Source organism: Rhizobium sp. BIGb0125, assembly GCF_024810055.1.
Lineage (GTDB): Bacteria > Pseudomonadota > Alphaproteobacteria > Rhizobiales > Rhizobiaceae > Agrobacterium.
Window position 1 is genome coordinate 620,543 of the sequence record NZ_JANUDV010000003.1, and the last position, 57,222, is coordinate 677,764.

Below are 57,222 nucleotides of genomic sequence, written 5' to 3' on the forward strand. Positions count from 1 at the left end.
CAGCCTCTGATGTGATGCCCGCGTGTTTGATCACCTCTGACACCGGCACGGAAAGAAAGATGGCAATCTGGACCGCCTCTTCCATCTTCATCTTACGGCTGCCGGAGAATGTGCGCGACACAGCAGACGGGTCAGAGTTCAGATGTCGGGCAAGCGCACGCAGCGATTTACCGGTATCCTTCAACCTGTTGTGAAACCATTCGCCATCAATCTCGGCCATAAAATTCTCTCTTGGATGCGCAGCGTTGTGCATTTGTTGCAAAATTCACAACATTTTGCAAGAGCGCATGGAAAAGACGATCACTATTGCGGCGGTCTTCGGGTCTTGATCGCATGAGAGACCAGGCATTTTTTCCTGCTCAAAGCACCGTAATATATCGATAATTCCAGTGATGCGGCCTGCAGATAATCACACGCTTCCAGCCGCTTCATTTTTTCCGCCTATCAGTGTTGTTATCTGTTGACGTTGCTATAATCACAACATATTGTTGATTTCGACAACATAAGCAATTAACCGGGATGAACACCATGCGCGCCAACCCTCAGCAAGACACGGACAGGATGGCGAAATGCCAGTCGCCGCTGTCTATGCTGGATCAGGCAGAGATGATTGATCGTCTTGTCGGTCGTTGCGTGATGCGCGGTGGCGTGGTTGCTGACGAAACACTTCTCGTCATCACCGGCCAGACCGCAGAGAACCTCATCTCGCTCGCCAATCATCTCAGGCGCCTGTCGCATGTTCAGGGCCGCCCCGACGGGATGGTGAAATCGCGATGAGCAACATATCTTTCCCCTCGCCGCTTCGGCCAAAACGCCTTGAAGCAGATAACCGCGAGCGCCGCCATGGGCAGGTTCGCACCGGTTATCGCAGGCGTGGCAACACACTTCGCAAAGTCCCCAAACGGCAATTTGCCAGAAAACCGGCGGTGCCTGCCTGCTCAGCCAAATGCAGACAGAAAAACACCGTCAGCCAGGGTGCTTTATCATGAACATTTTCGTCAAAAAACCACGCCTCAGCAGCTACAGGAAAATTGAAAACCCGCTGGACCGTTTTCCAAGCTGGCAAACCTTCAACCAGATCGACAAGGAGCGCGCCCGCGCGCTGTTTGATTACCGCGATGGCAAGCTGTACTGGCGCAACATGGTCGGTCGCCGGCGTCCGGAAGCCGGTTCCGAGCTGATGCGCAAGACCACCGGCGGCGATCCCGTCTGGGTAATTTCTCTGGGCAGCCGCCAGGAAGTGCGCCGTTACATGCGCTGCTATCTGGTGTGGAACTGGCATTACGGCAAGACAGACCGCATCTTGCGGCCGCTGGATGGCGACCATCTGAATGACCGCATTGGCAATATCGGTTTTGCCGGGCCTTTGCCGCAGGAGGACATGCCGGAGCCTGCCCCGGCACCGCAACCGCTTGAAAGCAAATATGGCGTGAACTGCCCGTGCTGCGGCGCAGGTGTGCAGGTGATGACCGCAGATCTCGCAACACAGGTTTATGGCATTACCGAACAGCAGGCCCGTATCTTGCGCGCCATCTGGAGCGGCAAGGGAAAACCGGTACACATGGAGCGGGTGTTTTCCGAAATGTATGCCGACGATCCTGACGGTGGACCGACGCAGGAAAAAATGTACCTGGCCTTCAAGGTGGCGATGTCACATCTGCGCACCAAGCTGGACGGCTCCGGCATTTCGGTTGAAACGGTGGGTTACCGACAGGGGTACCGGCTTATTCTGGGTGACAGGGCCACATCGCCGGACAGTCCGGCCTGAGTGGGATGAATGGCTACATGTAGTAAGTACAGGTGTTGGAAGTATGCACGCCCGACCATGACCGGCTATTTGTGCTGAACGGCGCAACATCCTCCCTCATCTCTGTCCTCGGGCTTGACCCGAGGGATGACACAGAGATCCAGTCATCCCCAGTCTTGGGGATGAATAGACACTTTTTCGCCGCGCCTACTCGCGTCGGCTGGATGCCGGTGACAAGCACTAGGCATGAGGAGCGTTTGTTGGACCCTCAGCGCCAAACAACGCCCCAACCACTCACTCCACGTCATCCTCGCCCCTGAGGCGAGGATCTAATCATGTTGACCAGATATGTCGCGGTTGCGGATACGTGGTTAGATCCCAGGGTCAAGCCCTGGGATGACGCAAGAGAGCGATGCAGTTCAGTGCAGAAAAGTGGGACAGCCCAGCGGGCCCACAAAACCCGCAAACCACTTTGACCGCAAATATTTCGCAGCCGGTGGCTTGCGTTACGTCGAATACGTTGCGATAATCGCAACATAATTCAACACGAGTCACAACAACATGTCATCTGATGTCGAACGGCTGCGCCGCGACGTGTCGCTGTCTTCTACCGTGGCGAGCTACGGTTATCGGCTGCAGCGCAACGGTCGCGAATACCAAACCTGCTGCCCGTTCCACGCAGAGAACACGGCATCATTTACAATTTATGCCGGACAGGACGGCGTTGAGCGGTTTCACTGCTTTGGGTGTGGTGAAAATGGTGACGTGCTGGATTTTGTGCAGAAATTGAAAGGCGTCAGCCTGCCTGAGGCGATGCGCCTGCTGGGCAGCAGTGACAGCAGCCATCACCACGTCGCCCGCGCTGAGACCCCAGCCACGGATGCCTATGACGGTATTGTGCCGTTGGCACCCCCTGTTGAACCCTTGCTGCCCGGCCGCCGCGTGCGGCTGTACAATCCCAAACGCCGCGGCAAACGGGCGGAATGGGGCGCATTTGCGCCCTCCATGGTGTATCCCTATCACCGCCGCGATGGTTCGCTGATGGGATATGTGCTGCGGCACGACCTGCCCGGTGGCACCAAGGAAACGCCGATGGTAATGTTTGTGCGGCTGGAAGACGGCACACAGACATGGTGCCGTTTTCCCTTCCCCAAACCACGTCCGCTTTATGGCCTGCATGAATTGTGTGCCAGCGGCAAAGTAATTGTCGTGGAGGGTGAGAAATGCCGCGACAGCCTGCGCAAGGCGACCGGACACAGCGTCGTGTCATGGGTGGGCGGCACGCAAGGCGCCAAACACACAGACTGGTCACCCCTGGCCGGTCGCGACATTATCATCTGGCCGGATTTCGATGAACCGGGCCTGTCGACATCAGGCGATATTGCGCAGCGCCTGACGGCACTCGCCGCCAGGGTCCAGCTGGTCGGGTTTACCGAGACAGACAAGGCCTCACAGGCAGAGGTTTTCTCCTATGCGGATTGGCAGGCCGGAAACCTGCCCAGCCGTGGCTGGGACTGTGCCGATGCGGTGGATGCCGGCTGGACAAAGGCCAGGCTGCAAACATTCATGCGCCAGACCATGCGCCCCTATCTGCCAGTTGCCCCGCCGGACAGCAGATCAGCCGCGACAGCAGTCACAGCATCAGCCCTCGGTAAATCATCAATCGGCAATTCGGCCATCACAACACAGGGCAAACCGCGTGGCGCTGACGGTATTGAGGACATGCCTGAGCATTTCCCGCCGCAAAGCTACGGGTCGGAGGTCTGGCTGGCGCGTGAGTTCCAGCAGGCGTTAAAACAGGCCTGTGGCGGCGACATCGTACGGGCGGAGGGAAAATTCTGGGCCTTTGGTCCGTCGGCATGGCGACCGATACCGGACCAGCAAATTCGCCTTGCGGTGCATGCGCTTGACGCAGTTGCCATCGGTGCCAAGGCAATACCGCTGAAGCTGGGTAAACGGATGATTGACGGCATTCTCAACGAACTCGGCACCCGAGTCTGCGACGATGATTTTTTCAAAAATCCCGTCGTCGGCATGAATGCCAAAAACTGCACCATTACCATCGATGACAGCGGCAAGGTAACCTGCCGCGACCATGATCCGTTGGACCGGTTTCGGTTCACCATCGATGCCGAATATCATCTGCACACCGACAGCAAACCGCCTGAAGGTTCGTTGCTGCACCGGCTGCTGAGCGGTGCCTTCAAGGGTGATGCCGATGCCGATGCCAAAATCCATCTGATTTCCGAAATGCTGGGGGCTGCTGCCTTCGGCCTTGCCACACGCGTCAAACAGCCGAAGGCTTTCATTCTGCTGGGTGAAACCGCCAGCAACGGCAAATCCACCATCGCCGCACTGTTTCGCGCGCTTCTGCCCGAAGGTGCGGTGTCGTCGATCTCACCGGCGTTTTTCAACGATGAAAAACGCATCATCAACTTGGCTGGCAAGGCTGCCAATGTCGCTGACGAACTGAGTGCTGCGGCCATTGCCGGTGAGGAATTCAAGGCGGCGGTCACCGGCAATCCGATTGAAGGCCGCAGTCTTTATAAAAACGTCGTCAGCTTTTCGCCACGCGCCCTGCATTGTTTTACCACCAACACCCTGCCCCGTTTTAATGGCGGCATTGATCGCGGCCTGCGCCGCCGTCTGGCGGTCATGCAATTTAACCGCACCATACCCGAGAGCGAGGTCATTACCGATATTGCCGAGCGCATTCAGGCGGAAGAGCTGGATCTGCTGTTGGGTTTTGCTGTGGCTGGTGCCATCCGGCTGAAAAAGAATGGCGGTTATTCCATTCCCGAAAGCTCAAAAGACGCGCTGAATTCCTGGCTGCTGCTAGATCCGCTCAATGAATGGTTCGATATCCGCGTTGTTCCAGCACCGTTTGAGCCGCAAGGCGGTTGGCTGCGCACTAGCCGGCTGTTTGAGGACTTCAAGACCTGGGCGGTCGATCAGGGTTACAAGGAAAGTTTCCTGCCACCGGTCAACACCTTCTCGCAGCGGCTGAAATCCATGCCCAATATCCAGCTGAAACGCCTGAGCTCCGGCATGGTCGCACAGGGCGTGACCATTCAAGGCAGCACGCAATATGGACAGGTTTTTTGAACAGCCGCGCCACCACCGCCATGCCATGGGCACAACCGTTATCTGGAAAAATGTCGCGTTTTCATCAACAAGGGAAATCGCGATATGACAAAAGACAATTATAGCGCATGCCTTGATTTTACGTTGCAGGCTGAAGGCGGTCTGTCGAAGGACCGTAAAGATCCCGGCAACTGGACGGGCGGCAAAGTGGGCGTTGGCACCTTCAAGGGCACCAAATATGGCATTTCTGCCGCGTCGTTTCCCCATCTCGATATTGCCAACCTTACCCTTTCCGATGTGAAGCCTATCTACAAGACACGCTACTGGGATGCGGTGGGCGGTGACAGTCTGCCGGCTGGTTTTGATCTGGCGGTCTGGGATTACGGCGTCAATTCCGGCCCCGCGCGGGCACTGCGTGAAGCGCAGGCGATTATCGGCGCCAAGGTGGATGGCAAGATTGGCCCGGAAACCATAACCAAGTCCGCAACCGCCGGCGTCAAACACATCCAGTCGCTGTGCGCGCGACGTCTCAGCTTCATGCGTTCCTTAAAAATCTGGAGCATCAATAAAAACGGCTGGTCGGCCCGTGTTGCCAAGGTTGAGGCAAAAGGCGTTGCCATGTATCTGGCGGCGACTGGCACAAGCGCTGCGGCACGCAAGACATTGGCCGCCGAAGGCCAAAAGGCCAGCGACAAGGCCGCAACACAGGCCAACCAAGGCGCGCTGTTGGGCACCGGTGGCACGGTTGGCGTTTCGGCCGGTGTGCCATCCTGGACCGGCTTCTGCCTGGCCATGGTTGGCGTTCTCCTCGCGACCCTGGTCATCTTTGCCATTTACCGCAAAAACCGCCAGCGGGCAGAAGCCTATCGGGCGGAGGCTGCCGCCTTGAAGGACCGTCCGCTTGAGACTGTTTCGCTATAATGGAACTGCCAGACCTGGTGCTTGCTTAGATATTGTGCGGCTTTTCAACCCGTTATGCGGAAACCACACGGGTTGCAGAAGGTCGAAATGTCCGTGCGCGCGATGATGTTGGACGTGCGAGAACGAATAAAGCCGCTTCGGTTTCCCAAAGCGGCCCTGTTCGTGATCAAAAATATATTCAGTGTAAACGAGTCAGTGCTTAATATAAATGGACACTTCCCGTGGCCACTGTGGCCAATTTCAGTCGTCCCCTGAAACAAGGCCATTGAAGCGAACTATTGGCCAATCGTCAAGTTATTTCCCTTCGCATCTGCGGAATTTTTTAGAGAAATTTCATTTTTGCAGCAAAAATGGGGAATAAAATTCTTTAAATTCAGCACCTTATAGAACAGCAAAAAAGTTATGCAGCGAAATTCGCTGCACACATAATGATCACACAATGTTCACATTGACGCCGCAAATCATTGGGAACCGAGGTAATTACGGTTAAAATACAGTAGAGGATCACCCTTTGTGCCGAAGTGAATTGCCTCAACCTGTCCCAAAAGAATCAGGTGCGTCGACATGGGTTTTACATCGACAAGATTACAATCAAACGACACCAGCGCGTCTTCCAGCACCGGTGCACCGGTGGCCAGCGTCATCCATTTCGCCTTTGCGAAACGCTCATCATTTTGCAACCCTCCAAAGCCGGCAAAGGCATCGGACAATGCGCGGTGGCGCAGGCCGAGGCTGTTGAGCGCAAACTTGCCGCTTTGCGCAAAAATCGCATTTTTTTCATTGCCGGAATTCAGGCAGGCCAGCACGGTGGGCGGATTGTCGGATACCGAACACGCCGCCGTAATCGTCACGCCACGCCGCACGCCGCCGTGCTCGGTGGTGATCAACTGGACGTGCCCGGCATATTGCGCCATGGCATCGCGGTAAATATGCGCATCAACGACATTATATACAGTCAAAAGAAACTCCGTGCGTTAAATCCGTCCCCTCGCCCGCAAGGCACACGGACAACCGCGATTATGTAGCCGAACAGTTACATTTTTGAAAATCCCGAACAATTTCCGCCTAAACATTGTTCGCAGCAATATTTTTCCCTTTTTCCGTGCGTCTGACATGTTAAACAACAGCCAATTAATATGGATAAACCGCTTTCAATGCTGACAAGCCGCATTTTATTTCTGGTCGCATCTGTTGCGTTTGCGCATGGCGCAAGTGCCGCGACACTTGGCGTTGTCGCACCACAGGACGGTCCTTATAAAATTCTCGGCGACCAGATCCGCCAGGGTGCCAAGGCCGCAGCTGCGCAGGCTGGGCTCGATGTGGTTGAGATCAATGAGGATTGCACCGACAGTGGCGGCGGTGCCATTGCCGACGGGCTTGTTGCCGCCAAGGTCAGCATTGCCATCGGTTTTCTGTGTTCGGAAACTCTTGCCAGCAGCCTGCCGGCGCTGAAAGAAACCGGCACGCCGGTGATTACCCTTTCCAGCCGCTCGACCATTCTGCTTGAAGATGCTGCCAAAAACAGTTGGCCGGTGTTCCGTCTTGCACCATCAGACACTGCCGAATCCGATCGGCTGGCCGAGGTTATCCTGCGTGATTGGCAGGGGTCACTGTTTGCTCTGGTCGATGATGGCACCATTCATGGCCGCGAGTTGGTGGACCGTATTCGTGCCAAGCTGGAAGAAGCAGGCCTGCAACCAACCCGCATGGAAACGCTGCGCCCGGCGCAGGAACAGCAGGTGGCGCTGGTACGGCGTCTGTCGCGTGCTGGCATCGGCAATGTGTTTATGGCAACCGACCGCAATGATGTCTCGACGGTTGCGCGCGATGCCGCCTCTGAAAACATTGCCCTGACCGTTTTGGGTGGCGATACGCTCAATGCCGCCAATGCGCCGCTTGCGCTCACCGCTGGTACCTTTGCCGTGACGCTGCCTGATTATGCCTCAATGCCTGCAGCCGCAGCCGCGCTTGACATATTGACAGCAGCGGGCGTGACAATTCCTGAAGGTTATACCCTGCCCGCTTTTGCCGCGGTGCAGATTGCCGCCAACGGCATTGGACTGGCCGACCAGCAGAAAAAGCCGGTTCTCGACATATTAAAAGACTCCACCTTCACCACCGCCATTGGCGACGTTGCCTTTAACGAGGCACATGAGTTGAAGAACAATCCTTACAGCCTGCAACAGTGGAATGGTCAGGCCTTTGTGCCGGCCGCACGCGCAGTGCGCTGAGCCTCCACCGCATCGGCAAGTCATCCTCCGCATCAGACGTTGATCTCGGTTGTTCCGCGGCAATGACAATGATATGGCAGCGCATGTGCTCAAATCTCTGAGTGCAAGCCCTTTACCATCGCGTTCATGCACTCTGTCCGGAGCTTTCCATGTCCCTTCCCGTCCGCCTTGCCCCTTCCATTCTTGCAGCCAATTTCGCCAAGCTGGGACAGGAGGTCAGTGATGTCGTTGAAGCTGGTGCGGACTGGATCCATCTGGATGTGATGGACGGCCATTTTGTGCCGAATATTTCCTTTGGTCCCGATGTCATCAAGGCGCTTCGTCCACACACAACTGCGTTTTTTGATTGCCACCTGATGATTGCCCCTGCCGATCCTTATCTGGAAGCCTTTGCCAAGGCCGGCTGTGACGGCATTACCGTGCATGCGGAAGCTGGCGCACATTTGCACCGTTCGCTGCAGACCATCCGGTCGCTCGGCAAAAAGGTCGGTGTTACGCTGAACCCGGCAACGCCTCTTTCCGTGCTGGAAAGCGTCATTGATGATGTCGACCTGATCCTGATCATGAGCGTCAACCCCGGTTTCGGCGGCCAGAAGTTCATTCCGGCCATGCTGGACAAGATCAAGGCTGCCAAGGCGATGATCGGCGCACGTCCGATCGAGCTGGAAGTGGATGGCGGCATTACGGTTGAAACTGCACCGGCCGCCATTGCCGCAGGTGCCAACGTGCTGGTTGCCGGTTCTGCCATTTACAAGGGCGACGGCGTTGAAGATTACCGCAAGACTGTCACCGCCATTCGCCAGGCCGCAGAAAGCGGTCGTGCGTGAAGAAGGCCGGCTTCTTTCTCTCCCTGATGACATCAGGTGCCGCATTTTTTGCGGCCCCGGCCCATGCCGGTGACATCGCCGCCTTCCAGACCATCGGCTTTTCCAAAGACGGCGGCATCTACGCCTTTGAGGAATATGGCGTGCAGGACGGGTCCGGTTTTGCCTATTCCAATATCTATGTCATCGATACCGTCAAAGACACCTATCTCGAGGGCACGCCCATACGGGTGCTGGTGAAGGATGAGGCGGTTGGTGTGGGTGCAGCACGCGCCCAAGCGCTGGAAAAAGCAGCCCCGCTGATTGAACAGCACAGGCTGGCTGACAATCCCGGTCTGCTGGCCGCCTACAACCCGGTCAGCGATGCCAGCGGCAACCCCTACCAGATCAGCTATTACGCTTATGCCGCAGCACCACCCTTTGGTTCACCCTACAGGCTGGGGCTGGAAGAGGTTATACAGCCAGCAGGCGAAAAATGCAGTTCCTGGACCGAGCGCAGTTCCACCTTCAAGCTGAAAATGCTTCTGCAGGATGGCAAGAACAGTGATAGAATTGTCTATGATGAGCAGCGCGCGCCGGAAAGCCGCGGCTGCGTGACCGGCTACCGGCTGGGTGGCGTGGTCACGCATCAGGGTTTTGGCTCCAACCTGCACATGGCACTGGTAACGGTGCTGCAACATGGCTTTGAAGGGCAGAATGGACGCTGGATCGCCGTACCCGTCAGACCATGAGCGGTGCCTTGAAAGGGCAGTCCATTGAAACAGCGGCTTGAACACGCCCTGCCCTCAAAAACCGCAGCACTTGCCGGACCATTCGTCTGGGGGGCTGCGATGGCGCTTTCCTGCGTCATTGGTCTTTATATGCGCCACCGTGGCGAGACCGATCATTTTTGGCAGATCGTGGCGTTTTATTTCGCCGGTGCCTTCATTGCCTTTACGCCTGCCTTGGTACTGGCGCGGTATCTGGCCTTTTCAAAACCGGCCACCGCCCGCTTCTGCGCCTTTGCGCTGTGTCTCTGTCTAGTCACCTATGGCGTTACGGCGCTGCTGTTTGCCCTGCAGTACCGCATTTTTTATGCGCAGTGGCATGAGCCGTTCCTGACACGGATCTGGTTTTTCCAGCAGTTGTTCACCACGCTTGGCGCAACCTACCAGTTCACCATCATCGGCCTTTGGCTGTATTTTCCCGTGGGCATCGTGTGTCTGTTCGTAACCAGTTTCATCCTTTCCCTTCGAATGCGTTGAGATTGGCGTCACACTTTGCTAAACGGGCTGCAAATTCTCACCATATAGAAAGCGGTAGCAATGATCCCTCGCTATTCCCGGCCGGAAATGGTCGCAATCTGGTCGCCGGAAACGAAGTTCCGTATCTGGTTTGAAATCGAAGCCTATGCCTGTGATGCACTGGCCGAGATTGGCGTCATTCCAAAGTCGGCAGCTGAAACAATCTGGGAAAAAGGCGGCAGCGCCACTTTCAATGTTGAGCGCATCGATGAAATCGAAGCCGTTACCAAACATGACGTCATCGCCTTCCTGACGCATCTGGCCGAATTTGTCGGTCCTGACAGCCGCTTCGTGCACCAGGGCATGACCTCTTCCGACGTGCTGGACACCACGCTGAACATTCAGCTGGTTCGCGCAGCAGACATTCTGCTTGCCGGCATGGACCGCGTGTTGGCTGCGCTGAAGACCCGCGCCTTCGAACACAAGGACACGATCCGCATTGGCCGCAGCCACGGCATTCACGCCGAGCCGACCACAATGGGTCTGACCTTTGCCCGTTTCTACGCGGAAATGGACCGTAACCGCACCCGCCTCGTCAACGCCCGTGCAGAAATTGCAACCGGTGCCGTTTCCGGTGCAGTTGGTACCTTTGCCAATATCGATCCGCGCGTTGAAGAACATGTATGCGAAAAGCTGGGCCTGATCCCTGAGCCGGTTTCCACGCAGGTCATTCCGCGTGACCGCCACGCCATGTTCTTTGCAACGCTTGGCGTCATCGCCTCGTCGATTGAAAATGTGGCGATTGAAATCCGCCACATGCAGCGCACCGAAGTTCTGGAAGCCGAAGAGTTCTTCTCGCCGGGCCAGAAGGGTTCGTCGGCCATGCCACACAAGCGCAACCCGGTTTTGACCGAAAACCTGACCGGCCTTGCCCGTCTGGTGCGTATGTCGGTTGTGCCGGCGCTGGAAAACGTTGCCCTGTGGCACGAGCGTGACATCAGCCACTCCAGCGTTGAGCGCGCCATTGGCCCTGATACCACCATCACCCTCGACTTTGCGCTGCATCGTCTGGCCGGCGTTGTCGAAAAGCTGGTGATCTACCCGGAAAACATGCTGAAGAACCTCAACAAGTTCCGTGGCCTCGTGCACTCGCAGCGCGTTCTGCTTGCACTGACACAGGCTGGCGTTTCCCGCGAGGATTCCTACCGCCTCGTGCAGCGCAACGCCATGAAGGTTTGGGAACAGGGCGCAGACTTCCTGGAGGAACTGCTGGGCGATGAAGAAGTGCGCGCAGCGCTTTCCGAAGACGCCATCCGCGAAAAGTTCGACCTCGGCTACCACACGAAACATGTTGATACGATCTTCAACCGTGTGTTCGGCAAGGCCTGATTGAACCGCTAACGCCCGTGTCAGATGCCCGGACCTTGTCCGGGCATTTTCATAATGACGTCAGGTTTGCGGCCCATCGTCAAAACCACGCCGGGCAGCCCGGACAATGTCCACAATCCTCACCGCTATCTTGAATACATCTTGAATACGGTGACATTGATACCAAGATAAGCGCCATGAAAGCATCCGAAGCAGATATCCTCATCGTTCCCGGTTACACCAATTCCGGGCCAGATCACTGGCAATCCCGTTGGCAGCAAAAGCTTGGCAGCGCGCGTCGCGTTGAGCAGGCCGAATGGTCGAAGCCCGTGCGTGAAGACTGGATCAGCAGGCTGGTAGAAGACGTCAATGCCTGCACGAAGCCGGTTGTACTGGTGGCGCATTCGCTTGGCGTACCAACCGTGGTGCATGCCATTCCGGAAATTGGCCACAAGGTTGCCGGCGCATTTCTGGTGGCACCGCCAGATGTGACCAACCCGACCATCCGGCCAAAACACCTTATGACCTTTGGTCCCTACCCGCGCGAACCGTTTCCGTTTCCGGCAATGACCATTGCCAGCCGCAACGATCCGTTCGGCACCTATGAGCATGCTGACGAGATTGCCGCTGCATGGGGCTCACTGCTGGTAGATGCCGGCATGTCCGGCCACATCAACACCGAATCCGGCCACGGCCCATGGCCCGAAGGCACAATGGTTTTTGCCCAGTTTCTCAGCCGTTTGAAGAACCCTGAATCCGGCCAGCATTAAAAACCGGCACTTTTTCCTGAACCATTCTGCGATTCAGGCGTTTCTTCTATGTGTTTAATTATCTTGGAGGAAACGCAAATGGACTGGAACCGTGTTGAAGGAAACTGGAAACAGGTTAAAGGCAAGATCAAGGAACAGTGGGGCAAACTCACTGATGACGACCTTGATCAGATTGCCGGTAAACGTGACCAGCTTGAAGGCAAGTTGCAGGAACGTTACGGCCTCGCCAAGGATCGCGCCAAGACCGATGTAGATGATTGGTATGGCCGCCAGACCTGGCATTGAAAACCACAAGTCCGCAAAGGTTTTGGTTCAAACACCAAGACCATGCCGTCAAAGAGTTCAGCCCCCGTATTCGGGCGGCGCGTAGTTGACGGTAAATAGACGGACGCATGCCTAGACATCAACTCTATGCCTTGAATAACAAAAGCCTAGACGATTGATGATACACTCAAGGCCCCGCTTATGCGGGGCTTTTTTTATGAGGCGATCATATTGGCGGCTGGCAGGCGGTTTGCGGTGATATCCCGCATGGTGCCGATTGACCGGATCGGCACATTGTCTGCGTCCATTATCATGCGGCCGGTCACATGGATCCAGCGCAGCGTGCCATCTGTATTGTTCAGCGGATATTCGGTTTCGAAGTAATCACCGGCAATCAACGCATCATAAATCTCCTTGGCCACCCTCTCCCGGGTGTCCGCATCGATCTTTTGCAAAATGCCCTCAATGGGTACGCCGGCCCTGCCATGGCATGGTAAAAATTCAAAGAAATCTGCACACACATAATCCATCGTGACGAGATTTTCGATTACATCCCACGTGTAATAACCGGTCTTCTCGTCCTGCATTTCAAGCCTTTGCGATGCCACGCCATCCTCCTGCGCGCATATTTCGATTCTAAGCCTACCGGACACAAATTGGTTGAGTAAGGACAGGCACTATAGTTTTTGACTATAATTTTACGGACAGCAATTTGTGGTAGTGGGCTCGTAGGCTCCTAAGGGCACCAATCGCAAAATAGTTCCCAAAAAATCTGAAAAAACTGCCAGTTTTTTGACGTGCCGGAAGATTGGCAAGTTTGAATGCGGCGCCAAGTGGCGCTTCGCTGCGTTTCTCCAGAGTTTAGAGACAGTCGTCCCATATCGTTCGCAACAGCAGTTGCAATGTGTTCGCCAGCAGCACACCAAAGCCTCAAAAATTTTCCAAAACTGGCGCGAAAAATACAACCCAGCGAGAAAAATCGGCGTGAAAAATTAAAAAATCGAAAAATATTTCGATATTTTATCTCTATCCAATCAATGACTTCGGGGTGGTTTTGAACTAAATCGGGTAAGTTGATTGCATAACCTTAGATTTAATCCTATATTGTGTTATCGACCATTGCTTGTGACGCCGGTCCAGAGCTTTTGCTCCCGTCGGATTTCCTCTCAAAATATCGATCCAATCCTGCGAGGTTTCGCAGGAACAACAACGATTGCTATGAAAGGAAATCGTTATGAACACTGGCACCGTAAAGTGGTTCAACGCAACCAAGGGCTTCGGCTTCATTCAGCCTGACGATGGCGCGACCGACGTTTTCGTACACATCTCTGCCGTAGAGCGCGCTGGCCTCAGCTCGCTGACAGACGGTCAGAAGATCCGTTACGAACTCGTTCAGGACCGCCGTTCTGGCAAGAACTCTGCCGATAACCTTCAGGCGGCATAAATTTGTCATTTGCTCCGCCGACCACGGATGTACTGGCGGCATGAGTAGATGACAGTGAGAGGTCGGGTTTGCGCCCGGCCTTTATTTTTTTAAGACATGGGAGATTCTCATGCTGAAAGTTCCCTATCGCTGCGGCGATAAAATCGTCCTCAAAACGCGCACACGCGGCAGTGTCCAACCCCATGGGACTGGCGAAGTCGTTGCAGTGTTGCCCGAAAATCAGGGCGTAATCCGCTACCGGATACGTATTGATGGCGAGAATTTTGACCGCAGTATTGGCCAGGACGACATCGACAACGACGCATCGTCCCGCGGCACTCCGAAGTCCAAGACCCCGACATCCCGCGGCGATACCAACGCCAGCTGGATTGATCTGACTGCGGTCAGAACAAAGAAATAGTCCACCACATACAGATAAGGAGATATTTTGCAGGTCATCGTTAGAGAAAACAACGTGGAACAGGCACTTCGTGTCCTGAAGAAAAAATTGCAGCGCGAAGGCGTTTTCCGCGAAATGCGTGCCCGTAGCGCCTATGAAAAACCGTCCGAAAAAAGAAATCGGGAACAGGCCGAAGCCGTTCGCCGTCACCGCAAACTGCAGCGGAAAAAATTGCAGCGCGAGGGTTTGCTCCCCGCCCCTAAAAAAGCTGTGCACACACGCTGAGCATTGGTTGCCCCTTCACGAAAGGAGGTCGTCATGACGATTAATAAAGAACCAATCTTAAAAACCGGCAGAGCATCTGCACAGGACAAAGCCTCAGCAACAGATCAAGCCGCACGGCAGATCATTGCGACGGATGAAGCCCAACGGGCCAAAAAGACGGAACGCTTGCGCTTGTTGCGCGAGGCACAGGAATCCGCAACGCCTGTAGAGCTGCCCACAGCGACAAAGCGCAAGTCGCGCGCAAAGGCCTGACAAGGTCGTTGATGTGTTGCCTGATGATTGGCGGCTCTAAAAAGACATGACGGGCGCAGCAACTGCGCCTGAACACACAGTAGCGCATCGGGTCACATCAGATACCCGGTCGCTTCTCTCCCCAGAACAAACTCCCCTAGAAAACACAACGCCTTTTGACACTGCCCGCACAGCCGTGTGCTTGAGAAGGTGCGACCGTTGCCAGCAAATGTGAGTGTGATGCCAAGCATCGCGTCGTGTCGCGGTATCGCCGTGTCTTCCCCTGAACGGCATCCTCGTGCGGAGCAAGGCTTGCTCCCTGACCAAGTCAGCCATCGTTCTTGCGAGCATCGCTGCTATTTCAAGCTTGTGTGCGACCCACGCGCGCGCGCGTGGGTCAACGGCGCCCTGAAAACGTCACAGTTCATTCAGCAGCCGTTCACGCGGATGGGAGCTAATCTCAATCACCACACAGGGAGTGTTTGAGATGCGTAAGTTACTTTTAGGTGCAGGTATTATTGTCACCGCATTTATTGGCGGCGGCGCAAATGCGATGCCGATCATGCAGCCATCTGCGCCAGTGGCGTCAATTGTCCAAAAAGTCGACTATGCCTGCGGGCGAGGCTATTACCTGACGCCGCGCGGTTATTGCCGACCCTACGAACCGCGGCGTTACGAGCGCGAATGGGACCGTCGAAGCGATTGGAACCCTCGTCGCGAGTGGCGTGAACACCAAGCCCGTCGCGAGTGGCGCGAGCACAGACGGTGGGAAGAGCGCGATGATTGGCGCCGCGAGCGCGAATATCGCCAGTGGCAATGGTAACCACTGTTAGGCCCGCTTTTTCGGCGGGCCTTTTCTTCTTCCTGGGCAAAAAAGAGCGCCTAGCCATCGATATTCGCAAAAACGAATTCGCGCTTATCTCCTCGCTTATGATGGAAGCAGACCGCGAGGCTCGCATCGAAGCATTTGGCAATGCACTCGAGCAATCGAAACCAGGTATCTCATCGCCATTCCATTACACCCCCACAGCCACCCCCAAAAGCCTCAGATTGGGGCGAACAGGTATGGACAATGACGGACAAGTTACAGCAGGAAAAGCTATATATTATAAGGGATGTTTAGACAGTTGCGAACAGCTTCGGACAACTTAATGGCGGAAGAGGTGGGATTCGAACCCACGGTAGGCTCGCACCTACGCCGGTTTTCAAGACCGGTGCCTTAAACCGCTCGGCCACTCTTCCTTAAGTTCGATCTGGCGGTGGGCCGTCACGCAATGTGACAACAGCACCCAAATCAAGCGGTGGCTGGCTTTATAGCGGTTCGGTTCGCCGCGTCAACGTGCAGAAGCAACTAAAAACACCCGCCCACATAAATAGCGTGCAAAAGCTGAATTGCAACTTTACGCCACCGGTCAATGTGCCATCATGCTGCACCATGCGGGTGCACCGACACAGTTGATTTCAACCCAAGAGACACCCTGCCCTTAATTGTTATTATTTATAACGATTTCAGCGCATTATTTAATTTTATGAAATTAAAAATTTAAATGATATTCAGCGTGCAGCCGTAAGACATCATCGATAAAATGACCGCGCGGCAATTAAGACAGAGTTAAACCAAAACTGGCAGATTGCCCGGATGCAATGATTGCATGAAGCCCAGGATATGAATTTCCAATATCGTTCACCTCCTGCAATGTCTTTGCATATGACTTTGATTGTAAAAGAAAAATCACACAGAGGCTGAAAATCCTTACGGAGCACATCATTCGGCGGTGTGAAAGTGGTGGCAGGTTCGGTTGACAATAAATCGTATGCTGAATGACATTCTGGATGCGCTTCCTCTACCGACCATTCGCGTTAAAACGAATGGAACCGTCCTCTTTTGCAACAAAGTCTGCGGCGATTTTCTGCAGGACCCGGCCACTCTGACAGGCAGCAGTCTCATTGCGCTTGTCCATGCCGACGACCAGGATGCCGTGCGTGATGCGCTGGTAAAGGCGGCCACCGGCAAGCCTACACAGATCGAAGTGCGCCTTGAGCAGGACGGCAGCCCCCTCCACTACGCACTGCTTTCCTTTCGGGACGATCCGTTTCCCGAGGAACCGGCGATCCTCGTGCAGGCCACAGACATTACAGCCCAGAAGCTGCTGGAGCTTGATCTTGCCTCGCGTGAAAGCCGCTGGAACAGCGCGCTGATCAATTCAGAAAGCGGTGTGTGGGACCAGAACATGTCGACTGGCGTGTTTTACGGGTCCGATACATGGCGGTCCATTCGTGGCATGGCACCGGATGACCCGATCGAGACCAATCACGAGCGTTGGCTGGAGCTTATTCACCCCGACGATCGTGACCGCGTGATCTTTTCCATTGAGCGGCAAAATGCCGGCGATCCGGAATTTGCGGTGTTCGAATACCGTGAGAAACACAAGGATGGCCACTGGGTGTGGATCGAGTGCCGTGGTGCGGCTGTCGACCGTGATGCCGATGGCAATCCGATCCGCATCGTCGGTATCGACAATGATATCTCCACCCGCAAGGCGGCTGAATTCGCGCTGGAGAAAATGTCCCGCCGTTTGAAGCTGGCGCTGGAAGCCTCGCACATCGGTGTGTTCGAGGTGGATTTCGAAACACGGCAGACCACCTGGGATGACCGCATGTATTCGATCTTCAATGTATCGAAGGATCAGGACATCGTCATTGATGGTGTCTGGGAAAAGATGGTGCATCCGGAAGACCTGCCACGCGTGCAAAAAAACGTCGAGTTTCACGTTGCAAGATTGACGGCCTTTTCCGACGAATACCGCATCATCATGCCCGACGGAAAACTGCGCTACATCCGCGCAAGAACCTTGCCGTTCATCGACAATTCCGGTCACGCCCGCATGGTTGGGGCCAACTGGGATGTGACGGATGACATTGTTTTACAGCGGGAACTGGAACGCGCCAAGAACCTGGCAGAAGCCAGAAACCTTGAATTAGAAGAAGCCAAAAATAGCATCGAATACAATGCGATGCATGATTATCTTACAGAACTACCTAATCGTCGGTATCTGGATGACACCCTGCGCCGCATGGCGGCGGAATGCGCACGAGATGGTCAGGGCATCGGCATTTTGCATATTGATCTTGACCGTTTCAAACAGGTCAACGACACATTTGGCCACCGAGCTGGCGACATGCTGTTGCAGAATGTGGCACAGCTTCTGCGCAAGAATGTGCGCGGTGCAGATTTTGTGGCCCGCATTGGCGGCGACGAATTTGTGTTCGTCTCTCGCTACACCGGGACCTCCAAGAAGTTCTCCGCCCTTGCCGACCGCCTGATCAAGGAACTGCGCAAACCCATGCACCATGACGGCCACGAATTTCGGTGTGGTGCCAGCATCGGCATTGCCTGTGAAAGCGGGCGGGATATCGACCCCAAGCAGTTGCTGCTCAACGCCGACATAGCGCTCTACAATGCCAAGAAACGTGGCCGTAACCGCTACGACTTCTTCTCGTCGGACACACAGGACATTCTCATCAACACCAAACGTGTGTCGGACGAGATCCTGCTGGGTCTGGAGCGCAGCGAGTTCATTCCCTATTACCAGCTGCAGTTCGACGCCAAGACACTCGACATCATCGGTGCCGAGACACTGGCGCGCTGGAAGCACCCGACCGAAGGCATTTTAACACCGGACCGTTTCCTGGCCATTGCCGAGGATCTGGATGCCGTTACCGCCATTGACGAGATGATGCTGAAAAAGGCAGTCAGCGATTTCAACATTTGGCAGAAGACGGGTTTGCCGATCCCCAAAGTGTCGGTCAACGTGTCCTCACGGCGTCTGCATGATCCGTTGCTGACCAAATCGCTGAAGTCGCTGGATATCAAACCAGGCACAGTGTCATTCGAACTTCTCGAATCCATCTTCCTGGATGATAGCGACCAGACGGTACTGGACAACCTCGCCCGCCTGCGCAAGCTGGGCATTGCCATTGAGGTGGATGACTTTGGAACCGGCCACGCGTCGATCATCAGCCTGTTGCGCATCAGCCCGGATGCACTGAAAATCGATCGGGAGCTGGTGAGGCTTTTGCCGCAGTCCAACGAGCAGCGCAAATTGCTGAGTTCCATCCTGGAAATCGGCCGCTCGCTTAACATCAGAGTCATTGCCGAAGGTGTTGAAACACAAGCACATATTCGCATCCTGCGCGATCTTGGCTGCGATTACCTGCAAGGTTATGCACTGTGCCGCCCGATACCGGCGGAAATGGTTGAAGCTTTTGTAACCGGCCAGTCCTGGCGGCAAGACAACGGCAATGGCAGCGTCCACAACAAGTTCAGTGAAATTCTGGCTGCCAATAAAAAGAAAGCCGGCGACTATCGCTAAGAGTAGATAGTCGCCGGCTCAATTTTTCAATCAATCAACTTGAGGATCAGGCCTGGCTGATCTGCTCGGCTGCTTCAATCAGCAGGCTCTGCATCTTTGCAGTCAATTCACTGTCGCTGACCTTCACGCCTGCCGCGTCGAAATCGCCACGTACCTTGCGGAATACGTCTGCGTCGCCTGCCTCTTCAAAATCGGCAGCGACTACTTCCTTTGCGTAAGCATCAGCATCAGCCTTGCCAAGCAGGCCGGCGGCCCACAGGCCCAGCAGCTTGTTTCTGCGAGCTTCAGCCTTGAATCTCAGTTCCTCATCATGAGCGAACTTGTTTTCGAATGCCTTATCGCGATCACCGAGGGCCATGTCATAATCTCCCAAATCTATTCACATTTACCGAAAGCTGAAAGTTCAGCCTGTTGTCCATAAATCAAAAGCATTACCAGACTGCAATGCAAAGTTTCACGACAGGCCGCGCTGAAACGAAAAGGAAGTATTATCGCCTTTCGCCACACCATGCGGCCTTGCGCAACAGACATGGGAACGGCCAATCTGAAACGCCATACCCCGACATAAATTTATGTTTTCGCCATCCGCACTTTACGTAAGAAAGATCGATTCAACAAAATGGAATTACGCATTGATTCAACATCAATAGTCATTTTTTCTAATTTATGTTAAATTGGCGAAATGGCTTTCGACGCGATAATTCGCAACACACAAATGCGTCGTTTAAAAACAGCTGCGCTGTCGCGAACACGCTTTGCGGCGGCGTCGGCCTTGCCTCATTCACGCGGCAATAACATATATGTATGCCGGACGTGACTATTGCTATATTCATTGAACCAACACCGGACAGAGGAGGTTTCATTCACAAGCGACAACGAATTGACGCGGAGAACCCATCCTACAGATTGTTAAAGTCCATCTTTTCCGATATGGGACCGCTTCAAAGAATGAAACACAACGCCATGCGCATGGCGCCAACACGAGATCTCATATTATGAACCGTCGCCGCCGTATTTACGAAGGCAAGGCAAAGATCCTTTATGAAGGACCAGAGCCAGGTACGCTGATTCAGTTCTTCAAGGACGATGCAACCGCCTTTAACAAGAAAAAACACGAAGTTATCGACGGTAAGGGTGTTCTAAACAACCGTATCTCCGAATACGTGTTTACGCATCTGAACAAGATCGGCATCCCCACCCACTTCATCCGCCGCCTCAACATGCGCGAACAGCTGATCAAGGAAGTGGAAATGATTCCACTCGAGATCGTTGTACGCAACGTTGCTGCCGGTTCGCTGTCCAAGCGTCTGGGCATTGATGAAGGCATCGTGCTGCCACGCTCGATCATCGAATTCTATTACAAGTCGGATGAGCTTGAAGACCCGATGGTGTCTGAAGAGCACATCACCGCTTTTGGCTGGGCCAACCCTGCCGAGCTTGATGACATCATGGCCCTTGCCATTCGCGTCAACGACTTCCTGTCGGGCCTGTTCCTGGGCGTCGGCATCCAGCTCGTCGATTTCAAGATCGAATGCGGCCGCCTTTACGAAGGCGACATGATGCGCATTATCCTGGCCGATGAAATCTCGCCGGACAGCTGCCGTTTGTGGGATATCGAAACCCAGGAAAAAATGGACAAGGACCGGTTCCGTCGCGATATGGGCGGCCTTCTCGAAGCCTATTCCGAAGTGGCTCGCCGCTTGGGCATCATCAATGAAAACGAACCGATCCGCGGCACCGGCCCGGTCCTCGTAAAATAAGCACATCAGGAGAACTATCAGGTGATCAAGGCACGGGTGACTGTTACGCTGAAAAATGGCGTTCTCGATCCACAGGGCAAGGCAATTGAAGGCGCACTGGGAAGCCTCGGCTTCGAAGGCGTTGGACAGGTTCGTCAGGGCAAGGTTTTCGATCTGGAGATCGACAGCACTGATGGAGCCAAGGCAGAGGCCGATATCAAGGCTATGTGCGAAAAGCTCCTCGCAAACACAGTGATCGAAAACTACTCTATCGCTATCCTCTGACAGCAGGAGCCGCTCAATGAAATCGGCAGTCGTTCAGCTTCCCGGCCTCAATCGTGATCGTGACATGATTGCGGCCCTGACAAAAATCTCCGGCAAGGAGCCGATCACCATTTGGCAGACGGAAACGGAAATTCCCGACGTCGACCTGATCGTTATCCCCGGCGGTTTCTCCTATGGTGACTACCTGCGCTGCGGTGCCATTGCGGCCCGTATGCCAGTGATGCGCGCCATTCGCGAAAAGGCAGAAAAAGGCGTCAAGGTTCTTGGCGTGTGCAACGGCTTCCAGATTCTGGTTGAAGCCGAAATGCTGCCGGGCGCGTTGATGCGCAATTCCTCGCTGAAGTTCGTTTGCCGCGAAGTGAAGCTGGAAGTGGTCAACAGCGACACGGATTTCACCCGGGCCTATTCGCAGGGTCAGATCCTGCGTTGCCCGGTTGCCCACCATGATGGCAACTACTTCGCGGAAGCATCCGAGATCGCGTCCATGGAAGACAAGGGCCAGATCGTGTTCCGTTACGCCGAGGGTACCAACCCGAACGGTTCGCTGAACGACATTGCCGGCATCATCAACGAGCGCGGCAATGTTCTCGGCATGATGCCTCATCCGGAAAACCTGATTGAAGCAGCCCATGGCGGCAATGATGGCAGAGGCCTGTTTGCTTCCGCCCTCAACGTTATCGCGGCCTGATTATATCCAGACCATCAAACCGGCACTCAGTGCCGGTTTTTTTCTCTTCTCATCAAGGTTGCACCCATGACCCGCCTGCCCCTTCGCTATGCTCTGAGTTTTGCCAGCGTTACGGCAGCCATGGTCGCATTAAGCGCCTGCCAGTCTGAACGAAGCACTCCGGCCCCTGCCAGCCAGGCAGCCCTGCCGACCATGGAGCGCGTTGCGCTTGGTGCCAATGCCTGCTGGTTCAAAAGCGGTGATCCGGCGTTCAAGGCTTACCGCCTTGCTCCGGAGCTGAATTCCTTCTCCGGCCGTCCACGCATTTTGCTGGTACCACGCAACAGCCCGGAATCCCGGCCAATGCTGGTTGTCGAAGCTGAAGGCTCGCCCGCCAAGCTTCAGGCCTATGGCCCCGTCATGAACGAGGCCCATGCTTCGCGTGTTGCCACAGACGTCAAGCGCTGGGCAGCGGGCGGCAAAGGCTGCTCATAATAAGAAAACCCAGCTGCACAGGTTGGGAAAAAGGATGCAGTGGGCCTGCCCATTGGCTTATCGTCCATATGTATTGGCTTCCGGGACGAAAAACCGATTGATGGCAGTAAACGTGTTGCACGCCTCCCGAACATTCGCCCGGGCGACATGCGTGGATATGGCGTTCACGGAAAATACGGCACTGCCTACAGCGGCTTGATGCTGCTGGCGTCCACATTCCTGTACTTGTCACAAAAATCCGAGAATGCGCGCTGAACCTGGCGCGTCACGGGCTGATCAGTCAGATGACATCAGCCCTATGGAATTCTGTGAAAAGCACAGGAATGAAAGACCAGATTGTACCGATTGTTGACCTGTAATGTGTGTATCCATTCAATGACAATCACACCAGAAAGCGGGATTTTGCGCTTTCATTGCGCGCCTGCGACCGGCTGATGCCAATATCAAGCAACTGCTCATCGGTCAGTTCTCTCAAAGCAAGGCGGCCGGCCCGCTTGATGTGCCAAGTGCGGATGGCAGCCAGAAAACGGCCAAATACATGGTTTGGCGCAGCAATTGTCAGTGGTGTGGGATCAACCATGTCACCATCGTCACGGAAGACATATTCCCGCGTATAGCTGTCAGGGTACATTGTATCTATTGTTGATAGGTATTGATCCATCTTGCGCATAATTGCACCTGTTCACCTTTAATTGTTCGGGGTCATTCTCTGCGACAATAAATACAATTGACTCACACACAGGTACAATGCTTAAATTGTCACCATGACAAATTGGCTCCCCAATCTCTCCACAGGCACCGGCCCGCTATACATGCGTCTGGCCGACCATATCGAAACCGCCATTTCGAATGGCGAGCTGGCGGCAGGCACAAAGCTGCCACCGCAGAGAAATCTCGCTTATGATTTGGGCGTTACCATTGGCACCGTCAGCCGGGCATATTCCCTGGTGCATGAGCGTGGTCTCGTCAGTGGCGAGGTTGGGCGTGGCACCTATGTAAACAGCCGCCACACCCCGACACCGTCTGTCCATATTGGGCAGGCCGCCAACACATCAAATGCTGCCGTCTCGGCTGTCGAGACGAAACAACTTTCCAAGCTGGACACCACGGCAGCGCCGACGGTTGGGCAAGGTGTGCTGATCGAGCGGCATCTATCCGACATCATGGCGGAGCGTGCCGCGCAGGTTGCCAGTTATGCCCGGGACTTTCCGGAGGAATGGTCGGTCGCCGGTGCACGCTGGTTGGCGCAAAATGGCTGGACCCCAAGCCCTGAGAACATCGTGCCGACGATTGGCGCACATGCCGCGGTGATGGGTATCATCGGTGCCGTCACCTCCCCGGGCGATCGTATTGCCTTTGAGCACCTGACCTACTCGCAGATCAGCCGCAGCGCCGCGCTTGCCGGACGACGTATTGCGCTGGTGGACTCTGACGAAAACGGCATCATACCCGAAGATTTCGAACGGGTCTGTGCGCAGCAGCACCCGAAGATGATCTTCCTGATGTCGTCGGGCCAGAACCCGACCTCCACCACGTTGCCGTTGGAGCGCCGCAAGGCCATTGCCGACATTGCCCACAGGCACAATGTCTGGATCATTGAAGACAATCTTTATGGCGCCATGTGCCGTGATGACATTCCGCTGATTGCCCAACTGGCGCCGGAACAGACATTTCTGGTGGGCAGCCTGTCCAAGTCGGTTGCCGCCGGTGTTCGCGGCGGCTGGGTTGCCTGTCCGCCGCACTTCGGCACACGGGTGCGCACCGCCCACAAGATGATGACGGGCGGCCTGCCCTTTCTACTGGCCGAGCTCTGCGCCCGGCTGGTGCTGAGCGGTGATGCCCATCGCATCCGCCAGGACTGTATTGCCGAGGTCAATGCGCGTGAGCAGATGGTTCGGCAGATCTTTTCCGGTCTGGAGTTCAACTCCAATCCCGACATTGCCTTTGTGTGGCTGAAATTGCCCGAACCCTGGCTTTCCGGCACGTTCCGTAATGCAGCCCGCAAGGAAGGCATTTTGATTGACGATGAGGATGAGTTCAAAGCCGGACGCTCCGAGAAGGTCTACCACCGGGTGCGCATCAGCTTTTCTGCGCCCAATACCCGCGAAGAGCTGGCCCGCCACCTGCACACCCTGCGTCGCCTGCTGGACAATGGTTCTGTGAGTTATGACAGTATGGCCTGAGGCCGGATGACGGGTGCTGCCCTGCAGTACAAACTTGAGTATTTCGAGCCCTTTGCGCTTCACGACCGTTTGCTGAAAATCCGCTCATCCCATGGCGCAAATACCCCGGGTGAAGCGAAACTGGCGCGTGCATGGCTGGAAGAACTTTTACAAAACTCAGAGGTCTAAAACGGGTCTTTGGGCTTGAGAGTCTTTTCGGCAACAGTACCGAGAATTAGAAATTCGCTCCCTTTACCTTCCGTTAAAATATGTCACGTTCCCGTGAAACCTTGTCTGGGAACGATTCGTATGGGCAGTCAGCAATTTGCAGATGCCAAGGCAATGATTGCCAAGGTTCTTACCTCCTGTGCTCTTCTTCTGCCTCTGGCTTCCATTGCCGATGCCGCTGAGGGCAACATTTTCGACGAATTGCGCTTTGGTGCGACGACATCAGTGTCCAGCAGCCATAATGGTGAAGACGGCGTCTTTCCGGCTCTGACCGTCTATTTCGACCCGTTTGACAGTGCGACGGCCGCCACATTTTCTGACAAGCTGCTGCGCCCACGTGTGCATTTGGGCGGTGAAATCGGCACTGAAGGGTCTGCCAACACCGTTTATGGCGGCATCAACTGGACGCTGGATCTGAATGAAAAGATCTTTCTCGACCTGGGCTTTGGCGGCCTCTGGCACGACGGAAACCTGAGAAACACCGGCTCTGAAACCGGCGCGCAGCTTGGCTGTCGTTTCCTCTTCCGCGAATATGCGGCCGTCGGTTACCGCATCAATCAGAACTGGAACATCTCCACGCAGATTGAACATGCCTCCCATGCCAATCTCTGCGACGGCCCGAATGACGGCATTACTCGCGCTGGCCTGATGCTGGGTTACAGATTTTAACAAGAGCGGCCATAGTAGAAGGCAACCTTCTTTCTCAACGTCATCCTAGGGCTTGTCCCTAGGATCTGATCACGTTGCGATCGTCGTTGAGGGCTTGGAATGTCGGGACAAGCCCTGACTTGACGAAGGTCGATTGAAAACGCTGTCTTTCCGACGCAGACACACCCTACGGGCGGCTGCCATCTATAATTGCCCTGTCCAAAACTCTGCATTTGGTGGGTAATCGATACATTTTCCTGTCGCACCAGACTGTATCTTGCGCTAAAGAACCGGAAACTTCCTACCGGCTCGAACCTCGTGAGACCTATGGCTATTCCTAATCACATCCAGATCACCCCGGAACTCGTTGCATCGCATGGCCTCAAGCCCGATGAATACCAGCGCATCCTCGAATTGATCGGACGCGAACCAACCTTTACCGAGCTTGGCATTTTCTCGGCAATGTGGAACGAGCACTGCTCTTACAAGTCCTCCAAGAAGTGGCTGAAGACGCTGCCGACCACAGGCCCGCGCGTTATTCAGGGTCCGGGCGAAAACGCCGGCGTTGTCGACATTGATGATGGCGACTGTGTTGTCTTCAAGATGGAGAGCCACAACCACCCATCTTACATCGAGCCTTATCAGGGTGCAGCCACCGGTGTTGGCGGCATTCTGCGTGACGTGTTCACCATGGGTGCCCGTCCGGTTGCCGCCATGAACGCGCTGCGTTTTGGTGCGCCTGACCACCCCAAGACCCGCCATCTAGTGTCCGGCGTTGTTGCTGGCGTTGGTGGTTACGGTAACTCCTTCGGCGTGCCAACGGTTGGCGGCGAAGTCGAGTTCGATGCCCGTTACAACGGAAACATTCTGGTCAACGCTTTTGCGGCTGGCCTTGCCAAGTCTGATGCCATCTTCCTGTCGGAAGCCAAGGGCGTTGGCCTGCCTGTCGTTTACCTCGGCGCCAAGACCGGCCGTGACGGCGTGGGCGGTGCGACCATGGCATCGGCAGAATTTGACGAATCCATCGAAGAAAAGCGCCCAACCGTTCAGGTTGGCGACCCCTTCACTGAAAAGTGCCTGCTGGAAGCCTGCCTTGAGCTGATGAAGACCGGCGCAGTTATCGCCATTCAGGACATGGGCGCCGCCGGTCTGACCTGCTCGGCCGTGGAAATGGGTGCCAAGGGCAATCTGGGCATCGAGCTCATTCTCGACCAGGTGCCTGTGCGCGAAGAAAACATGACCGCCTATGAGATGATGCTGTCCGAAAGCCAGGAACGCATGTTGATGGTTCTGGAGCCTTCCAAGGAAGAAGTTGCCAAGGCAATCTTCATCAAGTGGGGTCTGGACTTTGCCATCGTTGGCAAGACCACTGATGACCTGCGTTTCCGCATCATTCACAGCGGCGAAGAAGTGGCCAACCTGCCGATCAAGGAACTGGGCGATGAGGCTCCAGAATATGATCGTCCATGGACACCGGCCAAGGTTCCGGCTCCACTTGCTGCCAATGACGTGCCACGGGCCGATATTGCCGATGCGCTGGTCAAGCTGGTCGGTTCGCCAAACGGCTCTTCCCGTCGCTGGGTTTACGAGCAGTATGACACACTGATCCAGGGCAACTCGCTGCAGCTTCCTGGCGGTGACGCCGGCGTTGTGCGCGTTGAAGGCCATTACAGCAAGGCACTGGCCTTCTCGTCTGACGTAACGCCACGTTACGTAGAGGCAGATCCGTTTGAAGGCGGCAAGCAGGCTGTTGCAGAATGCTGGCGCAACATCACCGCCACTGGCGCTTTGCCGCTGGCTGCCACCGACAACCTGAACTTCGGCAACCCGGAAAAGCCTGAAATCATGAGTCAGCTGGTTCATGCCATCAAGGGCATTGGCGAAGCCTGCACCGTGCTGGAGTTCCCGATCGTGTCCGGTAACGTGTCGCTTTATAACGAGACCAACGGTCAGGCGATCCTGCCAACCCCGACCATCGGTGGCGTTGGCCTGCTCAGCGACTGGGCAAAGATGGCCCGCATCCGTTTTGCTGCGGAAGGCGAAGCCATTCTGCTGGCTGGCGCACCAAAGGGCTGGGGCACGCATATTGCGCAGTCCACCTACATGCGTGACATTCATGACCGTATTGACGGCCCTGCTCCGCATGTTGATCTGGCCAAGGAAAAGAAGGTCGGCGATTTCGTTCGCGCGCTGATCAATGATGGTCTTGCGACCGCCGTTCACGATTGCTCTTCGGGTGGTCTCGGCGTTGCCGTTGCCGAAATGGCAATTTCTTCCGGCATTGGTGCGACTGTAAACCAGCCTGAAAACAACGATCCGGTTCTTGCCTTCTACGGCGAAGACCAGGGCCGTTATGTTTTGACCATCGCTCAGGATAACGCTGAAACCGTTGCACAGCGTGCAAAGGAAGCTGGCGTTGAGTGCCCGGTTATCGGCAAGACCGGTGGTAGCGAAGTATCACTTGGAAGTGCAAAGCCTGTGGCGATTAAGCAATTGCTTTCCGCCCATGAATCATGGTTCCCTGACTTTATGGATGGGCCATCACTGGCCGCAGCAGAATAAGAAAAGGGAGCTGACACCATGCCAATGAACCCCGGCGATATTGAAGACATGATTAAAGCCGGAATTCCCGGCGCAAAGGTGACGATCCGCGATCTGGCTGGTGACGGCGATCACTACGCCGCTGAAGTCGTGGCGGAAGCCTTCAAGGGAAAAAGCCGTGTGCAGCAGCACCAGATGGTCTATGATGCCCTGAAGGGCAACATGGGCGGCGTGCTGCATGCCCTTGCCCTGCAAACTTCGGCCCCGGATTGAGAAAACCATGGCAAGCCTGATTGAAGAGGTCATTTCCGGCGTGGTGAAAAGCGCCATGTCGGAAATTCTTAAAAAGACAGGTGTGAAAACAACAAAACGGACCCGCCGGAAAACCCGCAGCAAATCTGTTGCGGGCAGTCTGGCGGAGACGATACTGGAGAGTGCGTTGGGCGGCGCGAAAAAAACCGCCAAACCCAAACGCCAGCCAGCCCGCAAACAAACCAGCAAACGACGCACCGCTGCATCACGCAGCAAACAGCGCAGTGTTTGATTTTACGCAAACCTGCTGTCGCGCATGTTGGTATGCACCCCAGGCATAAGAGGCCTTTGCATTTTTTCAGCTTCCGCGCTGGAAAAACGACACCAAAGTGTTATCTAGTCGGAATATCAAAGCAGCGGCTTTTGAACCGCGTGTGAAAGGAAATGGCCATGAGCGATATTAACGCAGTGATCGACAACGAAGTGAAGAGCAACGATATCGTTCTGTTCATGAAGGGTACACCGCAGTTTCCACAGTGTGGTTTCTCCGGTCAGGTCGTTCAGATTCTTGACTATATCGGCGTAGAATACAAAGGCATCAACGTGCTTGCCGATGCTGACCTGCGTCAGGGTATCAAGGATTACTCCAACTGGCCGACCATTCCTCAGCTTTACATCAAAGGTGAATTCATCGGCGGCTGCGACATCATCAGAGAGATGTTCCAGTCGGGTGAACTTCAAAGCCAATTACAAGAACAGGGTATCGAGGTCCGCGGCGCGGCCTGATTTTTGCCGGGGTTCTCCACCCCGACACCCGATTGTTATGAAGTAGCAAGGCGTTGCATTCTGCAACGCCTTTGCCGTTCTTTTGGGAATATTTCTGTGACAAATCCTTCACAATCCGGCAATCCGGTTTTGAAATCCATGGGCAAAGTGGAGTTCATCGGGCTTGCTGCCATGTTGATGGCACTCAACGCACTTGCCATCGACATCATGCTTCCGGGCCTGCAGGAAATCGGTGCAGCACTTGGCGTGATCAATGAAAACCACCGCCAATATGTCATTTCGGCCTATCTTCTGGGCTTTGGCATTGCACAGCTGGGCTACGGCCCGATCTCGGACCGCTATGGCCGTCGCAAGCCAATGCTGTTTGGCCTTGGCATCTATGTCGTCTCGTCCATTGCTGTGGTGTTCGTGCCCTCCTTTGCGGGCGTGCTGGCACTGCGCTTCATTCAGGGCATCGGTTCTGCCGCCACCCGCGTCATCACCATCTCCATCGTTCGCGACGTTTACGGCGGCCGTCAGATGGCGGAAGTCATGTCGCTGATCATGATGGTGTTCATGGTTGTGCCGGTTATTGCACCGGGTACCGGCCAGATCGTTCTGCTGTTTGGTGACTGGCACCTGATTTTCGTGTTCATGGCTGTCATCGCCGTGATCGTCGGCGCGTGGATGTATTACCGCCTGCCGGAAACCCTGCATCCGGAAGACGTGCGTCCCTTCACGGTCAAGTCGGTTCTCAACGGCTTCAAGATCGTTCTGACCAACCGCATTGCCCTCTGTTACACCCTGTCCAGCACCTTCATCTTCGGTGCGCTGTTCGGCTTCATCAACTCGGCTGAACAGGTCTACAAGGGTGTGTATGAGCTTGGTCAGTGGTTTGCAGTGGCCTTTGCTGGCGTTGCGCTGTTCATGGCGCTGTCGTCGTTCATCAATGCCCGTCTGGTTGGCCGTTTTGGCATGCGCAGACTGTCGCATGGTTCGTTGATCGGCTTTATCGTCATCACCTTCGTATGGCTGCTCATTCAGATCTATGGCCCACAGCCAATGCCATTTGCACTGTTCATCGTGTTGTTTGCCTTGGCGATGTTCCAGTTCGGCTGGATCGGCTCCAACTTCAACTCGCTGGCCATGGAACCGCTTGGCCACGTTGCCGGTACGGCATCGTCCGTCATCGGCTTCATGGGCACGGTTGGCGGTTCGCTGATCGGTGCATTGATCGGCCAGTCCTTCGATGGCACTGCCCTGCCAATGGTCGCTGGCTTCTTTATCGTCTCGCTTATTGGTCTGGTGTTCGTGCTGATCGGTGAAAAGGGTCAGCTGTTCCATCCGCACAACAAGCCGATCTGATACGGCTTCCCCTTACCCCCGTGCCCGCCACGGGGGTAAAGAACGCAAACATGCCGCACAAGCAAAAGGCGCCGCTTGGATAAAGCGGCGCCTTTTTTTTATGTTGAATGTGATGTTTTCCGGGACGTGTGTTTTCTGGCGTCCATCCACTCCCGAGGACCTCATTCCTGTGCTCGTCACAGGAATCCAGGCCAGCCCAAGTCATCGGGCTGAAAAGACTCTTTCGTCGCGCAGACGCGCGACAGCTGGATGCCTGTGACAAGCACGAGGCATGAGGGTCGAAAGCAAAAGGCGCCGCTGTCATCCAGCGGCGCCTTTTTTTATCCATACGTCCTGTCGATCAAACCGTGAAGATGTGGTTCTTGAGCAGGTTCCAGGAATCCTTGTCCGGTGCCAGCAGCAAGCCGCCATCCACATGGCTTGGCAGGTACGGCGAACCATCCAGGCGCGCCGCATAGGCGCCAGCTTCCTGCGAGATCAGCGTGCCGGCCAGGTGGTCCCATGGCATCAGCTTGTTATACATCAGGAAGTGCATGTGGCCGCCGCAGAACACGCGGTATTCATGCGCTGCGCAGCGATAGCTGGTGAACAGGCGTACATCGGCCAGATTAACGAGGATCTTGCGGCGGGTCTCAATGTCGAAATAGCCTGTATTGGCAATGCCGACCATCTGCGACAGTTCCGGTGCCGGAGACACGTGCATCTGCGTCTGGTTGCCATCCGGCGCGCACAGCCATGCGCCAGAGCCCTTTTCGGCGATCAGCCAGTCATTGCCCAATGGATCGAAGATGATGCCGGCAACAGTCTCGCCCTTGGAGATGACGCTCATCATCACACCGAACAGCGGCAGACCGGAGGCAAAGTTGAAGGTGCCGTCAATCGGGTCGACCACCACGGCCAGATCGGCCTCACCCAGCTTGCCGAGCAGCGACGGATCGGCAGCCACGGCTTCCTCGCCCACGAACAGCGCGTTGGGCATGATTTCCGCCACGCGGTCCCGGATCAGCCGCTCGGCTGCTTCGTCCGCTTCGGTGACGAGGTCAATGGCCTCGGTCTTCATGCGAACGTCGCCTTCACCGAGATTGCGGAACCGCGGCATGATTTCCACGGCTGCGGCTTCCTGAAGCGTGTTTGCAAGCGACGCTATGTCGAGTTCGAGGGACATTGCCATTCCTTTCAGCTACCAGATACCTAAAATCTCGCGCCGTATCATCTTCCAGCTTTCCTTGTCGGGAGCGGACAGAATACCGCCGGAAATCTCTCCGGGGCGATAGGGCGTACCATCCAGCTTTACCGTGTAACCGCCAGCTTCCTGATGTACGAGAACGCCGGCAAGGTGGTCCCAGGGCATCAGCTTTTCGTGGCCGATAAAGTGGATCTTGCCTGTCGAGGCAAGCCAATATTCATGTGCAGAACAATTGAGCGACAGCGCCATGCGTATCTTGGCCATGTTTGCGGCAATGACCGGGCGTCGCTCCAGCGTGGCGTGGCCCCAGGCGTAGATGCCAACCATCTCGTCCAGCGCCACAGGGGCTGCCACGCGGATTGGTGTCACCTCGCCGCTGCGGCGGTGGAAATGCGCGCCTGCGCCTTTTACCGCCACCAGCGTGTCGCCCATAACCGGATCATGGATGATACCGGCGACCGTCTCGCCCTTGACGGTGACGGCCAGCAGAGACCCGAAAGCGGCAAGACCCGAGGCAAAGTTGAACGTGCCGTCGACGGGATCAATTACGAAGGCCAGATCCGCATCGGCCAGTGCCGGCACAACGGAAGGATCGGCATCATAGGTTTCTTCGCCGACGATATGGGCGTCCGGATAAAGCCTGCGAATAGCCGCGGTAATGCGCTTTTCCGTCTCGATATCCGCTTCGGTCACCAGATCGATGGACGAGGTTTTTTCGGCGACCGACTGACTGTCGGGATTTCTGAAACGGGGAAGGATTTCGGTTGCTGCGGCATCGCGCACGGTCGCAACCAGGAATTCAATGTCTTTATCAAGAAGGGACATAAAGCGACGTTTCTTTAAACAGGTGGGTTCGTTTCCCTATCCGCGTTAGATGACGCTTCCGTGACACCCAGCATCGAAAAATCAAACAGTTTTGTATCCAGCAAATGCGAGGGATTAACGTGGGCCAGCGCCCGCAACATCGTGTCCTTGCGGCCCGGCATGCGCCGTTCAATATCGGCCAGCATGTCCTTCATGGCATTGCGCTGCAGACCATCCTGAGAGCCGCACAGATCGCATGGAATGATCGGGAACTGCATGGCCGTGGCAAACTTGGCCATATCGTCTTCGGCGCAATAGGCCAGTGGCCGCAAGAGCATCAGATCGCCTTCGTCATTCAAAAGCTTTGCCGGCATGCCCGCCAGGCGTCCGCCATGGAAAAAGTTCATGAAGAAGGTTTCGAGAATGTCTTCGCGGTGGTGGCCAAGCACCAGTGCATCACAGCCCTCTTCGCGCGCAATGCGATAAAGGTTGCCGCGACGCAGACGCGAACAGAGCGAACAGTAGGTGCCGCCATTCGGCATCTTTTCCTTCACCACCGAATAGGTGTCGCGGTATTCGATGCGGTGTTCCACGCCAATCGATGCCAGATATTCCGGCAGAATGTGTTTGGGAAAGTTCGGCTGGCCCTGATCGAGATTGCAGGCCACCAGATCGACCGGCAGCAGGCCGCGCCATTTCAGGTCCATCAGCAGCGCCAACAGGCCATAGCTGTCCTTGCCGCCCGACAGGCCAATCAGCCAGCGCTTCTGGCCTTTCAGCATGTCAAAATCTTCAAATGCCTGGCGGACATTGCGCAACAGGCGCTTGCGCAGCTTGTTGAAGGAGACCGACCGTGGCGCATGCGCAAACAGCGCGTGCGAGGAAATGTCCTCAGCACCATCCTCGACGTCATCGACGGAATTCATGTCTGTCGCAATATTCATGGGACGATTGCACTTTCGCTAATTCGGGCGCTAATACGGGCTGTCCTCCAGCCAATGCCTGCATATTCCGGCAAGATCAAGCCCCGAATACCGACCAGCCTGTCTGGTTGGCCAGCATTTCCAGCGCTGCGGAGCCAAGCGCGGAGTTGCCGACCTTGTTGAGGCCGGGCGACCACACCGCAATCGATGCCTTGCCCGGCGCAATGGCAAGAATGCCGCCGCCAACGCCGCTCTTGCCTGGCAGGCCGACAGAATAGGCAAAGTCGCCGGACCCATCATAATGGCCGCAAGTCAGCATCAGCGCGTTGATACGTTTTGCCCGTCGCGCCGATACGACCGTATGGCCGCTGAGCGGATTTCGGCCCTGATTGGCCAGAAACAGCCCCGCCCGTGACAGTTGGTGACACGTCATGGCGAGTGCACATTGATGGAAATACACGCCCAGCACATTTTCGACCGGGTGATGCAGATTGCCAAACGAGCGCATGAAATTGGCCAGCGCATAATTGCGGTAACCGGTGGCATTTTCCGACTTCGCGACCGCATTGTCGATGATGATGCTGTCATCATCGGCGACATACTGCACAAAGCGCAGCAACTCACCGATTGCTTCGCGCGGCTGGTGGCCGGCCATCACGATATCACTGACGACGATCGCACCGGCATTAACGAAGGGATTGCGTGGAATGCCCGCCTCATGTTCCAACTGGACGATGGAGTTGAAGGACGATCCTGATGGTTCACGCCCTACCCGGTTCCACACGGTTTCACCAGCCTTGCCGAGCGCCAACGTCAGCATGAAAACCTTGGAGATACTTTGAATGGAAAACGGCACCTCAGCATTGCCGGCGACGAATGTTTCGCCTTCAACGGTGGTGACGGCAATGCCAAACTGCTTGGGATCGACCTTGGCGAGCTCAGGAATGTAGTCGGCTACCTTCCCCTCACCCAATCTTGGCACCATCGCATCATAAATGCGGTCAATGATCAGCTGAATGTCCTGCATGCCCAAGCCTTTGTTCGCCAGTGTCACTACGGTTCTGTTGGCTACATCAAAAGCAAAATCAATGCCACTATCGCGTGAGGATGAATGCGGAATCCTTTCTGCGCGATTTGGTCAGATGTGCGGAGACCTGTCACAGGGCATCAAAACTCCTGGGGTTGAGATATTCGATGCGCGTTCTCACACGCGCCCCTCTTCTCTGTGCTTGTCACAGAGAAGAGGGGCGCGTGTGCGCGGCATAAAACCTTTTCAGCCCGAAGACTCGGGCTGGCCTGGATTCCTGTGACATCCCTCGGGCAAGCCCGAGGACAGGAATGAAGGAAAAAGTGGAGACTAAACCCGTCTCTCCAAAGCAAACGGCAGTTCCATCTCCAGCAGGCGCAGCTCTTCTGCGCGCGCACCGGTCAGCGGGTCGCGGGCTTGCAGAACGTCATCAACATAACCGGGGTGGCACATCATGACGCTGCCATTACGAACACGACCGTTCAGGACCGAACTGAACTTTTCCGCCTGTTGCCAGTCATAAAAGCCGCAGAGCGGGCCGTGCACCAACAAACCGGCACTGCGCATATCACCATCAAAACCGCGCGCCAGCCCGGCCACGAAACAGGTTTTCAGGCCAATCTTTACACCTTGCGAAAAATCGACTGCCGGTGCGCCACGCAGCCATGGCTTCACATCACCTTGGGCAAGCGTTTGAGAGCGGCTTACCAGCCATGCCCTTACCGGCGGCAGGAAATGCACATGCTGATGGCCATCGAGATAATGCGGCAAATGCCCCATCTCTTTGGTGAAGGCTGCAAGCTGCGAGTCCAATTCGGCATGCACCTGCGCGGTAAACTCTGCCGTTGGCCGCAACGCGCCAAGGATCAGCTCTTTCAGCGGCAGTAACCTGCCATCTTTGCTGATGGCGGGTGCATCGGTCAGAGGTTTGAAATCGGTCAGCGTCAGGTGAATGCCGGCAAAGACATCGCTATACCTCTGACACTCTTTCAGCTTTATCGCCTCAGAGGGCCATTCCGGAAACAAAGTCATGCAGCCGGTGCCGGATAGATTGCCCTTTGATATCAGGTGGCGAATGCCATCGCTGACGGCCGGTGACAGGCCATAATCATCAGCAACCAAAAACACCTTAGTGTCCGCCATGCTCATGGCGTTTGTTTTTCAGCGGACTGCGCGGCCTTGTCCAGCGTCTTGATGTCGCCTGATCTATGCACGCGGCGCACCAGATACAGCGGGCGATCCTTGGTTTCGGCAATGCCAACCCAGATATATTCGCCGAGCAGGCCAAGCAGCGCCAGATTGAAGCCGCCGAGCACCGACACCGCCACCATGAGGCTTGGATAACCGGGAACCGACACGCCGTAAAACAGCACTTCAAAGACGATCTTCAGGCCATAGAAAATGCCGCAGATACCAACCAGCGCACCAATGATCGATACCAGCCGCAAAGGCAGCGCCGAAAACGAGGTGATGCCCTCCAGCGACAAGGACAGCAGCGACAGGTTGGACCATTTGGTAGCTCCATGCTGGCGCTCGTCCGGCACGTAACCAATGGCCTTCTGGCGGAAGCCTGCCCAGGCGTATAGCCCCTTGTTGAAACGGCGACGGTCGCGGATATTCAACATCGCCTCGACAACCGGGCGGCGCATGACGCGGAAATCGCCAGCATTTTCCGGCACGATAAAACGCTGACGGAAATTGATCAGCCAGTAGAACAGATGAACGGCGGCCGCCTTCTTCATCGATTCCTGCAGGCGGTCATCACGTACCGCATAAACCGCATCGAGATTTTCGTCGGCCGTCAGCTGCGAAATCATGTCGAGTGCGACAGTCCATGGGTGCTGCATGTCGGCATCCATAATCATCACAAGATCGCCCCTGCACTCTTCCAGACCGGCAAACACGGCAACTTCCTTGCCGAAGTTGCGGCTGAGTTCGACGATGCGCCAGGTGCCCGGCATTGACGTGATGTAGCGTGTCACGCTGTCATCAGTGCTGCCGTCATCGACCAGCACCACCTCGAGATCGAGATCGAATTTTTCACGCAGTTCCCCCGCCACCTTTTCAATGAAGGTGGTGAATGCCGGCACGTTTTCCCGTTCATTTAAAAACGGTACGATGAGTGAAAAAAGAGCCATGCCCCGATCCCGTTACAAAATTCGCACTATCAGTTCTGCGGCTTGACCAGCCAGATCTGGAGATCCCAGCTGCCCTTGCCGTTTATACCGGTGACTTGAAGGTCTTGTGGCGCGGGCAACGGGCCAACCAGCTTGGTTGAGGCATCGGTGCATTTCGATTCGCCCTTGAAGCAAACCAGAACCAGCCCCTTCTGACGCGCTAGTTCCGGTGTCAGATAACCTTTGGCATATTCCGCCGAGTTGCCATCCACAATCAGCGGTGCGTAACGCGAGTAGAAGGACGTGCCATCAGCCAGACCACGGCTGCCCGCGACATAAAAGCCCTTGGCACCGCCACTTTCCGCCAGCCATAGCTCATCGATGCGGTCGGACACGGCCTCCAGGGGCACATTGCGGAATGATTCAAACTCACCGTAGTTACGGTCCACCATGGCGATGACAGGCCCAGAAGCGATCATGCCCAACAGGTAGATGACGGCAACTGTCACGGCGCGTCCGATATTGCGCTGCAGCCACTGCTGCGGCACCAGAAGCGCAATCAGAACGGCAATTGGCGTGAAGATCGGCAGTACCCAGACGGCGCTCAGTTCTGCCTGCGCGGCAAAGCCCAGAATGATCGTCAGGATAAATGGCAGGATGCTGAAGGCCAGCAGCGCGCGACCCTGAACGCTGTCTCGCAGGCGGGCAATATTGGCAGGCTGAAAGGCCGGGCCCTTTTCGCTTTTGTCATGACGCACCAAAAGCGCAACCAGCAGAGCGCCAATCGTATAAAGCGGCACGCCCACCACGAATTTCAGCGCCTTGGTGAAAATGTGCAGCCATTCGCCATCACCCTGCTCTGCGGCATAAACGATGGGCAGGAAATCATGCTCGAACAGCCAAAGGACATGGCCGGCAATGGTGACGAAAAACACCACCAGCACGGTGAGACCGAAGGTGGACAGCAGCGCCGCACGGGCCTGCTTGTCGAAAGATGCATGCAGGAACAGCGCCAGCAGAACGACACCGGAGTGATATTTGGTCAGCATGGCCGCAGTGGCCAACAGGCCAATCATCACAGCATCAACAATCCGGCGCCCTTCAAGGCCGCGCAGATAGAATACGAACAGCCAAGCCCAGATTGGCGTCATTGCCGAATTGGCATTGTATTTGATGGCCAGGAACGACAGTGGCGGCATCAGCATGGCGCAAATGACCGCCATCAACTGCACATTGCCATCACCGAACCGCGCAGCAATGCGCCAGACGGCAGCAAAGGTCAGAGCGCAATTGACGGCGGAAAACAGGAAATAGGCCCAGTTCTCATGTGGGAAAACGGCAAACCATGCGGCCGTGGTCCAGCCGAAGAATGGCGGATGTTTGTAAGTGCCCCACTGCCACAGCGCGCCCCAGGCGTAGTTTTCAACCATGTCGCCATATTGGTCGAGGTTGAGCTTGGAGAATGCGGCATGCATGGTCAGCGCCAGAACGAACAGCAGAATGACGCCGACAATCGAGGCCGTCTTTCCCTGAGCAAACGCAATTTTGTCCGAACGTTCCATGGCCGATTTCCCAACAGCACGCCCTGCTTCAAGCGGCTTGATTTCATAACTTCACAAGGTCGAAGTCCCGATAGCACAACCAAAGGGGACACGCATTACGCAGTTGTGCATTCCTGCGCTTTTACGCAGAAAATCAAGGCTGGATTAGGTGCGAAAATCCGGCAACTGGAGACGCATCTCTGAAATCATCACGCCATGCCATGAATGCAAAAAAGCCGCCCCGAAGGGCGGCTTTTTCAAAATCAACTTCGCAGCGATTAGCGCGAGTAGAATTCGACCACGAGGTGTGGTTCCATGACGACTGGGTATGGAACGTCAGACAGAGCTGGTACGCGAGCAAAGGTCGCAACCATCTTGTTGTGATCAACTTCGATGTAGTCAGGAACGTCACGCTCAGCGAGCGAAACAGCTTCCAGAACAACGGTCAGCTGCTTGGACTTCTGACGAACTTCAACAACGTCGCCTGGCTTGCAACGGTAAGAACCAACGTTAACGCGAACGCCATTAACCGTGACGTGGCCATGGTTGATGAACTGACGCGATGCGAAAACGGTTGGAACGAACTTTGCGCGGTATACGATCGCGTCCAGACGGGACTCGAGCAGACCGATCAGGTTCTCGGAAGTGTCACCCTTGCGACGGTTAGCTTCGTCGTAGGTTGCGCGGAACTGCTTTTCACGCAGTTCACCGTAGTAGCCCTTGAGCTTCTGCTTGGCGCGCAGCTGCGTGCCGAAGTCGCTCATCTTGCCCTTGCGGCGCTGACCGTGCTGGCCAGGACCGTATTCGCGGCGGTTTACTGGGGACTTAGGACGACCCCAGATGTTTTCGCCCATGCGGCGGTCAATTTTATACTTAGACGATTCGCGCTTGCTCATCGTATTTCCTTCTCAACATATTATACCGGTTTGTTGCCAAACCGGATTAAGGAAACACGCCCTCCTCTGAGTTCTGTTGATGAACTCTGACAGGTCTCTCACATTTGCGAATGGAGAAGCCACGGGACATGTCGGTGATGTTGACTACCGAACGTCAGTTATTAAAACTGCAAGGCAGTCAACGAAACACACCGGGCTTTGCGGCCCGGCGTTGATGGGGCTTCTAGGTGGCCTTCATAAAATTGTCAACGAGAAAAAAATTGCATCCCGCCCTTGAAAGCGCATTTTCCTGCACTATTTCCTTTGTCGTGATCAGGACTCGGGCCCCTCTGGCGTATTACCGGACAATACGTGATGTCGAGTCTCTTTAGGTTGGGGCCCACGTTTATTTCTGTCACACGTTCCCCAGCCATATAGCCAACCTGTCCGGCAAAGGTTGACTGATGGACTTTCTGTTCTCGGATTTTCTCGGCACCCCCACATGGATGTGGGCGGTCTTCATTTCTCTCGTTCTTGGCCTTTTGGCACTGGACCTTGGTGTTCTGCATAAGAATTCCAAGGAAATCGGCATTCGCGAAAGCTTGCTGATGTCCGCTTTCTATATTGTCATCGGTTTGTCCTTCGGTGGCTGGATCTGGTACCAGTCGGGCCAGCAGCCTGCCATGGAATATATCACTGGCTTCGTGGTGGAAAAAAGCCTGGCGATGGACAACATCTTCATCATCGCCATGATCTTCTCCTATTTCGCCATTCCGCGCCAATACCAGCACCGCGTGCTGCTGTGGGGTATCTTGGGCGTGATCGTGCTGCGTGGCATCATGATTGCCGCTGGCGCTGCCATCGTCGAAAACTTCCACTGGGTGCTGTACCTCTTTGCGGCCTTTCTGGTGTTTACCGGCCTCAAGATGCTGTTTTCGGCCGATCATGATGAGAACGATCTCGACAACAACCGCATCCTGAAGTTCCTCAAGCGCCACCTGCCGCTGACAAACCGCCTCCATGGCGAAAAGTTCTTCGTCAAGGAAACCGACGAGAAGACCGGCAAGCTGAAAACCTTTGTCACCCCGCTGTTTCTGGCGCTGGTGATGGTGGAAATTGCCGACCTGATCTTTGCGGTTGATTCGATCCCGGCGATCTTTGCGATCACCACCGACCCGTTCATTGTCTATACGTCGAACATTTTCGCGATCCTTGGCCTGCGTGCACTCTACTTTGCGCTGGCTGCCCTGATCCACCGCTTCGCCTATCTCAAATATGCGCTGGCTGCGGTTCTGGTGTTCGTTGGTTCGAAAATCTTCGTGGCTGACATGCTGGGTCTGGCAAAAATCCCGCCTGCCGTCTCGCTTGGTGTGACCGTCGCAATTCTGGTGACCGGTGTTGTCGGTTCGCTGTTTGCCACACGCAAGCAAGCAAAGGCTGTCGAATATTGTCCCGCTTCACAACATCCCGAAACTCCACCATCCTCGGCGCAACGCCGAGGATGGGCACCACAAGATGGCCGGTAACATCAGGCCATGTCTGCGATTTCAGCACGATGATTCTCGGACGCGATCCGAGAATGAACAACAGCAGATGGTCGGGACGCACCCGACCATAAGATAGAATAACGGCTTAAAAAAACAGCAGCCTTATTCGGCTGCCAGCGTCGCCTCATCATCAGCCGCATCCGCATCACCGGGTGCGGTTTTTGCATCAAGGTCCGGAAATGCCACGATACGCTTGCCGGAGAAATCGGCATGCACCACGACCAGTTCCTTCTCCTCGAAATAACCGAGCAAACGGCGTGCACGGCGTGCAGAATGCGTGCCATAGGCGCGAGCAATACGGGCATCAGATGGGCAAGGCTCCTCGCCCAGCGCGGCTTTAACCAGCATCAGGAATACGCCCTGCAGATCGTCGGAGACGTTTTTCGACAGATCGAGTGCCGTTTGCCAGCTTTCACTTGCCGCCATTTCGGCATCAACGCCGGAACGGGTAATTGCCACCTGACGGCGGAATTCCGACAGCGCCATCGGCGTGCCGGGAATGCGGCGCATGCGGGCACGCACCAGAAAGTCCTGATAGAGCACCGCATCGGTGCGATAGGCCGACTGCGGATCATCCAGAATTTCGTAGAGAACGCCTGAAATCTTCTCTTCGCGCTCTTCCGGCGTCATGTCCGAGGCGCTGCTGCGCTGCGGCTGTTCGGAGGCTGGCGTGATCGCCGCCGGCGTCGAGCGCGACAGCTCTGCCAGAATGTCCGTTGTCGGGCGCGGTGCCGGTGGCGTGCGGCGCACAGGGGCGCGCGTAAATTCTTCCGGGTCTGGCGTGAAGATCAGGTCTTCCACGTCCTGCGGTGCATCGGGCAGCGGCATCAGCTTGGGCGATGACGACCGAGCCGAGGTTTCCACAGCACCAATGACGATAGGCAGTGGGCGGCGCGACAGAGCCGGGCCAAGCGCCACGAAATTACCACGCTGCAAATCGCGGAACATTTCCGCCTGACGGCGGTCCATGCCGAGCAGGTCGGCTGCGCGTGCCATGTCAATATCAAGGAAAGTACGGCCCATCAGGAAGTTGGAGGCTTCCGCCGCCACGTTCTTGGCGAGTTTTGCCAGACGCTGCGTGGCGATAACGCCGGCCAGACCACGTTTACGGCCGCGACACATCAGGTTGGTCATGGCGCCAAGCGAAGCCTTGCGGGCATCTTCGGTTACTTCACCAGCCACGGACGGCGCAAACATCTGCGCTTCGTCGACCACCACCAGCACCGGATACCAATATTCGCGGTCGGCATCGAACATGCCGTTGAGGAATGCAGCTGCGGCCCGCATTTGCTGTTCGACATCAAGACCTTCAAGCGTCAGGACGCAGGATACGCGGTGCTGGCGAATACGGTTGGCAATACCGGCCAACTCACCCTCTGTGCGCTCGCCATCCACAACGATATGGCCGAACTTATCAGCCAGCGTCACGAAGTCCCCTTCAGGGTCAATAATGACCTGCTGAACCCAGGGGGCGGATTGTTCCAGAAGCCTGCGCAGCAGATGCGACTTTCCGGAACCGGAATTGCCTTGCACCAGCAGACGCGTGGCGAGCAATTCCTCAATGTCGAGTTTGGCAGCCTGCCCACCCGATAGCGTTCCCATGTCGATGCCGACCTGCAATGCCCTAAAACCTTATACTGTCAAAAATAGATGTTGAATGCCGACTCCGAACGAGCAGCGAACCCTCCCCATAACAGAGATTTCAACGCAATGCTTCCTCGTGAAGGTAAAAATGCACAGGGAATATGCGCTGCCAACCCAATCTGGTGGAGAGAATCAAACGAACCGAATCATGGCACCTTACGATATCAGATCGATAATCATGCCGGTTGGTCGGCTAACGGGCGGTGTTGCGCGCCTCAGCTTTCTGACGGATCGTTTTGTGATGAATTGACGTGAAATCGTTTAAAAAACAGCGTGATAGGCAGCGATTACACGTCTTGGCTGTTTGAAAGAAAATTCACCGGCGCGGCGATTACGAAATATTAAAGCCTTGCGGAACACATATGGAACATATAGTGTATGTTCTGCATTTGTTTCGATTTTCATCAACGGTTGGGGTGCGACTTCATGCTCACACGCAAACAGCAGGAACTGCTTCTTTTCATTCACGAAAGAATGAAAGAATCCGGTGTTCCTCCCTCATTTGATGAGATGAAGGATGCGCTTGATCTCGCGTCCAAATCCGGCATTCACCGGTTGATCACAGCGCTTGAAGAACGTGGCTTCATTCGCCGCCTGCCAAACCGGGCGCGCGCACTGGAAGTCATCAAACTTCCTGAAGCCTATTCGCCAAGCCTCAAACCACAGCGTGGCTTCTCACCAAGTGTGATCGAAGGCAGCCTTGGCAAACCAAAACCGGTTGTCGCCCCTGCTCCGACCCCCGCGCCTGTCAGCGCCAATGATGGCGGCAGCTCGGTATCGGTGCCGATGATGGGACGGATCGCGGCCGGTGTGCCGATCTCCGCCATCCAGAACAACACACATGATGTGTCCGTGCCGGCTGACATGCTGGGTTCTGGTGAACATTACGCACTGGAAGTGCGCGGTGACTCGATGATCGATGCCGGCATCTTTGACGGCGACACGGTCATCATCCGCAACGCCAAGACCGCCAATCCCGGTGACATCATCGTGGCGCTGGTCGATGATGAAGAAGCGACCTTGAAGCGTTTTCGCCGCAAAGGTGCATCGATTGCGCTTGAAGCTGCAAACCCGGCCTATGAAACCCGTATCTTTGGACCTGACCGCGTCAAGATTCAGGGCAAGCTGGTCGGCCTGATCCGCAGATACCACTAAGCGGTCATCAGCAGACCCATATCACTGCCAGGTGACGCGCCAGCGCGTCATCGCTACTGTCGCCGGAAAACGCCCGACAAAACTTGCCTTCAACTCACTTTAGTCTAGTGACGGTCCAGCAGTTGCGAGACATGCGGCGGTACTGCTGTTTCAAATGTCCTGCTGCGCCAGTTGTAATAACGATGCATGGTCCATGGACGGTAGGAACCATACATGGCAGCTGTCATTCTCTCTATCGGCAAATGCCGGTTTGCGGCGGTTGTTGCCTCAGTTGAAAATGTGATCTCCAGCGATCCGGTGCGCCGCAATGTCTGGGCACTGAGCAAAAAGGCGCCGGAGCGGCAGGTTTCAAATGATGTGGGACGCGTGGTGATAACCACAGAACCGATGTCGCAGGCGAGACCAAGATATCTGTTATCCAGCACGGAAATCACCACCTGCCCCTTCGCTGATCTGGCGATGCACCAGCTGTCGCGGCGGCAGGTAAAGGCATCAGATGCGTTTGTAACGGCGGCAGACATCACCTGCCTTTCCGTCTGAATGGTGTGTTCGTCCAGCATCGGCCGTCTTGATCGTGGTGGCGCAGCATCAGCATTGCCAGTCGTTTTGTCATTGGTGTCGTCAGGCGGAGGTTCTGGGACCGGCAGTTCCGGCAGCATGTTTGGCCGAATATATTTGTCAGGTAAGAACAAAGCCCGCGCCCATTGGTCATAGATAAAGCCGAATGGGCGTTGGCTGGTGCTGGCAACCTGATCCTCGCCAACCAGTGCCATCAGTTTCCCGTCCTCAAAAACCACCAGATCGGCATTGTCCTGCTGCCGTGACAGCACAAACAGCACAAGGCCTGCCAACAGGAACACAGCACTTACCCAAGCCAGTCGGGTGCGAAACAGTGTCAGCGCCAATAGGCCAAGCGTTCCAGCGCCCAAAAACCATTGATGCTGTCGTCCGACCCCGGCATCGCCTCCCCATGAGGCCACATAGGTGGCAATATCAATTGTCATCGCCATGCCGTAACCCATGACGGTCAGAAACGGCCCGTCCAGCCCGAAGGGCATCAGCAACATGGCGATCAAGGCAAAGGGCATGACGATGAAAGACATAACCGGCATGGCGGCGAGGTTCGCCGCCAGTCCATAGGTGGTGACACGGTGGAAATGTTCCATCGAATAGATGGCCGTGGAGACCCCGCCAATCAGCGAGGTCACGACAATACCGGCGCAGAAGCTGCCAAAGATGGACAGGCCCTTCAGGGTAAGCGGCGTATGTGTCGTCCGGAATGTTGCGCTGTCTTGTGCGGCGCGCCGCCGTGTCCAGAAACCATACGCGGCGACCAGCGCAATGGTTGCCGCAAAGGACATCTGGAAACTTGGCCCCATGACCTCTGACGGCGAAACGCAGATAATAATGATGGCGGAAATGGCAACATTTCTGAGGCTGATCGAGGGACGGTCAAACAGCACGGCGATCAGCATGATCGACATCATCAGCCATGCCCGTCCGGCAGACACTGCAAACCCTGAAATCAGGTAATAGGCGAGCGTCATGATAAGGGCGGCAAAGGCAGCGATCTTCTTGACCGGCCGCCTCTCGGCAAAACCCGGAAAACAGCTGAGTGCCGTGCGCAAGCCAACGAAGAATATGCCCGATGCCAGCGCCATGTTGAGGCCCGAGATGGCAACGATATGGGCAAGGCCGGACACACGCAGTGCTTCCATGGTGGTTTCTGATATTGCACGCCGTTCATCGGTTATGATCGAGGCGGCAAAAGCGCCGGCGTCGCCGCCAATCGTGCTGCGGATGCGCTCGGCAATGGCGCTGCGCAATTGATAAAGCCCTGTATCAGTCACACTGAGCCAGTGTCCGCGTTCCGCAATGCGGCGTTTGATCGCCTCACTCACCGCAGGCTGTGGCGCTCCATAAAAGAAACCGGTTGCACCTATGCCATTAAAATAGCCGGAAAAGGCAAAGTCATTCAGACCAGGCAAGGCCGGTCCTGAGGGTGGAGACAGGCGTGCGCGGCCGGTAACGCCCTGCCCGATTTCTATCGGTTGATGGCGACTTCTTGATAGTGCCGTGATCTTCTGCGGCGGGCGCGACAGTACAGGGTTTTCAGTCCCGGTGACCGATATGATGTAGCGCCAGTACCCGCGGGCATCCACCTCGCGTCGCTCGACAACACCTGACACAACTGTGGTGACGGGCGTATCGATGGTGACAGTATCCTGCCGCCAGCTTTCCAATTGCGCCAGCAGCATGCCTGCCAGACACAGCGCAACAAGGTTAAGCAATCCTGCCAGTGGTGCCGCGCGGTACCGAAGCGTGAGCGCCAGTGTGCCGGCTAAACAAAAGCCGCCAGCAAGCAGGTAGGGTGACGGTGTCTGAAGGCTCGAAAACCAGATGACGGCACCGACTGCCAGAAAAACCGGAATGCAAAGAAAGCCGTGGCCATAGGCCTTTTCGATGTCCAACATGCGCGACAGCGACGATATCCGACCGGATAAATTCCCTGCCGTTGCAGACTGTTCATAAACCTCTGCTACCCCGCCCTGATATCGTTGCAGAGCAAAGGAATCACCCTCACCGGGGAGATCAAGTCTCAACGGTTCCTGCTGTCGCAATTCTTGCGATGGTCTTACAGTCAAACCCGCAGCTCCCCCGCCGGACAGGGGGTAATTTGCAACCGGCACAACAACAATGCAACCACTTATATTTTAAGGAAGCATTGACCTAATATGAAACAGTCAAACGCCAAAAGCCTAGTTTTTGGCACAAGTTGATACCGCAACGCACAATTTGCCTTTTGGATAGCTTGGCATATGGCGCAGGATCAGATAGCTATCCTGAACGCTTAACGCCTAGATGCCTCACGGCATCCAAAACGCATGTTCTCGGAGGATTATGATGACGGAAAAAAGCGCTTCTATTACGCTCGGCGACAAGACAGTAGAACTTCCCATTCGAGAGGGAGCGATAGGCCCAGACGTCATCGACATCGCTGCATTGTACAAGCACACCGGCAATTTCACCTATGATCCCGGCTTCACATCGACTGCATCTTGCGAATCCAAGATCACCTATATCGATGGTGACGAAGGCGTCCTTCTGCACCGCGGTTACCCGATCGAGCAGCTTGCCGAAAAGGGCGATTTCCTTGAAACTTGCTACCTGCTTCTGTACGGCGACCTGCCAACAGCAGAACAGAAAAAGGATTTCGACAACCGCGTAACGCGCCACACCATGGTGCATGAGCAGATGACGAAGTTCTTCAGCGGTTACCGCCGTGACGCACATCCGATGGCTGTGATGGTTGGCACCGTTGGCGCCCTGTCTGCCTTCTACCACGACTCGACCGACATTACCGATCCGCACCAGCGCATGGTCGCTAGCCTTCGCATGATCGCCAAGATGCCGACAATCGCGGCAATGGCTTACAAGTACCACGTCGGTCAGCCATTTGTTTACCCGAAGAACGACCTCGACTACGCGTCGAACTTCCTCAACATGTGCTTTGCCGTTCCATGCGAAGAGTACAAGGTGAACCCGGTTCTGGCCCGCGCCATGGACCGTATCTTCATCCTGCATGCTGACCATGAGCAGAACGCATCGACCTCGACTGTTCGCTTGGCAGGTTCTTCCGGTGCAAACCCGTTCGCCTGTATCGCAGCTGGCATTGCCTGCCTTTGGGGCCCTGCCCATGGCGGCGCCAACGAAGCAGCGCTCAACATGCTCAACGAAATCGGCTCTGTTGACCGTATTCCTGAGTATATTGCCCGCGCCAAGGACAAGAACGATCCGTTCCGCCTGATGGGCTTTGGTCACCGCGTGTACAAGAACTACGACCCGCGCGCCAAGATCATGCAGAAGACCATGTATGAAGTGCTCGAAGCAACGGGCAACGGCGACGACCCAATCATGCAGGTTGCTCTGGAACTGGAAAAGATCGCCCTGTCCGATCCGTACTTCGTCGAAAAGAAGCTGTACCCGAACGTCGACTTCTACTCCGGCATCACGCTGAAGGCTCTCGGCTTCCCCACAACCATGTTCACGGTTCTGTTTGCTCTGGCACGTACCGTCGGCTGGATTGCCCAGTGGAACGAAATGATCGAAGATCCGCAGCAGCGTATCGGCCGTCCGCGCCAGCTCTACACCGGCGCACCACAGCGCGATTACGTACCAGTCTCCAAGCGCTGATTGGTTAGTGAATGACACAAAACACCGGCGCTCTCGCCGGTGTTTTTTTATGCGCGGGATTCAGGCCTTGCTCGCTGGCAGGCAACACCTCTCGACCCTCATCAAGTCAGTCTTGATTGATTGTTTTCGTACTCTTTGAGCCTTGCATTTGCGATGACGATGATGTGGCGCATGAGGGCACCGAGCGCTGTGAGTTTGGATTTGCCTGCGGCCAGTAGACGTTTGTAGGTTTGCGCAAGATGGGTCCTGCTTATGCTGGCAGCCATTGCTGCGATGAACAGCAGTGGCCGTAACTGCCGGCGTCCACCTGTTGCAAAACGACGCCCGCGATAGGTGCCGCTATCTCTTGGATGGGGCGCACACCCGGCCAGGCTTGCAGCCTTCTTGCGGTCGATGTGACCCAGCTCCGGCATAAGAGCGAGCAACACCGGGGCAATCACCTTGCCGATACCAGGAACCCCAAGCAGGATCACCTGTCGCTCCTTCATGCGTTGATTATTCTGAACGATCGCCTCGATCTGTTTGTCGAGGGTGGCGATGCGCCGTTTGATCTCGGCAACATGGCTTGCAATCTCTTTGGCTATCGGTTTGTTGCGCGGGGCTTTGAGGCGGTTTTCCTCCTGAACCCGCATGTTAACAAGATCGTCGCGGCGGCGCACAAGCAGCTTTATCTTCGCGTTATCAGGGGCTTCAGCCTGCCAGAGAGACAGGTTCGCGCTCCGGGCAAGGCCATATTCGGCGATGTGGCGCGCATCGATCGGGTCTGTTTTTGCCCTTGTGCCACAGGAGCGGATGAAGGCTTTTACCTTTGCCGCATCGGCGCGATGTGCGGGGATGGAAAGGTCTTTTAGAGTATCCAGCAGCAGGTCTTCATAACCGCCGGTCGCCTCGCACACGGCGAGCATATCGAGGCATCCTGCATAGGATTTGAGCGCGGTTTTGAGTGCGCCAGTGGTGTTGGAGATGGTGAAGGTTTCTCTCGTCTGGCTGTCGAAGAAGGTGATGGTGTCCTTGGCAACGTCACAGCCAAGGGCGAACTGGATTTTATCGGCATTCGGGTTCATGATGGAGCTCCATGCTTGGCATTGTCTGCGGGCGCGGTGCAAACCGTCCCATTCAAGTCAACAAGCGATGCAAAGCTGGTGCGGCCGCGGCCCATCATGAGGACGGTCGATGAGACCAACTCCCGTTCGGGCGCACGACCGCATGCTCCTCGGGGTGGCCACCTCGGGGAGCATCCAACTTCTCAAGCATTAAAGCATAAATCGGACAGACAATTCCCGTGCTTGTCACGGGAATCTAGCAAACGCGCGTCTGCGCGGCGGAAAGATGGTCTTTCATCCCAAGGACTTGGGATGACTGGATCTCTGTGACAAGCACAGAGATGAGGGCCGCCTAGATCGACCCTTTGCGCGCTCCACAAACAACCCAGCACAAAACAAAAGGCCGAAGCATCACGCCCCGGCCTTTTCACATTTAATCACCACGACCGAGCGGCATGTCGCCGCCCTGCCCTTTGCGGCTCTATTATTCGATATCGAAGGACACGCCCTGCGCCAGTGGCAAGGCCTTGGAGTAGTTGATGGTGTTGGTTGCGCGGCGCATATAGGCCTTCCACGCATCCGAGCCGGACTCACGGCCGCCGCCGGTTTCCTTTTCGCCACCAAAGGCGCCACCGATTTCTGCACCTGACGTGCCGATATTGACGTTGGCAATACCGCAATCCGAACCATCAGCAGACAAGAAGCGTTCCGATTCCTGCAGGTCGCGGGTGAAGATCGACGACGACAGGCCAGCGGAAACGGCATTGTGATCATCGATCACAGCGTCAAAATCGCTGTACTTCATCACGTAGAGAATAGGTGCGAAGGTTTCTTCCAGCACAGGGCCGTCCTGCTTTGGCATTTCCACCAGAGCAGGCTTGACGTAATAACCGTCAGCGGCGCCCGTATCGACACGTTCACCACCAAGAACCGTACCGCCGTGGTTCTTGGCTTCACCGAGCGCCTTCTGCATGCCGTCAAAGGCCGCCTTATCGATCAGCGGACCGACCAGCGAGGAGGTTTCCAGCGGGTTGCCGACGGACACCGAGCTGTAGGCCTTCTTGAGGCGTGGCACGAGCTGGTCGTACACGCTGTCATGCACAAACAGACGACGCAGGGTCGTGCAGCGCTGGCCAGCGGTGCCCATGGCGCCAAAAGCGATGGCGCGCAGTGCCATGTCGAGATCGGCCGATGGGCAAACGATACCGGCATTGTTGCCGCCAAGCTCCAGAATGGAACGGGCAAAACGCTTGGCAAGGCGTGGACCAACCTCGCGGCCCATGCGGGTGGAACCGGTGGCAGACACCAGCGGCACCTTCGGGTGGTCAACCAGTGCTTCACCGACAAAACGGTCTCCAATCAGCACCTGGCTCAGCCCCTCTGGCGCATCGCCAAAACGGGCAGCGGCGCGCTCGAAAATGCCCTGAACGGCAAGCGCCGTCAGCGGCGTCTTTTCAGACGGCTTCCACACGACCGTGTTGCCGCAGACCAGCGCCAGCGCCGCATTCCACGACCAGACAGCGACCGGGAAGTTGAAGGCGGAGATAACGCCGACAACACCGAGGGGATGCCAGGTTTCCATCATGCGGTGGCCGGGACGTTCTGTCGCAATGGTCAGGCCATAAAGCTGGCGGGACAGACCAACCGCGAAATCGCAGATATCGATCATTTCCTGGACTTCGCCGAGACCTTCGGACGGGATCTTGCCGGCTTCCAATGATACGAGACGACCAAGATCGGTCTTGAAGGCGCGCAGTTCCTCACCCAGCAGGCGAATAAGTTCGCCACGGCGTGGTGCCGGCACCAGACGCCATGCCTTGAAGGCAGCATCAGCCTTTTCAACCACCTTTGCCACTTCAGCGACCGACACGGTCTTGAGGTCTGCAACCTTCTGGCCGGTCACCGGGCTGAAGGATGGCATGTTACCGCCAGTGTAAAGGCTGGACGAAACGCCCATCTTTTCCAGCAGGCTTGCTGCTTCCTTTACCACATCGATTTTCTGGGTTGCTGCGTCCATTTTAAGCTCCATTTTCCCCGCAGTGGCGGCGCTTCATCCATACTGGAGAAAAACACTCTGCCCTGCACTTCAATTTTCGGTCTTCTTTACCGTGTCGCGGGCCTGAACAGGCCAAAACCTGTTATTTGTTACGGGCCTTGGCTGTTTGTTTTACGCATGTCGTTATTGCAAAACCCATGGATTTTGCACGACATGCTGTCGTTTCCCACTTGACGAAAAGTGCCAGTTTATTCTTTCTCGTAATCATATACGCCAGGATTGACCGGTTTCAAATGACGAAACCAATTATGTTGATGCGAGATCGGAATAATGGACCCCAGACGCCGCCTGATACCTGACATCGTGACCTTGCAGGCTTTCGAGTGTGCGGCACGGCATGGCAACTTCACACGGGCCGCCGAAGAACTGAACCTGACACAAAGTGCCATCAGCCGCCAGATCCGTGATCTGGAAGCGCAAACCGGCATGCAGTTGTTTGAGCGCATCAGGCGACGCGTGGTACTGTCACAGGCCGGACGCAAGTTTTTACCCGATGTGCAGCGCCTTTTGCAGCAGTCCGAACAGTTGATGGTGCGCGCTGTTGCATCAGGCGAGTCCGGCTCTGCCCTGTCGATTGCCTCCCTGCCGACCTTTGGTAGTCGCTGGCTGATGCCGCGTCTCAACAAGTTCATCGAGAGCCACCCCGATACGGTCATCACCGTTGCGTCGCGTTCGCACCCGTTTGATTTTGACGAGGAAGGGTTTGACCTTGCCATTCATTACGGACAGCCGGTCTGGGCGCATGGCACCTGCACCTTTCTGTGCAATGAGGTGATCCTGCCTGTGGCCAGCCCTTCGCTGTTGGCGAAGGCGACCATCGCCAACCCCACTGATCTGCAGACCATGCCGCTGCTGCACCTGACCACCCGGCCCAAACTGTGGTCGGAATGGTTCGAGATGAGCAAGGTCACGGCCGACAATGCCTTTCGCGGCAACCGTTTTGACCAGTTCTCCATGGTGATAGAAGCGGCGGCCAGCGGCATGGGCATTGCCCTTCTGCCGCGTTACCTCATTGAGGCCGAGCTGGCATCCGGCCGATTGCAGGTGCTATTTGACCTGCCGTTGACCACCGATAACAGCTATTACATCGCCACCCCAGAGGGTCGGCAGGACAACATGCTGGCGCGCGCCTTCCAGACATGGCTATTGAGTGAGGTCAGTCGCTAGGGGCTGCCACAGGCCGCCCCGCAGACACCCTATTGCTGGAAGGTTCAGGCCCTGGCGCCAAAGGCAGTCAGAAGGAAGTTGGCGGCAATCACCGCGCCGTCCTGCGAAATTGTGTGGCCAACACCGGGCAGCGTGTGCAACTCGGCACTGATGCCTGCCTTGGCCAGCGCTGCCTTTGCTTTTTCACTTTCGGCAAATGGCATGACGTGATCGGCCGTGCCGTGAATGAGCGACAGGCGTGTGCTCTCCGACGGCGCATAGGGTTCCGGTGAGGCGAGCCTGCCGGAAAAGGCCACCACAGCCGCCACAGGCCATCTGCCTGATGCCACCGCATCCAGCGCCATGATGGAGCCTTGCGAAAACCCAACCAGCGCCACGCGGTCGAGGTTGCTCGTCAGCGCGTGGCGGGCAATAATATCGCCCAGCACTTCATCAAAGGCTGCACGCGCCTCCACGACGCGCTGAGGGCGGTTGGCTTCTGTCACGCCATCGATACTGAACCATTGCCGGCCCGGGCCATTGCCAAAGCTGAATGGCGCGTCCGGGCTTTCAAAATCCATGTCCGGGGTCGACTGGCGCAAAAACTGCCCCAATGGCGCAAGGTTTGCGCCATTGCTGCCAACGCCGTGCAGACCGATAACCAGTTTGCGTGTAGAATTGGATGTCATGACAACCTCCCTTAGGATAGCGAAACCGGTGCTAGACCCGGCAGATCAGGGCCAACAGGCACGATCTGCGTCGGGTTGAGCGCCTTGATCGAATAATAACCGCGCTTGATGTGGTCGATACTGACGGTTTCACGCACGCCCGGCACATCAAGCATCTCATTGAGGAAGCGGCTGAGGGCCGGATAATCCGCAATGCGCTTCAGATTGCATTTGAACAGGCCGTAATAGGCCGCATCAAACCGCACCAGCGTTACAAACAGGCGGATGTCGGTTTCGGTGACCGTGTCACCGAACAGGAACGGACCCTTACGCTCAAGGCGGGTTTCCAGCTCTTCCAGCGTTTTGAACACATCGGCAAAGGCCTCGTCATAAGCACCTTGTGTGGTGGCAAAACCGGCGCGGTACACACCATTGTTGAGGTTGGGGTAAATGCGCTCGTTCAGCGCATCGATCTCGGCACGCAAATGCGTCGGGTACAGATCAAACGAATTGTCGGCCAGATCTCCAAAACCGGAATTCAGCATACGCAGAATATCCGCAGATTCATTGTTGACGATGGTGTCTGTCTGTTTGTCCCACAACACGGGCACGGTGGCGCGACCGGTGTAATGCGGGTCTGCGCTGGTATAGATCTGATGCATGTAGGACTTGCCATTGATCTCGTCGCGGTTTGCACCGGGATAGTCACCAAAACGCCAGCCTTCATCCGAGATGGAGGGCTCGACGACTGAAACGGAAATCACGTCCTGCAGTTTCTTAAGATTGCGGCCAATCAACGTGCGTGATGCCCAGGGGCAGATCAGCGCGACATAGAGATGGTAACGACCCGCTTCTGCCTTGAAACCACCCTCACCTGTCGGTCCTGCCGAACCATCCGCAGTGACCCAATGACGGAACCCGGATGTCTGGCGCACGAAACCGCCCTTGGCATCCGTCGCCTGAACAGGGTGCCAATCTGAAGTCCATTTTCCGTCGACAAGCATGTTAAGATCCTCATTCGGTCATCTGATGGGATCGTTATGAAGCCATAGGCTTAATGGCCACAAGCCACGCATTTGTTGACGCACTGTAACCGATCAGAACGTTTTCAGGAATAAAGATTGAGACTGTCGCCGGTTCACAGCCGATTGCGGAAAAACGGGTTCCAGCGCACGGTGCCCAAGCGGATTTTTTCACGGAACATCGTCAGCAGGCCAGCACCGGCAATAACCACCAGACCGGCGACCGCCAGCTGGTCCGGATATTCGCCGAAAAACAGCGATCCAATCGCCACCGCCCAGAGGATTTGCGAATAATGCGAGGGCGCAATCTGGCTGGCTGGCGCAATCTTGGTGGCAATCAGCAGGGTAATCTGGCCGATGGCCGTAAAGGTGCCGATCAACGCGAACACGCCGAAATATTTCAACTCCGGCATCTGGAAGGTGGGAACCGAGGCAAGGCCGTTAAACAACAGGCCGTAGATCAACAGCACGCCCATGATCGAGGTGCGTTTTTCCTTGCCCGCCAATGAGCGCAAAAGCACGATGGTCAGGCCTGCGAGAAAGGCCACGGCAACCGCTGCGGCGTGGCCAAGGTGCAGTTCACGAAAACCGGGACGCACCACCATCATCACCCCGACAATGCCGGCACAAACGGCGGCCCAGCGCCAGATGCCAATATCCTCCTTCAGCACCAGCGCCGAGAGAATGGTAACGAACAGCGGCGACAGGAAGATCAGCGCATAGGCTTCGGCCAGCGGAATGGTGGTGAAGGCATAGATTCCGAGAATACCGGCCAGCAAGCCGGAAATCGCACGGCCATGCACCGCCCATGGCCGGCTGATACGCCAGAACTCACGCCAGCGCTCGTCCTTCGGCTTGGTGAAAAAGATGATCGAGGCGGAAAACAAAATGCTGAAAAAGCCGATCTCAAACACACTGACCTTGCCGCCAAGCGATTTGATCAGGGCGTCTCCCCCCGAAAAGCTGGCGTAAGCAAGCAATCCCAGAAGAAAACCCGTATTCATTGGCAGACTTTCGACAGTGTCAGAACGTGATGAAGGCGAAAAATTGGGGCAGAATTGTATGCGCAGAGAAGATGTGCGGCCGAAGCAGGCACAGATATGTCGTTCTGCGGTACTCCCAACCGCCAGCAACCGCAAGGCTATCGGTGGCTGCTTTCGTTCGTTTATGAGATATTTTGCGGAAATGCCGAGGGAATGGTGAACCAAGCCTCAAAGAGGTGGGTTTTGAGGTTAATTCCGAGCCGGATTGCGGGCATTCACGACATCCAGCAGGATTTCTGCCGCGCGTTCACCCGGCGAACGTTCGGTGTGCAGGCGCTGCTGCACCAGCGCGTAACCTTCCAGCATGGCCCGGCGCTGAGTCGTGTCGGAAGATAAGCGCTCCAGCCAGCGCACCATGGAACCGGGACGCACCACCTCGTTGATATATTCTGGCACAACCACGTAATCGGCAATCAGGTTCGGAAGCGCGCCTGTCCAGGTTTTGATACGTTTGCTAAGCATCGTAAACAGCCAGTCGGTCTTGTAGACCGATACGGCTGGCACGCCGGCCAGCGCCAGTTCCAGAATGACCGTGCCGGATGCGGCGATGGCGGCATCTGCCTTGGCAAAGGACGACCATTTGAAATCGCTCTCGGCACTTATGGTCAGCTTGATGTTTTGCGGCCAGCTGGCGGCAAACTGCCGGACCAGCGCTTCGCGTCTCTTGACGGTCGGCAGTACAAATTCCGTATCGCCGTTGCGCTCGACATAGGACTGCGCAGCCTGCGCAAATGCGGGCATCAGCTTGGAAATCTCGGCCGATCGTGAGCCGGGTAACAAAAGCACGGTTTTCGTCCGGTCCGCCCCTGCCTCCAGCCTCTGATTGCGCTCATTGCGCACGGCGAGCAGGTTGGGTTCAACGCTCAGGCGATGGCCGACAAAGGTGGTTTTAGGGCCACCAAGGCGCTGCATGACCTCAGGCTCAAACGGCAATACCGCCAGCACATGGTCGACATAGGACAACATGGCCTGCGCGCGGTATTCCTTCCACGCCCAGACGCTTGGGCACACGTAATTGACCACAGGCAGCGATGGTAGAGCGGCACGCACGCGTTTTGCCACGCGGTGGGTAAAATCGGGACTGTCGATGATCAGCAGAACATCGGGTTTTGCGGCGATAATCGCATTGGCCGTCTGCTTGATGCGCGACAGAAGTTTTGGCAGCTTGGCCAGCACCTGCGTGAAACCCATGATCGACAGTTCGGAGAAGTCGAACAGCGAGTTCACGCCTTCCGCCTCTAGTGCGTCACCGCCAACACCGACAAGTTCGATCGTGCCGGGATATTGTAATTTGAGGGCGCGGATCAGATCGGCGCCCAACAGGTCGCCCGAGACTTCACCGGCAATGACGCCAACCTTGAGTGTATCGCTCATCCCCTAAAGTCTCCGCCCAGCGACATATCGATGCCGCATACAAATATGCCTGCCTGATCGGCATCTCTCAACATGGTTTCGCGGTCGAGAACCAGCGAACGCCCCGCCTCCACCGCAATTCCGGCAAGTCCGGCCTTGGCAGCATTGGCAATGGTTGAGGGTCCGATGGTTGGCAGATCGGCGCGTACATCCTGCTGCGGTTTGCACAGCTTGACCAGCACGCCCTTGCGACGCTGCGAAATACGGCCATTGGCACGCAAGTGCGCCACACGCTCCAGCATGGCATCGGTGCCTTCAACACCCTCCAGCGCCACGATACGGCCACCAACGGAGACAGCACCCTGCCCCACATCCAACAGACCAATGGTCTTGGCGGCATGCATGGCTTTACTGATATCGTCTTGGTCGGCCTTGTCAGGCGCCCTCGCACCCATTGGGCCAGTCACGGCCAGCAGGCCGGGCACGATCTCATGGGCGCCCAGCACGCGGCAGCCCTGCGCCTCGATGAGTTTCATCACCATTTGCAGCACGGCGTCATCGCCCTTCGCCAGAAGGGTTTTGATGACGGACGGAATTTTTAAGAGAGATTTGAGGTTGGGATGGATTTCCCGCCATTCCGGACGACGTTTTACGCCGCCCGACAGCACGACGCGGCCGATGCCGTTGTTTTTGAAAATCCGCTCAAGGCCTGCGAGATCACCGACGCCGATAATCTCGCTTTCATAGCCATCCCAGTTCAGATCGGCTTCATTCTTCAGGCGCACGATGAAGGGGCTTTCCCCTTCATCGACGGCTGCCTTTGCCACATAATGGGGCAGCAGACCGCTTCCTGCGATAATGGCCAGCCGATCACCGCTTGCCACGGTTATTTGCCTCTGAATGGCGACGACAGGGCCCGGTCGCTATCCGCGCCGATAAAATCAAGAATTTCGATGACCTGCGGGCAATCCAGATATTCATCACGGATGGCGGCCGCATTGGCACGTGCCGAACCTTCGCCTTCGAAGATCGCCTTGTAGGCGCGACGAACGCGGTGCACTTCGGAACGTTCAACGCCCGAGCGGGTCATGCCAACAACGTTGAGGCCGCTGAGCACACCGGGGTTGCCGTTCAGCATACCATAGGGAATGACATCATAGCTGACCGCCGAGAGACCGCCGATAAACGCCTGTCTGCCAATGCGGGTGAACTGGTGCACGGCGCTGCCGCCGCCCAGAATGGCGCGGTCACCAACGGTGACGTGGCCAGCCAGCATGACATTGTTGGACAGGATGATGTTGTTGCCCAGACGGCAATCATGCGCGACGTGCGAATAGGCCAGGAACAGATTGTTGTCGCCAACAATCGTGGTGCCGCCATGTTCCACCGTGCCGGTGTTCATGGTCACGCCTTCGCGGATCGTGCAGTTCTCGCCAATCACCAGCGTGGTATCAACGGCGCTGTGATGGGCACTTTGCGAATCGCCGCCAATCACTGCCGACGGCCAAATGATGGTACCCTTGCCGACCGTGGTTCTGCCGAGAACTACGACATGGCTCACCAGCTGCACGTTATCACCCAGCACAA

57 protein-coding genes and 1 tRNA gene (2 of these 58 only partly in view) are annotated in these 57,222 nt (G+C 55.9%); 34 read left to right on the forward strand and 24 right to left on the reverse strand.

Annotated elements, in window-relative coordinates:
- Positions 1-220, reverse strand: partial view of a helix-turn-helix transcriptional regulator gene (locus M2418_RS11330; protein WP_259146512.1) — the 5' portion only. It extends 401 nt beyond the left edge of the window; the window shows 220 of its 621 coding nt (coding positions 1-220); its start codon is at positions 218-220; the stop codon falls past the left edge of the window.
- A 308-nt stretch (positions 221-528) separates the two neighbouring features.
- Between M2418_RS11330 and M2418_RS11335 the strand changes: the two genes are divergently transcribed.
- The 4 genes from M2418_RS11335 (at position 529) to M2418_RS11350 (ending at position 5,752) form a co-directional block, all read left to right on the forward strand.
- Positions 529-777 carry a hypothetical protein gene (locus M2418_RS11335; protein ID WP_259146513.1) on the forward strand — a complete coding sequence of 83 codons (249 nt, stop codon included), beginning with the start codon at positions 529-531 and terminating at the stop codon, positions 775-777.
- Between the two features lie 208 nt (positions 778-985).
- On the forward strand, positions 986-1,768 hold the full coding sequence (locus tag M2418_RS11340; RefSeq protein WP_259146514.1) for a helix-turn-helix domain-containing protein: 783 nt from the start codon (positions 986-988) through the stop codon (positions 1,766-1,768).
- Positions 1,769-2,308: 540 nt separating this feature from the next.
- A complete protein-coding gene (locus M2418_RS11345; protein ID WP_259146515.1) occupies positions 2,309-4,852 on the forward strand; it encodes a CHC2 zinc finger domain-containing protein in 2,544 nt (847 codons plus the stop codon).
- A gap of 84 nt (positions 4,853-4,936) precedes the next feature.
- Positions 4,937-5,752: a glycoside hydrolase family 108 protein gene (locus M2418_RS11350; RefSeq protein ID WP_259146517.1), complete on the forward strand. Its 816-nt coding sequence runs from the start codon at positions 4,937-4,939 to the stop codon at positions 5,750-5,752.
- Positions 5,753-6,213: 461 nt separating this feature from the next.
- Here M2418_RS11350 and M2418_RS11355 read toward each other — a convergent pair whose 3' ends face one another.
- Entirely contained in the window at positions 6,214-6,666 is a 453-nt protein-coding gene (locus tag M2418_RS11355) for a flavin reductase family protein (RefSeq protein ID WP_259146679.1), read from the reverse strand.
- Positions 6,667-6,888: 222 nt separating this feature from the next.
- Here M2418_RS11355 and M2418_RS11360 point away from each other — a divergent pair, with 222 nt between their 5' ends.
- From M2418_RS11360 to M2418_RS11390, 7 genes are all read left to right on the forward strand, one after another.
- Positions 6,889-7,983 (forward strand): ABC transporter substrate-binding protein, encoded by a 1,095-nt coding sequence (locus tag M2418_RS11360; RefSeq protein WP_259146519.1) that lies wholly within the window; start codon positions 6,889-6,891, stop codon positions 7,981-7,983.
- A gap of 149 nt (positions 7,984-8,132) precedes the next feature.
- Positions 8,133-8,810: a ribulose-phosphate 3-epimerase gene (gene rpe, locus M2418_RS11365; protein ID WP_259146521.1), complete on the forward strand. Its 678-nt coding sequence runs from the start codon at positions 8,133-8,135 to the stop codon at positions 8,808-8,810.
- The gene (locus M2418_RS11370; RefSeq protein ID WP_259146523.1) at positions 8,807-9,538 is read left to right on the forward strand and encodes a DUF2259 domain-containing protein; all 732 of its coding nucleotides are present in this window, start codon (positions 8,807-8,809) and stop codon (positions 9,536-9,538) included. The genes rpe and M2418_RS11370 overlap by 4 nt, the downstream gene beginning before the upstream one ends.
- 24 nt (positions 9,539-9,562) lie before the next feature.
- Entirely contained in the window at positions 9,563-10,051 is a 489-nt protein-coding gene (locus tag M2418_RS11375; RefSeq protein ID WP_259146536.1) for a hypothetical protein, read from the forward strand.
- A 60-nt stretch (positions 10,052-10,111) separates the two neighbouring features.
- On the forward strand, positions 10,112-11,419 hold the full coding sequence (purB, locus tag M2418_RS11380; RefSeq protein WP_192491254.1) for an adenylosuccinate lyase: 1,308 nt from the start codon (positions 10,112-10,114) through the stop codon (positions 11,417-11,419).
- A 176-nt stretch (positions 11,420-11,595) separates the two neighbouring features.
- A complete protein-coding gene (locus M2418_RS11385) occupies positions 11,596-12,168 on the forward strand; it encodes an alpha/beta hydrolase (RefSeq protein ID WP_259146538.1) in 573 nt (190 codons plus the stop codon).
- Positions 12,169-12,246: 78 nt separating this feature from the next.
- A complete protein-coding gene (locus M2418_RS11390) occupies positions 12,247-12,453 on the forward strand; it encodes a CsbD family protein (protein ID WP_192491253.1) in 207 nt (68 codons plus the stop codon).
- A gap of 194 nt (positions 12,454-12,647) precedes the next feature.
- Here the strand turns inward: M2418_RS11390 and M2418_RS11395 are convergent, their stop codons facing one another.
- Positions 12,648-13,040, reverse strand: coding sequence for a PAS domain-containing protein (locus tag M2418_RS11395; protein WP_250982592.1), 393 nt, complete (start codon positions 13,038-13,040; stop codon positions 12,648-12,650).
- A 626-nt stretch (positions 13,041-13,666) separates the two neighbouring features.
- Between M2418_RS11395 and M2418_RS11400 the strand changes: the two genes are divergently transcribed.
- The 6 genes from M2418_RS11400 to M2418_RS11425 all read left to right on the forward strand — a co-directional run bounded on the left by M2418_RS11400 (position 13,667) and on the right by M2418_RS11425 (position 15,923).
- Positions 13,667-13,876, forward strand: a complete 210-nt coding sequence (locus M2418_RS11400) for a cold-shock protein (protein WP_192491248.1) — start codon at positions 13,667-13,669, stop codon at positions 13,874-13,876.
- A gap of 109 nt (positions 13,877-13,985) precedes the next feature.
- Entirely contained in the window at positions 13,986-14,276 is a 291-nt protein-coding gene (locus M2418_RS11405) for a cold-shock protein (RefSeq protein ID WP_259146541.1), read from the forward strand.
- Between the two features lie 27 nt (positions 14,277-14,303).
- Complete coding sequence (gene rpsU / locus M2418_RS11410; protein ID WP_192491246.1) at positions 14,304-14,540, forward strand: 30S ribosomal protein S21; 237 nt, start codon at positions 14,304-14,306, stop codon at positions 14,538-14,540.
- Positions 14,541-14,573: 33 nt separating this feature from the next.
- A complete protein-coding gene (locus M2418_RS11415) occupies positions 14,574-14,792 on the forward strand; it encodes a hypothetical protein (protein ID WP_250982594.1) in 219 nt (72 codons plus the stop codon).
- Between the two features lie 466 nt (positions 14,793-15,258).
- Positions 15,259-15,594, forward strand: coding sequence for a GCG_CRPN prefix-to-repeats domain-containing protein (locus M2418_RS11420; protein WP_259146543.1), 336 nt, complete (start codon positions 15,259-15,261; stop codon positions 15,592-15,594).
- Positions 15,582-15,923 carry a hypothetical protein gene (locus M2418_RS11425; RefSeq protein WP_259146545.1) on the forward strand — a complete coding sequence of 114 codons (342 nt, stop codon included), beginning with the start codon at positions 15,582-15,584 and terminating at the stop codon, positions 15,921-15,923. The genes M2418_RS11420 and M2418_RS11425 overlap by 13 nt, the downstream gene beginning before the upstream one ends.
- On the opposite strand, the gene M2418_RS11430 is transcribed toward M2418_RS11425, so the two are convergent.
- Positions 15,924-16,013, reverse strand: a tRNA-Ser gene (locus tag M2418_RS11430). It lies immediately after the preceding gene.
- Positions 16,014-16,585: 572 nt separating this feature from the next.
- Here M2418_RS11430 and M2418_RS11435 point away from each other — a divergent pair.
- Positions 16,586-19,144: a bifunctional diguanylate cyclase/phosphodiesterase gene (locus M2418_RS11435; protein WP_259146547.1), complete on the forward strand. Its 2,559-nt coding sequence runs from the start codon at positions 16,586-16,588 to the stop codon at positions 19,142-19,144.
- Between the two features lie 46 nt (positions 19,145-19,190).
- Here the strand turns inward: M2418_RS11435 and M2418_RS11440 are convergent, their stop codons facing one another.
- Positions 19,191-19,502: a DUF1476 domain-containing protein gene (locus M2418_RS11440; protein WP_250982602.1), complete on the reverse strand. Its 312-nt coding sequence runs from the start codon at positions 19,500-19,502 to the stop codon at positions 19,191-19,193.
- A gap of 637 nt (positions 19,503-20,139) precedes the next feature.
- On the opposite strand from M2418_RS11440, the gene purC reads away from it, so the two are divergent.
- The 4 genes from purC to M2418_RS11460 all read left to right on the forward strand — a co-directional run bounded on the left by purC (position 20,140) and on the right by M2418_RS11460 (position 22,330).
- A complete protein-coding gene (gene purC / locus M2418_RS11445) occupies positions 20,140-20,904 on the forward strand; it encodes a phosphoribosylaminoimidazolesuccinocarboxamide synthase (protein ID WP_192491236.1) in 765 nt (254 codons plus the stop codon).
- 21 nt (positions 20,905-20,925) lie between these two features.
- A complete protein-coding gene (gene purS / locus M2418_RS11450) occupies positions 20,926-21,168 on the forward strand; it encodes a phosphoribosylformylglycinamidine synthase subunit PurS (protein WP_192491235.1) in 243 nt (80 codons plus the stop codon).
- A 16-nt stretch (positions 21,169-21,184) separates the two neighbouring features.
- Positions 21,185-21,856: a phosphoribosylformylglycinamidine synthase subunit PurQ gene (gene purQ / locus M2418_RS11455; protein WP_192491234.1), complete on the forward strand. Its 672-nt coding sequence runs from the start codon at positions 21,185-21,187 to the stop codon at positions 21,854-21,856.
- A 66-nt stretch (positions 21,857-21,922) separates the two neighbouring features.
- Positions 21,923-22,330 (forward strand): hypothetical protein, encoded by a 408-nt coding sequence (locus M2418_RS11460; protein WP_192491233.1) that lies wholly within the window; start codon positions 21,923-21,925, stop codon positions 22,328-22,330.
- 382 nt (positions 22,331-22,712) lie between these two features.
- Here M2418_RS11460 and M2418_RS11465 read toward each other — a convergent pair whose 3' ends face one another.
- A complete protein-coding gene (locus tag M2418_RS11465) occupies positions 22,713-23,000 on the reverse strand; it encodes a DUF1127 domain-containing protein (protein ID WP_259146551.1) in 288 nt (95 codons plus the stop codon).
- A 94-nt stretch (positions 23,001-23,094) separates the two neighbouring features.
- Between M2418_RS11465 and M2418_RS11470 the strand changes: the two genes are divergently transcribed.
- The 8 genes from M2418_RS11470 (at position 23,095) to M2418_RS11505 (ending at position 30,291) form a co-directional block, all read left to right on the forward strand.
- Positions 23,095-24,513 carry a PLP-dependent aminotransferase family protein gene (locus M2418_RS11470; RefSeq protein WP_259146553.1) on the forward strand — a complete coding sequence of 473 codons (1,419 nt, stop codon included), beginning with the start codon at positions 23,095-23,097 and terminating at the stop codon, positions 24,511-24,513.
- 6 nt (positions 24,514-24,519) lie between these two features.
- Positions 24,520-24,681 (forward strand): hypothetical protein, encoded by a 162-nt coding sequence (locus tag M2418_RS11475; protein WP_259146555.1) that lies wholly within the window; start codon positions 24,520-24,522, stop codon positions 24,679-24,681.
- A 153-nt stretch (positions 24,682-24,834) separates the two neighbouring features.
- Complete coding sequence (locus M2418_RS11480) at positions 24,835-25,389, forward strand: acyloxyacyl hydrolase (protein ID WP_259146682.1); 555 nt, start codon at positions 24,835-24,837, stop codon at positions 25,387-25,389.
- A 306-nt stretch (positions 25,390-25,695) separates the two neighbouring features.
- Positions 25,696-27,930 carry a phosphoribosylformylglycinamidine synthase subunit PurL gene (purL, locus tag M2418_RS11485; RefSeq protein WP_259146557.1) on the forward strand — a complete coding sequence of 745 codons (2,235 nt, stop codon included), beginning with the start codon at positions 25,696-25,698 and terminating at the stop codon, positions 27,928-27,930.
- Positions 27,931-27,948: 18 nt separating this feature from the next.
- On the forward strand, positions 27,949-28,182 hold the full coding sequence (locus tag M2418_RS11490) for a BolA family protein (protein WP_192491229.1): 234 nt from the start codon (positions 27,949-27,951) through the stop codon (positions 28,180-28,182).
- A 7-nt stretch (positions 28,183-28,189) separates the two neighbouring features.
- The gene (locus tag M2418_RS11495) at positions 28,190-28,453 is read left to right on the forward strand and encodes a hypothetical protein (protein ID WP_250982608.1); all 264 of its coding nucleotides are present in this window, start codon (positions 28,190-28,192) and stop codon (positions 28,451-28,453) included.
- A 158-nt stretch (positions 28,454-28,611) separates the two neighbouring features.
- Positions 28,612-28,947, forward strand: a complete 336-nt coding sequence (gene grxD, locus M2418_RS11500) for a Grx4 family monothiol glutaredoxin (RefSeq protein ID WP_259146559.1) — start codon at positions 28,612-28,614, stop codon at positions 28,945-28,947.
- 138 nt (positions 28,948-29,085) lie between these two features.
- Positions 29,086-30,291 carry a multidrug effflux MFS transporter gene (locus tag M2418_RS11505; RefSeq protein WP_259146684.1) on the forward strand — a complete coding sequence of 402 codons (1,206 nt, stop codon included), beginning with the start codon at positions 29,086-29,088 and terminating at the stop codon, positions 30,289-30,291.
- 340 nt (positions 30,292-30,631) lie between these two features.
- Here M2418_RS11505 and M2418_RS11510 read toward each other — a convergent pair whose 3' ends face one another.
- The 8 genes from M2418_RS11510 to rpsD all read right to left on the reverse strand — a co-directional run bounded on the left by M2418_RS11510 (position 30,632) and on the right by rpsD (position 38,785).
- Entirely contained in the window at positions 30,632-31,456 is an 825-nt protein-coding gene (locus tag M2418_RS11510; protein WP_192491226.1) for an inositol monophosphatase family protein, read from the reverse strand.
- Between the two features lie 15 nt (positions 31,457-31,471).
- Positions 31,472-32,302, reverse strand: a complete 831-nt coding sequence (locus M2418_RS11515) for an inositol monophosphatase family protein (RefSeq protein ID WP_192491225.1) — start codon at positions 32,300-32,302, stop codon at positions 31,472-31,474.
- A 14-nt stretch (positions 32,303-32,316) separates the two neighbouring features.
- Entirely contained in the window at positions 32,317-33,225 is a 909-nt protein-coding gene (gene ttcA, locus M2418_RS11520; RefSeq protein ID WP_250982610.1) for a tRNA 2-thiocytidine(32) synthetase TtcA, read from the reverse strand.
- A 76-nt stretch (positions 33,226-33,301) separates the two neighbouring features.
- The gene (locus M2418_RS11525) at positions 33,302-34,231 is read right to left on the reverse strand and encodes a glutaminase (RefSeq protein ID WP_250982611.1); all 930 of its coding nucleotides are present in this window, start codon (positions 34,229-34,231) and stop codon (positions 33,302-33,304) included.
- Positions 34,232-34,561: 330 nt separating this feature from the next.
- Entirely contained in the window at positions 34,562-35,380 is an 819-nt protein-coding gene (locus M2418_RS11530; RefSeq protein ID WP_259146563.1) for a ChbG/HpnK family deacetylase, read from the reverse strand.
- On the reverse strand, positions 35,377-36,369 hold the full coding sequence (locus M2418_RS11535; protein ID WP_259146565.1) for a glycosyltransferase family 2 protein: 993 nt from the start codon (positions 36,367-36,369) through the stop codon (positions 35,377-35,379). The genes M2418_RS11530 and M2418_RS11535 overlap by 4 nt, the downstream gene beginning before the upstream one ends.
- Before the next feature lie 29 nt (positions 36,370-36,398).
- Complete coding sequence (locus tag M2418_RS11540; protein ID WP_259146566.1) at positions 36,399-37,910, reverse strand: glycosyltransferase family 39 protein; 1,512 nt, start codon at positions 37,908-37,910, stop codon at positions 36,399-36,401.
- A gap of 257 nt (positions 37,911-38,167) precedes the next feature.
- Positions 38,168-38,785, reverse strand: coding sequence for a 30S ribosomal protein S4 (gene rpsD / locus M2418_RS11545; RefSeq protein ID WP_192491219.1), 618 nt, complete (start codon positions 38,783-38,785; stop codon positions 38,168-38,170).
- A 443-nt stretch (positions 38,786-39,228) separates the two neighbouring features.
- Between rpsD and M2418_RS11550 the strand changes: the two genes are divergently transcribed.
- Positions 39,229-40,290, forward strand: a complete 1,062-nt coding sequence (locus M2418_RS11550; protein ID WP_259146568.1) for a TerC family protein — start codon at positions 39,229-39,231, stop codon at positions 40,288-40,290.
- 123 nt (positions 40,291-40,413) lie between these two features.
- On the opposite strand, the gene M2418_RS11555 is transcribed toward M2418_RS11550, so the two are convergent.
- Positions 40,414-41,931, reverse strand: a complete 1,518-nt coding sequence (locus M2418_RS11555) for an ATP-binding protein (protein ID WP_250982616.1) — start codon at positions 41,929-41,931, stop codon at positions 40,414-40,416.
- 450 nt (positions 41,932-42,381) lie between these two features.
- Here M2418_RS11555 and lexA point away from each other — a divergent pair, with 450 nt between their 5' ends.
- Positions 42,382-43,110, forward strand: coding sequence for a transcriptional repressor LexA (gene lexA / locus M2418_RS11560; RefSeq protein ID WP_250982617.1), 729 nt, complete (start codon positions 42,382-42,384; stop codon positions 43,108-43,110).
- 104 nt (positions 43,111-43,214) lie between these two features.
- Here the strand turns inward: lexA and M2418_RS11565 are convergent, their stop codons facing one another.
- Complete coding sequence (locus M2418_RS11565; protein WP_259146571.1) at positions 43,215-45,713, reverse strand: ComEC/Rec2 family competence protein; 2,499 nt, start codon at positions 45,711-45,713, stop codon at positions 43,215-43,217.
- A 301-nt stretch (positions 45,714-46,014) separates the two neighbouring features.
- Here M2418_RS11565 and gltA point away from each other — a divergent pair, with 301 nt between their 5' ends.
- Positions 46,015-47,304, forward strand: a complete 1,290-nt coding sequence (gltA, locus tag M2418_RS11570; RefSeq protein ID WP_192491214.1) for a citrate synthase — start codon at positions 46,015-46,017, stop codon at positions 47,302-47,304.
- Positions 47,305-47,405: 101 nt separating this feature from the next.
- Here the strand turns inward: gltA and M2418_RS11575 are convergent, their stop codons facing one another.
- Together M2418_RS11575 and M2418_RS11580 are read right to left on the reverse strand one after the other, a co-directional pair.
- Positions 47,406-48,368, reverse strand: a complete 963-nt coding sequence (locus M2418_RS11575; protein ID WP_250985962.1) for a transposase — start codon at positions 48,366-48,368, stop codon at positions 47,406-47,408.
- A 463-nt stretch (positions 48,369-48,831) separates the two neighbouring features.
- The gene (locus M2418_RS11580) at positions 48,832-50,364 is read right to left on the reverse strand and encodes an aldehyde dehydrogenase family protein (protein WP_259146573.1); all 1,533 of its coding nucleotides are present in this window, start codon (positions 50,362-50,364) and stop codon (positions 48,832-48,834) included.
- A gap of 309 nt (positions 50,365-50,673) precedes the next feature.
- Here M2418_RS11580 and M2418_RS11585 point away from each other — a divergent pair, with 309 nt between their 5' ends.
- Entirely contained in the window at positions 50,674-51,570 is an 897-nt protein-coding gene (locus M2418_RS11585) for a LysR family transcriptional regulator (RefSeq protein WP_259146575.1), read from the forward strand.
- Positions 51,571-51,614: 44 nt separating this feature from the next.
- Here M2418_RS11585 and M2418_RS11590 read toward each other — a convergent pair whose 3' ends face one another.
- From M2418_RS11590 to lpxA, 6 genes are all read right to left on the reverse strand, one after another.
- Positions 51,615-52,238 (reverse strand): alpha/beta hydrolase, encoded by a 624-nt coding sequence (locus M2418_RS11590; RefSeq protein WP_259146576.1) that lies wholly within the window; start codon positions 52,236-52,238, stop codon positions 51,615-51,617.
- Positions 52,239-52,249: 11 nt separating this feature from the next.
- Positions 52,250-53,221, reverse strand: coding sequence for a glutathione S-transferase family protein (locus tag M2418_RS11595; protein ID WP_259146579.1), 972 nt, complete (start codon positions 53,219-53,221; stop codon positions 52,250-52,252).
- Between the two features lie 134 nt (positions 53,222-53,355).
- Entirely contained in the window at positions 53,356-54,243 is an 888-nt protein-coding gene (locus M2418_RS11600) for a DMT family transporter (RefSeq protein ID WP_259146581.1), read from the reverse strand.
- A gap of 228 nt (positions 54,244-54,471) precedes the next feature.
- The gene (gene lpxB / locus M2418_RS11605; protein WP_259146583.1) at positions 54,472-55,656 is read right to left on the reverse strand and encodes a lipid-A-disaccharide synthase; all 1,185 of its coding nucleotides are present in this window, start codon (positions 55,654-55,656) and stop codon (positions 54,472-54,474) included.
- A complete protein-coding gene (locus M2418_RS11610) occupies positions 55,653-56,519 on the reverse strand; it encodes an LpxI family protein (RefSeq protein ID WP_259146584.1) in 867 nt (288 codons plus the stop codon). Before M2418_RS11610 ends, lpxB begins: the two co-directional genes overlap by 4 nt.
- Before the next feature lie 2 nt (positions 56,520-56,521).
- A protein-coding gene (gene lpxA, locus M2418_RS11615) for an acyl-ACP--UDP-N-acetylglucosamine O-acyltransferase (RefSeq protein WP_259146586.1) crosses the window boundary here: on the reverse strand, positions 56,522-57,222 show its 3' portion. It continues 112 nt past the right edge of the window; the window shows 701 of its 813 coding nt (coding positions 113-813); its start codon lies beyond the right edge, outside the window; the stop codon is at positions 56,522-56,524.

Coding starts and splice junctions, on each gene's coding strand:
- lexA (WP_250982617.1), top strand. CDS start 42,382: ATGCTCACACGCAAACAGCAGGAACTGCTTCTTTTCATTCACGAAAGA.
- M2418_RS11495 (WP_250982608.1), top strand. CDS start 28,190: ATGGCAAGCCTGATTGAAGAGGTCATTTCCGGCGTGGTGAAAAGCGCC.
- M2418_RS11590 (WP_259146576.1), bottom strand. CDS start 52,238: ATGACATCCAATTCTACACGCAAACTGGTTATCGGTCTGCACGGCGTT.
- M2418_RS11335 (WP_259146513.1), top strand. CDS start 529: ATGCGCGCCAACCCTCAGCAAGACACGGACAGGATGGCGAAATGCCAG.
- M2418_RS11355 (WP_259146679.1), bottom strand. CDS start 6,666: ATGGCGCAATATGCCGGGCACGTCCAGTTGATCACCACCGAGCACGGC.
- M2418_RS11535 (WP_259146565.1), bottom strand. CDS start 36,369: ATGGCTCTTTTTTCACTCATCGTACCGTTTTTAAATGAACGGGAAAAC.
- purB (WP_192491254.1), top strand. CDS start 10,112: ATGATCCCTCGCTATTCCCGGCCGGAAATGGTCGCAATCTGGTCGCCG.
- rpsD (WP_192491219.1), bottom strand. CDS start 38,785: ATGAGCAAGCGCGAATCGTCTAAGTATAAAATTGACCGCCGCATGGGC.
- M2418_RS11435 (WP_259146547.1), top strand. CDS start 16,586: ATGCTGAATGACATTCTGGATGCGCTTCCTCTACCGACCATTCGCGTT.
- M2418_RS11420 (WP_259146543.1), top strand. CDS start 15,259: ATGCGTAAGTTACTTTTAGGTGCAGGTATTATTGTCACCGCATTTATT.
- M2418_RS11530 (WP_259146563.1), bottom strand. CDS start 35,380: ATGAGCATGGCGGACACTAAGGTGTTTTTGGTTGCTGATGATTATGGC.
- M2418_RS11350 (WP_259146517.1), top strand. CDS start 4,937: ATGACAAAAGACAATTATAGCGCATGCCTTGATTTTACGTTGCAGGCT.
- M2418_RS11405 (WP_259146541.1), top strand. CDS start 13,986: ATGCTGAAAGTTCCCTATCGCTGCGGCGATAAAATCGTCCTCAAAACG.
- M2418_RS11475 (WP_259146555.1), top strand. CDS start 24,520: ATGACGGGTGCTGCCCTGCAGTACAAACTTGAGTATTTCGAGCCCTTT.
- lpxB (WP_259146583.1), bottom strand. CDS start 55,656: ATGAGCGATACACTCAAGGTTGGCGTCATTGCCGGTGAAGTCTCGGGC.
- M2418_RS11580 (WP_259146573.1), bottom strand. CDS start 50,364: ATGGACGCAGCAACCCAGAAAATCGATGTGGTAAAGGAAGCAGCAAGC.
- M2418_RS11540 (WP_259146566.1), bottom strand. CDS start 37,910: ATGGAACGTTCGGACAAAATTGCGTTTGCTCAGGGAAAGACGGCCTCG.
- M2418_RS11480 (WP_259146682.1), top strand. CDS start 24,835: ATGATTGCCAAGGTTCTTACCTCCTGTGCTCTTCTTCTGCCTCTGGCT.
- ttcA (WP_250982610.1), bottom strand. CDS start 33,225: ATGAATATTGCGACAGACATGAATTCCGTCGATGACGTCGAGGATGGT.
- M2418_RS11515 (WP_192491225.1), bottom strand. CDS start 32,302: ATGTCCCTTCTTGATAAAGACATTGAATTCCTGGTTGCGACCGTGCGC.
- M2418_RS11505 (WP_259146684.1), top strand. CDS start 29,086: ATGGGCAAAGTGGAGTTCATCGGGCTTGCTGCCATGTTGATGGCACTC.
- gltA (WP_192491214.1), top strand. CDS start 46,015: ATGACGGAAAAAAGCGCTTCTATTACGCTCGGCGACAAGACAGTAGAA.
- purL (WP_259146557.1), top strand. CDS start 25,696: ATGGCTATTCCTAATCACATCCAGATCACCCCGGAACTCGTTGCATCG.
- M2418_RS11525 (WP_250982611.1), bottom strand. CDS start 34,231: ATGCAGGACATTCAGCTGATCATTGACCGCATTTATGATGCGATGGTG.
- rpe (WP_259146521.1), top strand. CDS start 8,133: ATGTCCCTTCCCGTCCGCCTTGCCCCTTCCATTCTTGCAGCCAATTTC.
- M2418_RS11595 (WP_259146579.1), bottom strand. CDS start 53,221: ATGCTTGTCGACGGAAAATGGACTTCAGATTGGCACCCTGTTCAGGCG.
- M2418_RS11390 (WP_192491253.1), top strand. CDS start 12,247: ATGGACTGGAACCGTGTTGAAGGAAACTGGAAACAGGTTAAAGGCAAG.
- M2418_RS11600 (WP_259146581.1), bottom strand. CDS start 54,243: ATGAATACGGGTTTTCTTCTGGGATTGCTTGCTTACGCCAGCTTTTCG.
- M2418_RS11550 (WP_259146568.1), top strand. CDS start 39,229: ATGGACTTTCTGTTCTCGGATTTTCTCGGCACCCCCACATGGATGTGG.
- grxD (WP_259146559.1), top strand. CDS start 28,612: ATGAGCGATATTAACGCAGTGATCGACAACGAAGTGAAGAGCAACGAT.
- M2418_RS11585 (WP_259146575.1), top strand. CDS start 50,674: ATGGACCCCAGACGCCGCCTGATACCTGACATCGTGACCTTGCAGGCT.
- purQ (WP_192491234.1), top strand. CDS start 21,185: ATGAAATCGGCAGTCGTTCAGCTTCCCGGCCTCAATCGTGATCGTGAC.
- M2418_RS11460 (WP_192491233.1), top strand. CDS start 21,923: ATGACCCGCCTGCCCCTTCGCTATGCTCTGAGTTTTGCCAGCGTTACG.
- M2418_RS11360 (WP_259146519.1), top strand. CDS start 6,889: ATGGATAAACCGCTTTCAATGCTGACAAGCCGCATTTTATTTCTGGTC.
- M2418_RS11490 (WP_192491229.1), top strand. CDS start 27,949: ATGCCAATGAACCCCGGCGATATTGAAGACATGATTAAAGCCGGAATT.
- M2418_RS11470 (WP_259146553.1), top strand. CDS start 23,095: ATGACAAATTGGCTCCCCAATCTCTCCACAGGCACCGGCCCGCTATAC.
- M2418_RS11440 (WP_250982602.1), bottom strand. CDS start 19,502: ATGGCCCTCGGTGATCGCGATAAGGCATTCGAAAACAAGTTCGCTCAT.
- M2418_RS11510 (WP_192491226.1), bottom strand. CDS start 31,456: ATGTCCCTCGAACTCGACATAGCGTCGCTTGCAAACACGCTTCAGGAA.
- M2418_RS11575 (WP_250985962.1), bottom strand. CDS start 48,368: ATGAACCCGAATGCCGATAAAATCCAGTTCGCCCTTGGCTGTGACGTT.
- M2418_RS11400 (WP_192491248.1), top strand. CDS start 13,667: ATGAACACTGGCACCGTAAAGTGGTTCAACGCAACCAAGGGCTTCGGC.
- M2418_RS11415 (WP_250982594.1), top strand. CDS start 14,574: ATGACGATTAATAAAGAACCAATCTTAAAAACCGGCAGAGCATCTGCA.
- M2418_RS11385 (WP_259146538.1), top strand. CDS start 11,596: ATGAAAGCATCCGAAGCAGATATCCTCATCGTTCCCGGTTACACCAAT.
- M2418_RS11345 (WP_259146515.1), top strand. CDS start 2,309: ATGTCATCTGATGTCGAACGGCTGCGCCGCGACGTGTCGCTGTCTTCT.
- M2418_RS11465 (WP_259146551.1), bottom strand. CDS start 23,000: ATGCGCAAGATGGATCAATACCTATCAACAATAGATACAATGTACCCT.
- M2418_RS11340 (WP_259146514.1), top strand. CDS start 986: ATGAACATTTTCGTCAAAAAACCACGCCTCAGCAGCTACAGGAAAATT.
- purC (WP_192491236.1), top strand. CDS start 20,140: ATGAACCGTCGCCGCCGTATTTACGAAGGCAAGGCAAAGATCCTTTAT.